Origin of the sequence: Micromonospora sp. MH99 (genome assembly GCF_021442385.1) — a bacterium.
In the GTDB taxonomy this organism is placed as follows: domain Bacteria; phylum Actinomycetota; class Actinomycetes; order Mycobacteriales; family Micromonosporaceae; genus Micromonospora.
On the sequence record NZ_MUZA01000028.1, the window covers coordinates 1 to 56,595 of the forward strand.

General features: G+C 72.0%; 51 protein-coding genes and 2 tRNA genes (1 of these 53 only partly in view). 32 read left to right on the forward strand and 21 right to left on the reverse strand.

From position 1 onward, the window contains the following. Positions 1–432: DUF721 domain-containing protein (locus B0E54_RS16595; RefSeq protein WP_234584446.1), on the forward strand; the 432-nt coding region annotated here is incomplete at its 5' end. A gap of 9 nt (positions 433–441) precedes the next feature. Here B0E54_RS16595 and B0E54_RS16600 read toward each other — a convergent pair. Then, entirely contained in the window at positions 442–669 is a 228-nt protein-coding gene (locus B0E54_RS16600) for a hypothetical protein (RefSeq protein ID WP_234584447.1), read from the reverse strand. Between the two features lie 89 nt (positions 670–758). Between B0E54_RS16600 and B0E54_RS16605 the strand changes: the two genes are divergently transcribed. Beyond that, positions 759–1,259: a MarR family winged helix-turn-helix transcriptional regulator gene (locus B0E54_RS16605; RefSeq protein ID WP_234584448.1), complete on the forward strand. Its 501-nt coding sequence runs from the start codon at positions 759–761 to the stop codon at positions 1,257–1,259. Here B0E54_RS16605 and B0E54_RS16610 read toward each other — a convergent pair. Beyond that, complete coding sequence (locus tag B0E54_RS16610; protein ID WP_234584449.1) at positions 1,244–1,798, reverse strand: hypothetical protein; 555 nt, start codon at positions 1,796–1,798, stop codon at positions 1,244–1,246. The two genes, B0E54_RS16605 and B0E54_RS16610, sit on opposite strands and share 16 nt — an antisense overlap. A gap of 521 nt (positions 1,799–2,319) precedes the next feature. Here B0E54_RS16610 and gyrB point away from each other — a divergent pair. From gyrB to B0E54_RS16640, 6 genes are all read left to right on the forward strand, one after another. After that, the gene (gyrB, locus tag B0E54_RS16615) at positions 2,320–4,263 is read left to right on the forward strand and encodes a DNA topoisomerase (ATP-hydrolyzing) subunit B (RefSeq protein WP_234584450.1); all 1,944 of its coding nucleotides are present in this window, start codon (positions 2,320–2,322) and stop codon (positions 4,261–4,263) included. 130 nt (positions 4,264–4,393) lie between these two features. Continuing rightward, positions 4,394–6,916, forward strand: coding sequence for a DNA gyrase subunit A (gyrA, locus tag B0E54_RS16620; protein WP_234584451.1), 2,523 nt, complete (start codon positions 4,394–4,396; stop codon positions 6,914–6,916). A gap of 4 nt (positions 6,917–6,920) precedes the next feature. Beyond that, positions 6,921–7,826, forward strand: coding sequence for a DUF3566 domain-containing protein (locus B0E54_RS16625; protein ID WP_234584452.1), 906 nt, complete (start codon positions 6,921–6,923; stop codon positions 7,824–7,826). A gap of 152 nt (positions 7,827–7,978) precedes the next feature. Next, a tRNA-Ile gene (locus tag B0E54_RS16630) sits at positions 7,979–8,052 on the forward strand. A 42-nt stretch (positions 8,053–8,094) separates the two neighbouring features. Beyond that, positions 8,095–8,223: a DLW-39 family protein gene (locus B0E54_RS16635; RefSeq protein WP_007453934.1), complete on the forward strand. Its 129-nt coding sequence runs from the start codon at positions 8,095–8,097 to the stop codon at positions 8,221–8,223. A gap of 42 nt (positions 8,224–8,265) precedes the next feature. Then, positions 8,266–8,341: transfer RNA gene (locus B0E54_RS16640), tRNA-Ala, on the forward strand. On the opposite strand, the gene B0E54_RS16645 is transcribed toward B0E54_RS16640, so the two are convergent. The 3 genes from B0E54_RS16645 to B0E54_RS16655 form a co-directional block, all read right to left on the reverse strand. Then, entirely contained in the window at positions 8,312–8,611 is a 300-nt protein-coding gene (locus tag B0E54_RS16645; protein WP_234584453.1) for a tyrosine-type recombinase/integrase, read from the reverse strand. The two genes, B0E54_RS16640 and B0E54_RS16645, sit on opposite strands and share 30 nt — an antisense overlap. 28 nt (positions 8,612–8,639) lie before the next feature. Next, the gene (locus B0E54_RS16650) at positions 8,640–9,299 is read right to left on the reverse strand and encodes a hypothetical protein (protein WP_234584454.1); all 660 of its coding nucleotides are present in this window, start codon (positions 9,297–9,299) and stop codon (positions 8,640–8,642) included. Positions 9,300–9,480: 181 nt separating this feature from the next. Then, positions 9,481–10,215: an LPXTG cell wall anchor domain-containing protein gene (locus B0E54_RS16655; protein ID WP_234584455.1), complete on the reverse strand. Its 735-nt coding sequence runs from the start codon at positions 10,213–10,215 to the stop codon at positions 9,481–9,483. Between the two features lie 105 nt (positions 10,216–10,320). Here B0E54_RS16655 and B0E54_RS16660 point away from each other — a divergent pair, with 105 nt between their 5' ends. Together B0E54_RS16660 and B0E54_RS16665 are read left to right on the forward strand one after the other, a co-directional pair. Beyond that, positions 10,321–10,647 (forward strand): hypothetical protein, encoded by a 327-nt coding sequence (locus B0E54_RS16660; protein WP_234584456.1) that lies wholly within the window; start codon positions 10,321–10,323, stop codon positions 10,645–10,647. 40 nt (positions 10,648–10,687) lie between these two features. Beyond that, positions 10,688–10,996, forward strand: a complete 309-nt coding sequence (locus B0E54_RS16665) for a hypothetical protein (protein ID WP_234584457.1) — start codon at positions 10,688–10,690, stop codon at positions 10,994–10,996. A 12-nt stretch (positions 10,997–11,008) separates the two neighbouring features. Here the strand turns inward: B0E54_RS16665 and B0E54_RS16670 are convergent, their stop codons facing one another. The 3 genes from B0E54_RS16670 to B0E54_RS16680 are packed head-to-tail and all read right to left on the reverse strand — an operon-like array spanning position 11,009 to position 16,832. Next, complete coding sequence (locus B0E54_RS16670) at positions 11,009–11,467, reverse strand: hypothetical protein (protein WP_234584458.1); 459 nt, start codon at positions 11,465–11,467, stop codon at positions 11,009–11,011. A 9-nt stretch (positions 11,468–11,476) separates the two neighbouring features. Further along, complete coding sequence (locus B0E54_RS16675; protein ID WP_234584459.1) at positions 11,477–12,313, reverse strand: MBL fold metallo-hydrolase; 837 nt, start codon at positions 12,311–12,313, stop codon at positions 11,477–11,479. Between the two features lie 49 nt (positions 12,314–12,362). Continuing rightward, positions 12,363–16,832: an HAD-IC family P-type ATPase gene (locus tag B0E54_RS16680; RefSeq protein ID WP_234584460.1), complete on the reverse strand. Its 4,470-nt coding sequence runs from the start codon at positions 16,830–16,832 to the stop codon at positions 12,363–12,365. A gap of 218 nt (positions 16,833–17,050) precedes the next feature. Here B0E54_RS16680 and B0E54_RS16685 point away from each other — a divergent pair, with 218 nt between their 5' ends. The 6 genes from B0E54_RS16685 (at position 17,051) to B0E54_RS16710 (ending at position 21,172) form a co-directional block, all read left to right on the forward strand. Next, the gene (locus B0E54_RS16685) at positions 17,051–17,311 is read left to right on the forward strand and encodes a hypothetical protein (RefSeq protein ID WP_234584461.1); all 261 of its coding nucleotides are present in this window, start codon (positions 17,051–17,053) and stop codon (positions 17,309–17,311) included. A 58-nt stretch (positions 17,312–17,369) separates the two neighbouring features. After that, entirely contained in the window at positions 17,370–18,758 is a 1,389-nt protein-coding gene (locus B0E54_RS16690) for an MFS transporter (protein ID WP_234584462.1), read from the forward strand. A gap of 52 nt (positions 18,759–18,810) precedes the next feature. Continuing rightward, the gene (locus tag B0E54_RS16695) at positions 18,811–19,464 is read left to right on the forward strand and encodes a GAP family protein (protein ID WP_234584463.1); all 654 of its coding nucleotides are present in this window, start codon (positions 18,811–18,813) and stop codon (positions 19,462–19,464) included. A gap of 64 nt (positions 19,465–19,528) precedes the next feature. Next, a complete protein-coding gene (locus B0E54_RS16700) occupies positions 19,529–20,308 on the forward strand; it encodes an SDR family oxidoreductase (RefSeq protein ID WP_234584464.1) in 780 nt (259 codons plus the stop codon). A 37-nt stretch (positions 20,309–20,345) separates the two neighbouring features. After that, positions 20,346–20,540 (forward strand): hypothetical protein, encoded by a 195-nt coding sequence (locus B0E54_RS16705; RefSeq protein WP_234584465.1) that lies wholly within the window; start codon positions 20,346–20,348, stop codon positions 20,538–20,540. 83 nt (positions 20,541–20,623) lie between these two features. Then, a complete protein-coding gene (locus B0E54_RS16710; protein WP_234584466.1) occupies positions 20,624–21,172 on the forward strand; it encodes a YbaK/EbsC family protein in 549 nt (182 codons plus the stop codon). A gap of 52 nt (positions 21,173–21,224) precedes the next feature. Here the strand turns inward: B0E54_RS16710 and B0E54_RS16715 are convergent, their stop codons facing one another. From B0E54_RS16715 to B0E54_RS16740, 6 genes are read right to left on the reverse strand one after another with little or no spacing between them, the layout of a single operon-like run. Continuing rightward, positions 21,225–21,860: a DsbA family protein gene (locus tag B0E54_RS16715; RefSeq protein WP_234584467.1), complete on the reverse strand. Its 636-nt coding sequence runs from the start codon at positions 21,858–21,860 to the stop codon at positions 21,225–21,227. Positions 21,861–21,880: 20 nt separating this feature from the next. After that, a complete protein-coding gene (locus B0E54_RS16720; protein WP_234584468.1) occupies positions 21,881–22,309 on the reverse strand; it encodes a SufE family protein in 429 nt (142 codons plus the stop codon). 29 nt (positions 22,310–22,338) lie between these two features. Further along, positions 22,339–22,764, reverse strand: a complete 426-nt coding sequence (locus tag B0E54_RS16725; RefSeq protein WP_234584469.1) for a CBS domain-containing protein — start codon at positions 22,762–22,764, stop codon at positions 22,339–22,341. Between the two features lie 57 nt (positions 22,765–22,821). Next, the gene (locus B0E54_RS16730; protein WP_234584470.1) at positions 22,822–24,591 is read right to left on the reverse strand and encodes a proline--tRNA ligase; all 1,770 of its coding nucleotides are present in this window, start codon (positions 24,589–24,591) and stop codon (positions 22,822–22,824) included. 53 nt (positions 24,592–24,644) lie between these two features. Then, complete coding sequence (locus B0E54_RS16735) at positions 24,645–25,823, reverse strand: hypothetical protein (RefSeq protein WP_234584507.1); 1,179 nt, start codon at positions 25,821–25,823, stop codon at positions 24,645–24,647. Next, on the reverse strand, positions 25,709–26,848 hold the full coding sequence (locus B0E54_RS16740; protein WP_234584471.1) for a transporter substrate-binding domain-containing protein: 1,140 nt from the start codon (positions 26,846–26,848) through the stop codon (positions 25,709–25,711). The genes B0E54_RS16735 and B0E54_RS16740 overlap by 115 nt, the downstream gene beginning before the upstream one ends. Positions 26,849–27,086: 238 nt before the next feature. On the opposite strand from B0E54_RS16740, the gene B0E54_RS16745 reads away from it, so the two are divergent. From B0E54_RS16745 to B0E54_RS16760, 4 genes are all read left to right on the forward strand, one after another. After that, the gene (locus tag B0E54_RS16745) at positions 27,087–27,854 is read left to right on the forward strand and encodes an SGNH/GDSL hydrolase family protein (RefSeq protein WP_234584472.1); all 768 of its coding nucleotides are present in this window, start codon (positions 27,087–27,089) and stop codon (positions 27,852–27,854) included. Positions 27,855–27,856: 2 nt separating this feature from the next. Continuing rightward, on the forward strand, positions 27,857–28,303 hold the full coding sequence (locus B0E54_RS16750) for a hypothetical protein (protein ID WP_234584473.1): 447 nt from the start codon (positions 27,857–27,859) through the stop codon (positions 28,301–28,303). Between the two features lie 129 nt (positions 28,304–28,432). Further along, entirely contained in the window at positions 28,433–30,559 is a 2,127-nt protein-coding gene (locus B0E54_RS16755; RefSeq protein WP_234584474.1) for a hypothetical protein, read from the forward strand. A gap of 115 nt (positions 30,560–30,674) precedes the next feature. After that, positions 30,675–31,577 carry a sulfurtransferase gene (locus B0E54_RS16760; protein ID WP_234584475.1) on the forward strand — a complete coding sequence of 301 codons (903 nt, stop codon included), beginning with the start codon at positions 30,675–30,677 and terminating at the stop codon, positions 31,575–31,577. Between the two features lie 49 nt (positions 31,578–31,626). Here the strand turns inward: B0E54_RS16760 and B0E54_RS16765 are convergent, their stop codons facing one another. The 3 genes from B0E54_RS16765 to B0E54_RS16775 form a co-directional block, all read right to left on the reverse strand. After that, the gene (locus B0E54_RS16765) at positions 31,627–32,808 is read right to left on the reverse strand and encodes a hypothetical protein (protein ID WP_234584476.1); all 1,182 of its coding nucleotides are present in this window, start codon (positions 32,806–32,808) and stop codon (positions 31,627–31,629) included. Beyond that, a complete protein-coding gene (locus tag B0E54_RS16770) occupies positions 32,805–33,362 on the reverse strand; it encodes a SigE family RNA polymerase sigma factor (RefSeq protein WP_234584477.1) in 558 nt (185 codons plus the stop codon). Before B0E54_RS16770 ends, B0E54_RS16765 begins: the two co-directional genes overlap by 4 nt. Positions 33,363–33,430: 68 nt before the next feature. Further along, a complete protein-coding gene (locus B0E54_RS16775) occupies positions 33,431–34,012 on the reverse strand; it encodes a TetR family transcriptional regulator (protein WP_234584478.1) in 582 nt (193 codons plus the stop codon). Positions 34,013–34,119: 107 nt separating this feature from the next. Between B0E54_RS16775 and B0E54_RS16780 the strand changes: the two genes are divergently transcribed. Further along, positions 34,120–35,277, forward strand: coding sequence for an FAD-dependent oxidoreductase (locus tag B0E54_RS16780; protein WP_234584479.1), 1,158 nt, complete (start codon positions 34,120–34,122; stop codon positions 35,275–35,277). 17 nt (positions 35,278–35,294) lie between these two features. Here B0E54_RS16780 and B0E54_RS16785 read toward each other — a convergent pair whose 3' ends face one another. Continuing rightward, a complete protein-coding gene (locus B0E54_RS16785; protein WP_234584480.1) occupies positions 35,295–36,551 on the reverse strand; it encodes an MFS transporter in 1,257 nt (418 codons plus the stop codon). Between the two features lie 121 nt (positions 36,552–36,672). On the opposite strand from B0E54_RS16785, the gene B0E54_RS16790 reads away from it, so the two are divergent. From B0E54_RS16790 to B0E54_RS16810, 5 genes are all read left to right on the forward strand, one after another. Continuing rightward, positions 36,673–38,460, forward strand: coding sequence for an HSP90 family protein (locus B0E54_RS16790; protein WP_234584481.1), 1,788 nt, complete (start codon positions 36,673–36,675; stop codon positions 38,458–38,460). Between the two features lie 2 nt (positions 38,461–38,462). Next, positions 38,463–41,348, forward strand: coding sequence for a hypothetical protein (locus B0E54_RS16795; protein ID WP_234584482.1), 2,886 nt, complete (start codon positions 38,463–38,465; stop codon positions 41,346–41,348). Between the two features lie 115 nt (positions 41,349–41,463). Further along, positions 41,464–42,063, forward strand: coding sequence for a TetR/AcrR family transcriptional regulator (locus B0E54_RS16800; RefSeq protein WP_007454080.1), 600 nt, complete (start codon positions 41,464–41,466; stop codon positions 42,061–42,063). A gap of 119 nt (positions 42,064–42,182) precedes the next feature. Beyond that, positions 42,183–43,520 carry an acetyl/propionyl/methylcrotonyl-CoA carboxylase subunit alpha gene (locus B0E54_RS16805; protein ID WP_234584483.1) on the forward strand — a complete coding sequence of 446 codons (1,338 nt, stop codon included), beginning with the start codon at positions 42,183–42,185 and terminating at the stop codon, positions 43,518–43,520. A 205-nt stretch (positions 43,521–43,725) separates the two neighbouring features. Next, positions 43,726–44,646, forward strand: coding sequence for a hydroxymethylglutaryl-CoA lyase (locus B0E54_RS16810; RefSeq protein WP_234584484.1), 921 nt, complete (start codon positions 43,726–43,728; stop codon positions 44,644–44,646). A 54-nt stretch (positions 44,647–44,700) separates the two neighbouring features. Here B0E54_RS16810 and B0E54_RS16815 read toward each other — a convergent pair whose 3' ends face one another. Beyond that, positions 44,701–45,273, reverse strand: a complete 573-nt coding sequence (locus tag B0E54_RS16815; protein WP_234584485.1) for a snapalysin family zinc-dependent metalloprotease — start codon at positions 45,271–45,273, stop codon at positions 44,701–44,703. A gap of 162 nt (positions 45,274–45,435) precedes the next feature. On the opposite strand from B0E54_RS16815, the gene B0E54_RS16820 reads away from it, so the two are divergent. The 3 genes from B0E54_RS16820 to B0E54_RS16830 all read left to right on the forward strand — a co-directional run bounded on the left by B0E54_RS16820 (position 45,436) and on the right by B0E54_RS16830 (position 51,031). After that, complete coding sequence (locus B0E54_RS16820; RefSeq protein ID WP_234584486.1) at positions 45,436–46,968, forward strand: acyl-CoA carboxylase subunit beta; 1,533 nt, start codon at positions 45,436–45,438, stop codon at positions 46,966–46,968. A 77-nt stretch (positions 46,969–47,045) separates the two neighbouring features. Next, positions 47,046–48,194 (forward strand): acyl-CoA dehydrogenase family protein, encoded by a 1,149-nt coding sequence (locus B0E54_RS16825; RefSeq protein ID WP_234584487.1) that lies wholly within the window; start codon positions 47,046–47,048, stop codon positions 48,192–48,194. A gap of 146 nt (positions 48,195–48,340) precedes the next feature. Next, on the forward strand, positions 48,341–51,031 hold the full coding sequence (locus B0E54_RS16830; RefSeq protein ID WP_234584488.1) for a helix-turn-helix domain-containing protein: 2,691 nt from the start codon (positions 48,341–48,343) through the stop codon (positions 51,029–51,031). A 448-nt stretch (positions 51,032–51,479) separates the two neighbouring features. Here the strand turns inward: B0E54_RS16830 and B0E54_RS16835 are convergent, their stop codons facing one another. Continuing rightward, positions 51,480–51,986, reverse strand: a complete 507-nt coding sequence (locus B0E54_RS16835) for a MarR family winged helix-turn-helix transcriptional regulator (protein ID WP_234584489.1) — start codon at positions 51,984–51,986, stop codon at positions 51,480–51,482. 99 nt (positions 51,987–52,085) lie between these two features. Between B0E54_RS16835 and B0E54_RS16840 the strand changes: the two genes are divergently transcribed. Both B0E54_RS16840 and B0E54_RS16845 read left to right on the forward strand, forming a co-directional pair. Then, the gene (locus tag B0E54_RS16840; protein WP_234584490.1) at positions 52,086–52,667 is read left to right on the forward strand and encodes a YceI family protein; all 582 of its coding nucleotides are present in this window, start codon (positions 52,086–52,088) and stop codon (positions 52,665–52,667) included. A gap of 285 nt (positions 52,668–52,952) precedes the next feature. Continuing rightward, positions 52,953–54,431, forward strand: a complete 1,479-nt coding sequence (locus B0E54_RS16845; protein WP_234584491.1) for a glutamate--cysteine ligase — start codon at positions 52,953–52,955, stop codon at positions 54,429–54,431. 45 nt (positions 54,432–54,476) lie between these two features. On the opposite strand, the gene B0E54_RS16850 is transcribed toward B0E54_RS16845, so the two are convergent. Beyond that, positions 54,477–56,003: a hypothetical protein gene (locus tag B0E54_RS16850; protein ID WP_234584492.1), complete on the reverse strand. Its 1,527-nt coding sequence runs from the start codon at positions 56,001–56,003 to the stop codon at positions 54,477–54,479. A 122-nt stretch (positions 56,004–56,125) separates the two neighbouring features. Here B0E54_RS16850 and B0E54_RS16855 point away from each other — a divergent pair, with 122 nt between their 5' ends. Further along, on the forward strand, positions 56,126–56,595 hold the 5' portion of the coding sequence (locus B0E54_RS16855; RefSeq protein ID WP_234584493.1) for a PASTA domain-containing protein. 229 nt of this gene lie beyond the right edge of the window; 470 of the gene's 699 nt are visible here — the first part of the coding sequence; it begins with the start codon at positions 56,126–56,128; the stop codon falls past the right edge of the window.

Consider the following 56,595-nt stretch of genomic DNA (forward strand, 5'->3'; position numbering starts at 1 on the left):
CCCGGCGGCGCGGGCGCCGACGGTGCCGGCGGCTCGGGGCGGCGGCTGCGTGGCTACTCCGGCCCCGGCCCGGACCCGCGCGACCCGCAACCCCTCAGTGCGGTGCTGAATCGGCTGGTCAAAGCACGCGGCTGGCAGCAGCCCGCGGCCGAGGCCACCGTGTTCGGCGCCTGGGAGCGGGTGGTCGGTGCCGAGGTCGCCCAGCACAGCCGACCGGTCAAGCTGGAGAACGGCGAACTGACAGTGGAGGCGCGCTCGACGGCCTGGGCGACCCAGCTGCGGCTGCTCGCCGGCTCGCTGCTCAAGCAGATCGCCCAGGAGGTCGGTCACAACGTGGTGCGCAAGCTGCACATCCACGGCCCGGCCGCGCCGTCCTGGCAGAAGGGGCCGCGCCGGGTGCGCGGTCGGGGGCCGCGCGACACGTACGGCTGAGCGGCCCGCTCAGCGCCGCCGGTCGGCTTCGCGGGCCGCCCGCTTACGTTCGCGCTGCTCCTGGGTGTAGCGCTTGCGCTCGGCCAGGTCGCGTTTCCACGCCTCGCGGGCCTCGGCCGAGCCACCCTGCACGGCGCCCGCGACCCCGTCGGCCGGGCCGGCGAGGTTCCGGAACGTCCACCGCATCAGGCGACCACCCTCGCCCGGGGTCCTGTTCGCCGCGCCGTTCTCGCTCATCGCAGTCCTTCCACGCCGTCAGTTGCCACACCAATGATTGGTACACCAACGATCGCTAGAATAATCAGCATGCAGTCAGCGAGCAACCGATGAGCGGACAGCCGGAGGGCGTCGACCCGTTGGCGCTGGAACAACAGGTCTGCTTCGCCCTGTCGGTCGCCGCACGCAGCGTGGTGGCCGTCTACCGGCCGCTGCTGGAACCGATGGGGCTGACCCACCCGCAGTACCTGGTGATGCTGGCGCTGTGGCAGCACGCACCGCTGTCCGGCCGCGACCTCAGCCGCCTGCTGCAGCTCGACCCGGGCACCCTGTCACCCCTGCTCAAGCGGCTCGAAGCAGCCGGTTACCTGCGCCGGGAGCGCGACGCCGCCGACGAGCGCAGCCTCGCCGTCACCCTCACCGCCAGCGGCTCGGCGCTGCGCGCCCAGGCCGAACGGATCCCGGCCGCGATCGTGCAACGCCTCGGGCTGCCCGTCGAGGACCTGCGGCATCTGCACGCGGTGCTCACACAGGTGATCGCGGCGGCGAACCGGCCCGCCGGCGACCCTGCCGCCCCGCCGAGCGGGACGGCCGCTCAGGCGTCGGCGTAGACGGCGAAGCCGCGCTCGGCGCAGCGGCGGTAGAACGCCGCCAGCACGCCCAGCTCCGCGCAGGTGAAGTTCCACTGCGGCGGATCACCGCGCTCGTCGCGCAGAGCGTCGAGTCGGGTCTCCAGCCAGCGCAGCTGCTGCTCGGCCAACCGGCCGTCGCCGAGCAGCGCCCGCAGGACCGTACTCACCGAGTCGAAGGTGACCGTCTCGCCGTACTCCCGGTGGCCGGCCACGAACCGCTCGATGCCGCCGGCGATCCAGGCGCAGCCGTCCGGGTCGATCACCGGATCCTCGTCCTCGGCGGCGGCGTCTGTGGCGTACAACACACCTTCGAGGCCGAGCAGGAGATCCACCAGCTCGGTGTACGCGGTCGCCCGGACGGTGCCGGTCTTCGCGATCAGCTCGGCCAGCGCCGCCGTCGGCGCGGAGATCCGCGGCAGGTCGACGATCTCGCCGAAGTCGACGAACTCGGCCGGCGCCACCGGATCGTAGAAGCGGCCGGTCCGCGGCCAGTGCACCGCGACGTTGTCCAGCCCCATCTGTCACCTCTTAATGAGCACGTGTCGGGTCGATCGGGTCGATCGTCCCGGTTCCGGCCGGTAAAGATCAAGGCCGCTTCCGGGGCGCCGCAAACGTACGGCACGGACGATCGGGCCGCGACCCCCGACCCGCCCGAGCGCGGGTCAACCCGTTCGGGGGCGGCGCGTCCGAACGGAGCCTGGCGTGTGGGGGGAGTCGCGGGTAACGGGGTTCTGCCGGCTACGGACATCTCAGCCGCCTCGTTGAGGGTGCCGAGTGGTGGTTCTGTCCTCCGCGCACAGTAGGATTGACAGCGAGACGAAGACCCGGTGCGGGGCGAGGGACGGGGCCGGTGGCCCAGGTTCATTCTCCACTCCGGGTCGAGCCGATCGCGATCCGCGGGCAACCGCGGCGACCGGCGCGTTCGACCCGCTGTCCGGAGGTCTCCGGCGCCGGTCCGCGCGCCGACGTCGCGTCCTGTCCGCCGAACCCGCGCCCGACGCGCCCTCCCGGCGCCGACGACGCGAGAAAGTGGCCGAGGGTGGCAGCGCAGGACAAGCAGGAGTACGGCGCAGAGTCGATCACCGTTCTCGAGGGGCTGGAGGCGGTCCGCAAGCGGCCCGGTATGTACATCGGGTCCACCGGCGAACGCGGTCTGCACCACCTCGTCTGGGAGGTCGTCGACAACGCGGTCGACGAGGCGCTGGCCGGATACTGCGACACCATCGACGTGGTGCTGCTCGCCGACGGCGGCGTCCGGGTCACCGACAACGGCCGAGGCTTCCCCGTCGACCTCCACCCGAAGCTCAAGAAGCCGGGTGTCGAGGTCGCGTTGACCATCCTGCACGCGGGTGGCAAGTTCGACGGCAAGGCGTACGCGGTCTCCGGCGGTCTGCACGGCGTCGGTGTCTCGGTGGTGAACGCGCTCTCCACCAAGATGTTCGTCGAGATCCACAAGTCCGGCTCCGTGTGGCGGCAGCACTACACCAACTCCAAGCCGAGCCCGCTGGAGAAGGGCGAGGCCACCGACCGCACCGGCTCGGCGGTCTCCTTCTGGCCCGACCCCGACGTGTTCGAGACCGTCGACTTCGACTTCCAGACCATCTACCGGCGCCTGCAGGAGATGGCCTTCCTCAACCGCGCCCTGCGCATTCACCTTCTCGACGAGCGGGTGGCCGAGGAGGACGGCCGGCAGCGCGAGGTCACCTTCTACTACGAGGGCGGCATCGCGGACTTCGTCCGGCACCTCAACGCCTCGAAGAGCCCGATCCACAAGACAGTGGTCGAGTTCGAGGCCGAAGAGGAGGGCATGTCCCTCGAGATCGCCATGCAGTGGAACGAGTCGTACGGCGAGTCGGTCTACACCTTCGCCAACACGATCAACACCCACGAGGGCGGCACCCACGAGGAGGGCTTCCGGTCCGCGCTGACCAGCGTGGTCAACCGGTACGGCACCGACAAGAAGCTGCTCAAGGGCGACGAGAAGCTCTCCGGCGAGGACATCCGGGAAGGGCTCGCGGCGATCATCTCGGTCAAGCTGGCCAACCCGCAGTTCGAGGGTCAGACCAAGACCAAGCTGGGCAACACCCCGGTGAAGAGCTTCGTGCAGCGGGTCTGCAACGACCGGCTCGTCGACTGGTTCGACCGCAACCCGGCCGAAGCCAAGATGATCATTACGAAGGCGTCCCAGGCGGCCCGTGCCCGGATCGCCGCGCAGCAGGCGCGCAAGCTGGCCCGGCGCAAGTCGCTGCTGGAGTCCGGCTCGATGCCGGGCAAGCTGGCCGACTGCCAGTCCACCGACCCGCGCGAGTCCGAGGTCTTCATCGTCGAGGGCGACTCGGCCGGTGGTTCGGCCAAGCAGGGCCGCGACCCGCGGACCCAGGCGATCCTGCCGATCCGCGGCAAGATCCTCAACGTGGAGAAGGCCCGGATCGACCGGGTGCTGAAGAACAACGAGGTCCAGGCGCTGATCACCGCGCTGGGCACCGGCATCCACGACGACTTCGACATGGAGAAGCTGCGCTACCACAAGGTGGTGCTGATGGCCGACGCGGACGTCGACGGCCAGCACATCCAGACGCTGCTGCTCACCCTGCTGTTCCGCTTCATGCGGCCGCTGGTCGAGATGGGGCACGTCTACCTGGCCGCCCCGCCGCTCTACAAGATCAAGTGGAACAAGCGGGGCGACGACGCGCAGTACGCGTACTCCGACCGCGAGCGGGACGGGCTCATCGCGCTGCGCCAGCAGAAGAAGCCGAACGCCAAGCCGGACGACATCCAGCGCTTCAAGGGCCTCGGCGAGATGAACTATCCCGAGCTGTGGGAAACCACGATGAACCCGGCGACGCGTACCCTGCGTCAGGTCACGCTCGACGACGCCGCAACCGCGGACGAGTTGTTCAGCGTCCTGATGGGTGAGGACGTCGAAGCGCGCCGGTCGTTCATCCAGCGCAACGCCAAGGACGTGCGGTTCCTGGATATCTGACGGGCCTCGGCGGGCCGGTCGGGCACCACCCGACCGGCTCGCCGGTCCACAGAGTTATCCACAGGTTGGTCGGTATCCACAGCCGTTATCCACAGCACGAAAACGACTCTGAGTCTGATAAGGGTATACAGTGACCGATTCCCCCGAGTCCACACCGAACGAGCCCGAGGTTCCCGCCGAGGCACTCGCCGCCGTGGTCGCGCACGACCGGATCGAGCCGGTCGGGCTCGAGGTGGAGATGCAGCGCTCCTACCTCGACTACGCGATGAGCGTGATCGTCGGGCGTGCGCTGCCGGACGTCCGGGACGGGCTCAAGCCGGTCCACCGCAAGATCCTCTACGCCATGTTCGACTCCGGCTACCGGCCGGACCGCGGCTACGTGAAGTGCTCCCGGGTCGTCGGCGACGTGATGGGTCAGTTCCACCCGCACGGCGACTCGGCGATCTACGACGCGCTGGTCCGGATGGCGCAGCCCTGGTCGCTGCGCTACCCGCTGGTCGACGGCAACGGCAACTTCGGCTCGCCGGGTAACGACCCGGCCGCCGCCATGCGGTACACGGAGTGCAAGCTCGACCCCCTCGCCATGGAGATGCTGCGGGACATCGACGAGGACACCGTCGACCTGCAGGACAACTACGACGGCCGGGCCAAGGAGCCCACGATCCTGCCGTCGCGGATCCCCAACCTCCTGGTGAACGGCTCCGAGGGCATCGCGGTCGGCATGGCCACCAAGATCCCCCCGCACAATCTGCGGGAGATCGGCGCGGCGGTGCAGTGGTGCCTGGAGCACCCCGAGGAGGACGAGGAGACCACCCTCGAAGCCCTGCTCGGCATCGTCAAGGGCCCGGACTTCCCGACCCACGGCCTGATCGTCGGCACGACCGCCATCCAGGACGCGTACCGCACGGGTCGTGGCTCGATCCGGATGCGCGCCGTGGTGGAGGTCGAGGAGGACAAGCGGGGCCGGCCCTGCCTGGTCGTCAGCGAGCTGCCCTACCAGGTCAACCCGGACAACCTGGCCGAGCGGATCGCCGAGCTGATCAAGGAGGGCAAGCTCGCCGGCATCGCCGACATCCGCGACGAGTCCTCCGGGCGTACGGGCATGCGGATCGTGCTGGTGCTCAAGCGCGACGCGGTCGCCAAGGTGGTGCTGAACAACCTCTACAAGCACACCCAGCTCCAGGAGACCTTCGGCGCCAACATGCTGGCGCTCGTCGACGGTGTGCCGCGCACGCTCAACCTGGCCCAGTTCATCCGCTACTACGTCGAGCACCAGATCGACGTGATCCGCCGGCGGACGGCGTTCCGGCTGCGCAAGGCCGAGGAGCGGGCGCACATCCTGCGCGGTCTGGCCAAGGCGCTGGACGCCCTGGACGAGGTGATCGCGCTGATCCGGCGGTCGCCGACGGTGGACGACGCCCGGCAGGGCCTGATCCGGCTACTGGAGATCGACGAGATCCAGGCGACCGCGATCCTGGACATGCAGCTGCGCCGCCTGGCCGCCCTGGAGCGGCAGCGGATCGTCGACGACCTGACCAAGCTCGAGATCGAGATCGCCGACCTCAAGGACATCCTGGCCAAGCCGGAGCGGCAGCGCCGGATCGTCTCGGAGGAGCTGGGCGAGATCGTCGCCAAGTGGGGCGACGAGCGGCGTACGCAGATCATCCCGTTCGACGGCGAGGTCTCGATGGAGGACCTCATCGCCCGGGAGGACGTGGTCGTCACGATCACCCGGACGGGGTACGCCAAGCGGACCAAGGTCGATCTGTACCGCTCGCAGCGGCGCGGCGGCAAGGGCGTCAGTGGCGCCACGCTGCGGCAGGACGACATCGTCAGCCACTTCTTCGTATGCTCCACGCACGACTGGATCCTGTTCTTCACGAACAAGGGCCGGGTGTACCGGGCCAAGGCATACGAGTTGCCGGAGGCCAGTAGGGTAGCCAAGGGCCAACACGTGGCCAATCTGCTCGCCTTCCTACCCGACGAGCAGATCGCGCAGATCATCGAAATCCCGAACTACCAGGTAGCCCCCTATCTGGTACTGGCCACGAAGAACGGCCTGGTGAAGAAGACGCGGCTCGAGGAGTTCGACTCCAACCGTTCCGGCGGAATCATCGCGATCAACCTGCGCGATGAGGACGAGCTGGTCGGTGCTGCGCTGGTGGCGCCGGAGAACGACCTGCTGCTGGTCTCCAAGAAGGCGCAGGCGATCCGGTTCAACGCCTCCGACGAGGCGTTGCGGCCGATGGGCCGGGCCACCTCGGGCGTGATCGGCATGCGCTTCACGGACGACGACGTCCTGCTCGCCATGGAGGTCGTTCGGGACGGCTTGGACGTCCTGGTGGCCACGAACGGGGGATACGCGAAACGTACCCCGATCGAGGAATACCCGGTGCAGGGCCGGGGAGGTAAGGGCGTGCTGACTGCGAAGATCACCGAACGGCGCGGTGGTCTGGTCGGTGCCGTGGTGATCGACCCAGACGACGAGTTGTTCGCGATCACCAGCAACGGTGGTGTCATCCGGACTCCGGTGAAGCCTGTACGCCGTACGCGTGACCGGAACACAATGGGGGTCAAGCTGATGGACCTCCCGGACGGCGTGACTATCGTGGCGATTGCTCGCAATGCCGACGAGCCTGACGAACAGGACTAGTTGAATGACGGAGACACAGGCGAAGTCGGGGAACACGGGGACCTCGGCCAACCCGGTCGACGAGGAGGCCGCCAAGGGCGGCACACCAGCGACCGGCCGCGCGGCCGTGGGCCGGGCCACGGTTCCCGCCGACGCGCCTGCCCCGAAATTCACCCGGGCTCCCGGCATGACACCTCCGCCGGAGCAGACCGGCGAGGACGGGGGATCGGGCGACGCCAAGGCCGAGACGTCGCCTGTCGAGGCACCGACGTCCGCCGGGGTGGCCCCTGCGGCGGCCGCACCGACCCCGGGTCGTCCGACGACCACCCAGCCGACCAACACGCGGCCCGGTCAGGCGACGTCGACCGGGGCCACCGGCACCCAGCCGCGGATCACGCCAGGCATGACCCAGCCGGACTCGGGGCGTACGGCCGCTGGCGGTCGCCCCGCGAGCGGTGGTGGCCTGCCGCCGGGGATCGGCAACGCATCGGCCGTCGGTGCCGCTCGCGTCGGTGAGGCGGTACGCGCCGCGCGTACCTCGGTCAGTTCGGCTGCGTCCCGCGGTCCGCGTCGGGCCCGGCTGAACCTCAAGCGGATCGACCCCTGGTCCGTGATGAAGTTCGCGTTCGCCGTCTCGGTGGTGCTGTTCATCGTCGTGGTGGTCGCCACGTCGGTGCTCTACCTGGCGCTGGACGCGATGGGCGTGTTCCAGAGCGTCAACGACAGCCTCAGCGACCTGGTCAACGCGGGCGGTGGGCAGAGCACCAGCGGGTTCCAGATCACCGCCAAGGGCGTGATCCTCAGCTCGGCGCTGATCGGCCTGGTCAACGTGGTGCTGTTCACCGCGCTGGCCACGCTGGGAGCGTTCGTCTACAACGTCTGCGCCGACCTGGTCGGCGGGATCGAGTTGACGCTCGCCGAGCGGGACTGAGTGTGACCGGGGCGTCGGGGCACCGCGAAATGCGGTCGCTCCGGCGCCCCGTACTCGGGTAGTTTTTGCAGGCGGCGACGGCCCGGCTCGCAGGTTCGGACCCCGATTTGGGGCCGGCAGAGCGGATGGGTTAATCTTGCTCGTCGCAACGCGGGGCTATAGCTCAGTCGGTTAGAGCGCAGAGCTGATAACTCTGAGGTCGATGGTTCGATTCCATCTAGCCCCACCGCACATCGTCCGACGCTAGTCGAGCGCGAGGGGTCGCCCCATGTTCAAGAAGCTGCTGATCCTGGCCGGCGTCGTCGGCGTGGCTGCCGTCGTCTTCAACAAGGTCAAGGCCGCCAACGACGAGCGTGCCCTGTGGCACGAGGCGACCACCGCACCTGACCTGCGCTGACGTCCGACCGGCGGTGAGCGACGCATCGCCGCCGCCGCTCACGGGGCCCTAGCTCAACTGGCAGAGCACTGCCTTTGCAAGGCAGGGGTTAGGGGTTCGAGTCCCCTGGGCTCCACCAGCACTTTCCTTGGTTGATCTCGGGTCCGAGTGCAGCCAGGCGGTCACGCCGTCCCCTCCTCGCCCAGCAGCCGGTCGATGGCCGAGCAGCCTGACGAGCCCGCGCCGGCAGAACGTGGCCGTAGCTGTCGGCCGTCATCCGAATCGCGGAGTGCCCGAGCAGCTCCATCACCGTCCGCAGCTCCTCGCCCTGGTCGCGCAGGAACGTGGCGAAGGCGTGCCGCAGGTCGTGCAGGTGCAGCCAGTCGCAACTGGTGCAGCCGAGGCTCAAGTCGCCACCGAATCCTTAGCTGTCGCCCTCAAGCAACGCCGCCGCGTAGGCCCCACTCATCAAGCCCTGAGTAGATCCGTGCGGTGCGACCCGCAGGGAAGGAAAGGCACTGTGCTTCCCCTGTGTAGATCGCCACCAGCGAGTCAGTGCCCCGCCACCAGGTGTCCGCCAGCCCCATGACCTCTCGCACCGGCTCGTGGTCCTCCAACGCGATGTCATCCACCTCATCGCCGTTGACCTTCGTGATTTGCTTCGCCCAGCTGGCTGCATGGTCAGCCAATGCAAGAGACTCCACCCAACCTTCGATCGAGGCATGTAGAGGAACCCAATTCCCTGCGTGAATCCCGAACTCTCCGGCAGGTCCGATCATGAAGGCATACGGAACGGCTGTCCGCTGTGTGCCAGCTTCAAACCGCCATCCCTCAGTTGTCGACCCTTCCGGCGTATGGGCACCGAGGTACCTGGGGCCGCCGTCGTACTGCGGGGCTGGAGGCAAGACCAGACCACCCCAGCGCTCTTGATACACCGCCACCCGGTCGACCTCTGTCGAAGGAATCCCCAGCGCAACCCATCGCTCCCGGCACTGCTCGATTTGCAGGCAGTCGACCTTGACGCCGTTCGCGCGGATGAAGGACCGGGCCCGTAGCGTCAGGCCCTCGGGCACATCGTTGTAGAGATTCAGATTCACCGGGCCGACCCTACTCAGCGTGTCCGGTCAAGAGGATCAACGGACGACAGCAACGGCGCTGGACGGACCGGCGCGGGTAGCAGACGAGAAAAGCGTCCGATGGATGCGGCCGGGGCGGTAACGCCCTTCAACGCAACGCGCCCGGCTCGACGAGGTGTCGGACCGGGCGCGTCAGTTCGAGCTACGCCACGAAGCGGGCGCGGCGCCGGCGTGCGGCCACGAAGCCCACACCGCCGACGAGCAGGAGCGCACCGCCGATGCCGGCGATGGTCGCGGTGTCGGCGCCGGTCAGGGGCAGTCCACCGCCCTCACCGCCGCCAGCGACCGGGCTGGTGGAGGTGGCCGCGGTCGGCGCGACGGTCGACGTCGCGCTCGGCGTCGCGGTGGGCTGCGCCGTCGCCGTCGCCGTCACTGTCGGCGTCGGGGTGGGCTGGGACGCGCAGTCGAGCGCACGTGCGGCGTACACGCCCTCGTTCAGGTAGGCCAGGAAGGCGTCGACGGATCCGTCGTCGAGCGTCGTCTGCGCGGCCTCCTTCACCTTGGGACCAGCGCCGGTCATCGTCCGGCCGACCGAGATCCGCAGGTCAATCGACCAGACGGTCTGCACGTCCTTCTTGAGGAAGGCGCGCAGGTCATCTGAGCTGGCACCCAGCTTCTCCTGAATGATGCCAGGCAGGGTGGGCAGGGACTCCTCGGTTGCCGCGTGCAGGATCCGGGCGGTCAACAGCCGCAACTGGCTCACATTGGCGGTGTCCAGGTCGAAGGTGAAGAGCTCACGGATGTCCTGGTAGGTCTTGCGCTCGACCGTCTGGCAGGTCTCGTTCAGCCCGGGTGAGCCCGTCTGTGCCATCGCCGGTGCCGCCGGAACCATGAAGGCCAGCGCTATCGCGGCGCCCGCCGCAATCTTCCATCGCATGTGGATTGTCCTCCCCGTTGTAGATCAAAGCTTTGGGATGTTACCGCGGACGGGTGCAGCGCATGGCCCCGCGTTTACCTGGATCGGAGGCGGGGATCCGCGACCGTGTTGATTGACGTGAACCAACCAGATTCGGCCGAGAAGTTCTGGGAAGGGATGCGGGAGGTGGCCGCTTCCGCAACACGGCACCAGGATTACGAACTGTTCGAAGCGCTGATCAAGATCGGCAGGGCCGCGCTGGCCCAGGGTGTCGAACTCGTTCCGCAGTGCGGGTTCTTTCTCTCCTGTCCGGTGTGCAGCGCCCTGTCGGGCCAACGCTGTATCAACGCGCCTGGCCATCCCTTGGGCGACCACAAACTCCATCCCGAGCGCGTCGAGCTGGCCGAGAAGGCGATACGAGGAGAGGTGCCGCTCCCCGGGCCGCTCCGGTAATGACATGTCGGAACGCACATCCCCTTGTCATGATCCCTCAATGGATGAGCAGTCAGCCCCCGTCACCATGCACATCTACTGCCGGGTCGAGGTGCTCGTCACCGACCCGACAGCGGTTACCGGTCGTGCCGTCGCCGACTTGCGGGCGGCCGACATCGACTGGTCCCAGGAGGAGGGCGACGTCGAGTCGGCGGCCGAGGAACTGCGGTCGGACCTCGTCACCTCGTTGGCGGGCGTGGTGGACATCAGCCGACTCGGTGACGGCATACCGGGGGTGGAGTTTCGTGGCGGTCTGTGTTGGGCCGAGCAGGGGCCGGCCCGGGACCCGTTCCGTGCCGAAGAGCGGTGACTGTCGCATCAGTCAGGAGCGGGAGCGCCGCCGGCTGGACAGCCGCTGGAAGCGCGGACCAGCCCAGAGCCAGAGGAGCGACACCGTCAACCCGATGGCCCCCATGGCGACGATCACGCCTCGGGGCATCTCGGTGTTGACCGGCTTCGGCATGCACCTGGCCGGCGTGTAGTCGACGGTCAGTCGCTCGTCCAGCGGCGGCAGCCGTCGGTCCGGGAACGACCGCCCGTAGATGCCGCAGGTGATGGGACCGTCGACCGGGTTGACGCGTACCAGCACGTAGGGGCCGTCAGCGGTCGGGGCCGGTTCCACCGCGATCACCGTCGCCGGCAGCAGCACGCCGACCGGTGGGGGCGGCTCGCGGTCGTCCGTGACACCGAGCAGAATCAGCAAGCTGCACGGCAGCAGCAGCGCGAGCGGCAAACTGGGCCAGGCCTTCGGGCGGGTTCCGTTGGCCAGGAACGACGGCATGGCGTCAGGCTAGTCAGCGAGATCAATCTCGTCGGAACGACCTTCGACGGGAGTCGGGGCGAGCGACGCGGTCTCGCCGCGCGCGATGGTGCGTACCTGCTTGACCCAGCCCCGGCGGCGGGCCTCGTCGACGAAGTGCGCCAGCGGGGAGCGGAAGACCCGGTAGTCGTCGTAGTGGATCGGCACCGTCAGCTTCGGGCGAATCAGCTCCACCAGGTCGGCGCCCTGGCGGGCGTCCATGGTGAGCAGGATTCCGGCGACCTTCGTGCCACCGAGGTGGATCAGCATCGCGTCGATGTCCGGATAGCGCTCGGGGATGTCGGTGAGCAGCGGACGGTTGAGCGTGTCGCCGGTGACGTACAGCCGGAACCCGCGCCGCCCGTCGCGTTCCACGTCGATCATCGTGCCCATCACGTCGGGCAGCAGCCGGTCCAGCGCGCCGGGGCCGTGCTTGCCGGGCATCGAGGTCAGCCGCACTGTCGTACCGTCGCGGTGCAGCTCTCGTGACGACCAGGTCGGCAGGCCCTCGGCGGCGTGGAAGCCCCAGCGGCGCAGCTTGCGTTCGGCGGCGGGCGTGGTGACGATGGGCAGCTCCCGGTCCAGCTCCCGGCGGGCCACCCGGTCGAAGTGGTCGCCGTGCAGGTGGGACAGGACCACGGCGTCCAGGTGGGGAAGCTGGGCGATCCGCAGCGCCGGGTCCGTGCGTCGGCGCGACCACAGACCCTTTCCGAGGTACGCCCGCTGGCCGCGGTGCAGGAAGTTCGGATCGGTCAGCAGGGTGAACCCGCCGATCCGCAGCACAGTCGTCGCGGTGCCGATGAACGTCACCTGTGGATGCTCGGCCATCATGCCCACCTCCCCCGGCTCCGGTACCCCAGCCGGCCGCGCTCAAGCGTCAGCCGTCCGTGGCCGTCTCCTCGGCCCCGGAGGCGGGCTGCGCGAGGTCGGGTCGTGCCGACGGAAGGTGCTCCACCAGTCTGGTGAGCGCGCCGTTGGCGAAGGTGGCACCGAGCGCCGATCCGGCGCCGATGGTCCAGCCGACCGGGCCCAGCGGCGTGCAGCCGAAGAACTGGCTCACCCCCGGCGTCTGCACCACCACGACCAGCACTCCCAGCGACGCCGCCGTGGACGCCAGCACGGCGGGGCTGGTGCCGCCGGCCAGGATGGTCTGGCCGAGCTGGGTGCCGACGAGCGAGACGAGGGCGACAGTTCCGGCCCGGCGCTGGCGGCCCGTGTACCGGGCCAACGTCCAGCCGACCGTCGCGCCCAGCGTGGTGGACGCCGCGCGGAGCCCGATCTCCCGGCTGAGGGACGCACCGAGCGACGCGTCCGGGCCCTCCCGGAGCAGGGCGTCGGTGCGGTCCGAGGCGGGTGGGCGGACCGCGATGGCCAGCGCCGGCGCCAGGTCGGTGAGCAGGTTGACCAGCAGCAGTTGCCGGCCGGTGAGGGCGGAACGGCCGGTAACGGCGGCGCTGAGCACGCTGAACGCGATCTCGCCGAGGTTGCCGCCGACGAGGATGCTCAGCGCGTGGCGGACCGACGACCACATCGCGCGACCCTCGACCAGGGTGGCGATGATGGTCTCCAACCGGTCGTCGGTGACCACCAGGTCGGCGGCGGCGCGCGCCGCCGGCGTGCCACGTTGGCCGAGGGCGATGCCGACGTCGGCCAACCGGATCGCCGGGGCGTCGTTGGCGCCGTCACCGGTCATCGCCACGGTCCGCCCGCACTTCTGCAACGCCTGGATGATGCGCACCTTGTGCGCCGGGGTGCAGCGGGCCACGACGTCGGTGTTGGCCAGCCGCTCGGCGAGCGCGTCGTCGTCCAACTTGTCGAGTTCGGTGGCGGTGACCACCCGCTGCTCGTCGTGTTCGCTGATGGTGGCGGCGATCGCCTCGGCGGTGGCCGGGTGGTCACCGGTGATCATGATGGTGTGGACCCCGGCCTGCCGGATCCGGCGTACCGCGGGGGCCGCGCTCTCCCGGACCCCGTCCGCGAGGGCCAGGAATCCCACGAAGGTCAGACCCCGGACGTCGGAGTCGGTGATGTGCGCGGCGTCCACCTGGCGCTCCGCGACGGCGAGGATCCGGTGCCCCGCCCCGGCCCGGTCGGCCAGCAGGCGGTGCAGTTCCGCGCGACCGGCGTCGTCCAGAGGCTCCTGCCGGCCGTCGACACGCCGCGTCGCGCAGCGTGGCAAGACCGTCTCCGGGGCGCCCTTGACGCTCAGCAGCAGGCGACCCCCGGTCTCACCGATGCTCGCGTGGTAGCCGCGCGACGGTTCGAACGGCAGCCCGCCGGCAGCCCGCCAGCCGGCGGCTCCGGTCTGCTCCACCACGTGCGCCGTGGCGGCGCCCCGCCGGACCGCCCGGTCGGTCTGCAACGCCAGGTCCTCCGGATTGGCCGCGGCGGGCGTGGCCCGCAGCGCCGTGGCGAGGGTCAGTCGGAGCCGGTCGTCGAGCCGGTCCACCGGGGCGTACCGGTCGCCGACGCCGTCGCCGACCCCGGCGAGCAGCAACTTGCCCTCGGTGAGGGTGCCGGTCTTGTCGAAGCAGAGCACGTCCACCCGACCCAACGCCTCGATCGTGCGTGGGTTGCGGACCAACGCGCCGTGCTCGGCCAGCCGCCGGGCGGCGGCCAGCTGCGCGGCACTGACCAGGAACGGCAGGCCCTCCGGCACCGACGCGACGGCGAGGTTCGCGGCGGTCGCCGCCGTTTCGGCGAGTGGTACGCCCCGGAGCAGCCCCGCACCGGCCACGGCGATCGCCGAACCCGCCGCCAACGGAATGGCGCTGCTGGTCAACGAGCCGAGCCTGGCCTCCACCCCGCTGGTCGGGGGCGCCTGCCGGATCAGCGCCAGGCTGCGTCCGGACTCGGTGTCCACGCCTGTCGCCACCACCACGGCGGTTCCGTGGCCGGCGGCGACGGTGGTGCCGTCGTACAGCATCGAGTGCCGGTCGGCGATGGCCGCGGCGACGACCGCCCGGCTGCTCTTGGCGACCGGCAACGACTCGCCCGTCAACGACGACTCGTCCGCCTCCAACCCCACCGATTCGAGCACCCGGCAGTCGGCCGGCACCGCGTCTCCCGGTTCGAGGCTGATGACGTCTCCGAGGACGAGATCCTCGGCTGCGACGACCCGCTCGGCGCCGTCCCGGCGGACCCGCGCCGTCACCGCCGAACGGGACAGCAGCTCCGCCAGCGATCGTTCGGTGTTGCGTTCGTGCACCGCCCCGATCAGGGCCGACCCGCCGACGACGCTGCCCACCAGCGCGGCGTCGACGAGCGAGCCGAACGACGCGGAGAGCACCGCCCCGGCGGCCAGGACGGGGGTGAGCGGATTGGACAGCTCGTCCAGGAACGCCCGCAGCAGGCCACCGCCGGCGGGTGAGTTGCCGCCGCCAGCCCCCTGGCCGTCGTGTCGGCGCTGCGCCTCCGCGCTGGTCAGCCCATCCGGCGTGGCGCCCAGGCGGTCGAGCACGGTCCGGACCGGCATCAGGTGCCAGGCGGTCGCCACCGGCGCCGGCGTGTCCGACCGGTCGGGCAGCCGGTGGGCCCGCCAGACCCCGTTCGCGAAGGCCAACCCGGCAGCGCCGTTGACCGCGACAAGCGTACGGAAGGGAAGATCGGCAGGTGGGGCGGTGAACGCCCCCAGTGCCCCGAGTCCGGTGCCCGCCATGGAGAGCCGGATGTTCTGCTGCGTCATCCGCCGGGCCGCCCCGGTCGCCTCGATCATCAGGGACACCACCCGCAGGTCGCTGCCGACCAGCAGGTGCGCCCCCCACGGCGGTAGGTCGTCCGGAGCGGACATCCCCAGCCCGCAGTCGGACGCGCCGAGCGCCGCCCGGTCCCCGGACACCAGCATCACGACCGCCCCGTCGCGCTGCAACGCGCGTACGGAGTCGGCCAGCCGATCCCCGCCGGGCAGCAGCGCGTCGGCGAAGCCGTACCGCTGCTCGTCGCCGCCGGCCACGATCAGCCTCAGGCCGGCGTGGCGGGCAGCGGCCGGCAGGCCGTCGACACCCGGCGCGGGTTCGGGTTCGACCCGCAGCAGCGCCGTGAACCGACCGGAGTGGGTGAGCCCCAGCAGTTGCCCGCCGGCCGTGCGCAGCCGCTCGCCGTCCGGCACGTCGCCGGGACCGCCCGCCTGGAGTTGGTCCAGGGGTGCCAGCCGCCAGCCGTCCCGCTCCTGTGCACCTGTCGGGTCGCTCGGATCGAACAGCGCGAACGCCCGCTCCGCCACCTCGTCGACGTCCGCGTCGGCCGCCGGGGCGAGGTCGGCGAGTACGCCCCGCTCCGAGCCGAGCACCGCGGCGTCCAGCACCAGCGTGTCGATCCGGTCCAGTTCCCGCAGCACGCTTCGGTCCATCGCGATCACCCCGCGCCGGGCGAGGACCCGGCCGAGCTGTGCCGCGTACCCCTCCCGGCCGCTGCCCGGGGCCTTGGGCAGCGCGGACAGGCCGAGCGCGGTGGCTCTCTTGCGCCCGGCGAGCGGTGTCGCCGCCACGCCGGCAGCCACGCCAGCGGCCAACATCCGGTTGATGTAGCGCTCGGCCGGGCCGTCCGGTTTCGGGCGGGGACGTTCGGCCGCCGGCCACCGAGCGATGGCGCGCTCGGGGTCGCCGGTCAGCTGCGGCTCGGCCTTCTCCCACGCGGCGAGTTGGGCCCGTGCCTCACCCCACTGCACCAACCGTTGGGCACCGTCGAGAACGATCCCCGTCCAACGGCCGGTCAGGCCCTGCGCCACCGCCTCGGCCAGCGGAAAGATGATGTCGGCGCGGGGGTCGGAGCGCAGTCGCCTGCCCACGAACGCGTGCAGCTTCGGTTGCAGGTCCGCGGCCGTCAGCAGGCCGGCGATCTCGGCGGGCATCGGCGCGAACGGCAGGAGTCGGGTGGCCGCCGAGATGGTCAGGCCCAGTGCGTCCGAGGCGAGGCCGCCCAGGGTGCGCGGAGTGCGCGGCCCCTCCTCCGGCGGATGCGGGGGCGGGATCTCCGGATCCGGTTCGTGGTCGCAGGTTCCCTCGATCTGCCCGATCGTGGCGATGAGGTCCCGCAGTTTTGGTTCGGGGGCCTGCACGGCCACCACCACCCGGCCGGACGGGGCGTTCACCCGGGCCCAGGCCACCCCGGGCAACCGTTCCAGCGCGGCCTCCACCTGCCGGGCCAACCGGTCGCCACCGTCCTGGCAGACGCCGTGCACCTCGATGTGGTGCCGGCCGGGGCGGGACCAGACCCGCCGCCGGGTCAGCCCGACGGTCCGGGCCAGCCGGGTCGCCGCCGACCCGAAGGTCCGGGACGCCTCCCCGACCAGGTGCGGCACGCCGATGGACGGCAGGAGGCGGCCGGCGGCGCGACCCGCCGCCGTCATCGAGGCGTACGGCCGGACGGACGCCGACCCGACTCTCCGTTGCCGCTGCTGGTGCCGTCGGTCATCTCGTCCTCCCACCGCCTCGCGTCCGGCGGCCTGGCTTCCCGACCTGCCGTCCGTTATGCCCCTTCGAGCACCGGAACTTTGCGGGCCGGGCCGCGCATGGACGGGGTGGGTGGTGGAACCCGAGAGCCATCACCGGACACGGGGAGGCCGGAATGAGCACCTTCACGCGACACCTCAACGGTTCACGCGAGAACATTCGGATGTATCGCCGCCGGGTCGCTCTGCCGATGCTGGGTGAGATGGCGGTGCCACCACCGGACAAGATCGCCTATTACGCCGGGCTCGGCGTGCTGGCCGCGTTGCAGGTGATCGAATGGCCGCTCGCCGTGGTGGTCACCGCCGGGCATCTTCTCGCGGACCAGCACCTGTCGGGACTGGTACGCGGCGTCGGAAGGGCATTCCAGGACGCCTGACGAGAGCCGGGTCACCGCCGGTTGACATGAATCCGGGTTGAGGTCGCAGGCTCGGTGCATGTCGAGCCGAACCGTCACCCCCGTTCCGATCCCCGCCGGGCTGTTCGCACCCCGGCTGCGGGCGATGACGGTGGGCAGCGTCGCGCTGGTGTCGCTGCTGGCGTTCGAGGCGTTGGCGGTCGGCACGGCCATGCCGACAGTCGCGCGCAGCCTGGACGGGCTGGCGCTGTACGGGATCGCGTTCGGTGGCCCGTTCGCCGCAGGTGTGCTGGCCATGGTGGTTTCCGGGATCTGGTGTGACGCACGGGGGCCCAGCGGGCCGATGTGGCACGGCGTCGGCTGGTTCGTGGTCGGGCTGCTGATCGCCGGGACCGCGCCGATGATGACGGCGCTGGTGGTCGGACGGGTCGTGCAGGGGTTCGGCTCCGGGTTGCTCTCGGTGGCGCTCTACGTGATCGTCGGGCAGGCGTACCCCGAGGAGTTGCATCGGCGCATCTTCGCCGCGTTCGCCGCGGCGTGGGTCGTACCGTCGCTGGTCGGGCCGGCGTTGGCCGGTCTGATCGTCGAGTACCTGGGCTGGCGGTGGGTCTTTCTCGTGGTGCCGGCGGTGGCCGTGCCGGCGGTGTTGCTGATCCATCCGGGCCTGCGGTCGCTCGACCGGACCGTGCCGACCCGGCCGCCGGCCGGCGCGATGGCCCGCATCGGCTGGGCCTGTGGGGCGGGCGTGAGCGCCGCACTGCTGCACATCGGGGGTCAGCAGCGTGGCGTGGTGGCCCTGGCGGTGATCGCGCTCGCCCTGGCCGGCCTGCTGGTCTGCGCTCCGCGCCTGCTGCCGCCGGGGTTCCTGCGGGCGGCCCGCGGGCTGCCCACGGTGATCGGTCTGCGCGGGCTGGCGTCGGCGGCGTTCGTCGGCGCCGAGGTGGTCATCCCGTTGATGCTCTCCCGGGAGCGGGGGTTGTCGCCGACCGCCGCCGGGCTCGTCCTCACGGTGGGCGCCCTGGCCTGGTCGGTGGGCTCCTGGGTGCAGGGCCGTTTCCCCGTGCCGGCCTCCCGGGCCAGCTTCCCCCGCGTCGGGTTGTGCTGCATCACGGCCGGCACCGCGACTGTGGCGTTGGCCGTACGGCCGGAGCTGCCGGTGGCCGTCGCCGTGCTGGGCTGGGCGGTGGCGGGGCTCGGTATGGGACTGCTGTACCCGTCGTTGTCGGTGCTCACCCTGGAGCTGTCCGCGCCCGGCGAGCAGGGGCGCAACAGTTCGTCGCTGCAACTGGGCGACTCGCTCTTCGCGGCGACCGTGCTGGCGCTCACCGGTGCCGTCCTGGCCGCCGGGAGTGCGCCCGGCCCCGCCAGCTACGTGGTGACCCTGGTGGTGGCGGCCGGTCTGGCGCTCGTCGGCGCGCTGCTCGCGGGTCGCGTGGTGGTGGACGGGGCCACCCGGCCGGGCGGGTGATCGGCGGACGATCCGCCATGGCGGTAACGGGCGGGCGCGAGGATGGCAGGCGATGAACTTCCTGACCGTCCTGCCGCTGGCCGTGGTGATGGTCGCCGGGACCCAACTGGTCGTGGCGGTCTTCCTCGCCTCGTCCGACCGGCCCCGGGCCGCGTCGCTGGGCTTCCTCGCCGGCGCGGGTCTGGTGGTCGCCGCCGGGGTGACCGTGAGCTGGTTGTTGACCCGGTTGCTGGGCGGGTTGGCGACCGACGCCAGCGCGGCCGCCAGCAGGATCGATCGCGGTCCGGTCATCGATCTGGTGGTGCTCGCGCTGCTGGTGAGTCTGGCCCTGGTGGTCTGGCTGCGCCGTAACCGGTCCGGACCGCCGCGCTGGCTGGGCAGCGTGGGCCACGCCGATCCGCGTTGGGCCTCGCGGATGGGCGCCCTGCTCTTCGTGGTGACACCCACCGACGACCTCACCATGGCGACGGTCGGCGCGACAGTGGCCCGACACAACCTGCCCTGGTGGCACCTGGTGCCGTTCGTGCTGCTCACCGTGCTCCTGCTCGCGGTGCCGCTGCTGGCGTTGGTGCTGCTCGGGCAGAAGGCGGCGCGGGTGCTGGCCCGGATGCGGAAGTGGGCCGAGGGGCACTCCTGGATCGTCAACGAGATCGTGATCGCGTTCTTCGCGCTGCTGACCGTGCTGGACCTGATCCGTTCGAAGTGAGCCGTCACGTGTGGCGTCGCGCGACCGTCATCAGCACGACGGGTCCGCGGAACAGGAGGGGACGATGAGGGTTCTGGTCACCGGAGCGGGTGGTCGACTCGGGAGCCACGTGCTGGCGCGGCTCCGCGACGACGGGATGAGCGTCCGGGCCAGCAGCCGCCGGCCGCGTACCGGCCCGGACGTGGAGTGGGTCGTGGCCGATCTGGCCACCGGTGCCGGGGTGGCCGAGGCGGTGACCGGCGTGGAGGCGGTGCTGCATCTGGCGTCCTCGCCCCGGGGGCGTACCTATCAGGTGGACGTGCTGGGCACCCGTCGGCTGGTGGTCGCCGCCGGCGCGGCCGGCGTGGGGCACCTGGTCCACATCTCGATCGTCGGGGTGGACCGTGTGCCGTTCCCGTACTACCGGCACAAGCTGGCAGCCGAGCAGGTGGTGGCCGCCGGCCCGGTGCCGTGGTCGGTGCTGCGCGCCACCCAGTTCCCCCAGTTCCTCGACGATCTGCTGACCACCAGCGCGCGGCTGGGCCCGGTGGTCGGCGACCGTGCGGTGCTCGCCCAGCCGGTCGACCCGGGTGAGGTGGCCGCCCGGCTCGCGGCCCGGCTGGCCGCCGGCCCGCTCGGGGGTATCGAGGAGTTCGGTGGGCCGCAGGTGCTCCGCTTCGACGAGGCCGTCCGTGCCTGGCGGGAGGCACGCGGGTCACGCCGACCCCTGCTGCCGGTACGGATTCCCGGCCGGCTCGGCCGCGAGCTGCGCGCCGGTGGACTGGTCACCGAGGCGCTGCCTCGCGGTGTGCGTACCTGGGCCGATCACCTCGCGGACACGTACGGGGGAACCGAGCGGAGATGAGAGGGATGCCGGTTCACGTTCGTCTTACGGTGACGCCATGTTCGTTGTCGTCACCACGGTGATCCTCTACGTCTTCGGTTTCGTCTTCCTCTACGGCGTGATCCGGCTGGGTGTCCGGCACGCGCTGGAGGACCTGGAGCTGCAGCGGGCCCGAGCCCGACGCGAGGAGGAGCTGGCGGCCGCCCGCGACCGTTCCTTCCTGCGCGACAACGCCTTCCTCGCCGGCAGTTGAGTCGCGACGTGGAGGTGGCGTCGCGGGACGGCTCGGGAGTCGGCGGGCGGTCCGGCGGTACGGGTGCGAGGATCGCACCCGTGATGGGAACGCTGAAGACCGAACCGGCCCGTGCCCGCCTCGATCTGCTCGCCGCGCCGGTGGCGGAGGCGATCGCCCAGTGGCCGGCCAGCGCGCCGGTGGACGTGGACGACGTGCTGGTCGCGCCGATCGACGCCGACCTCGCCGACACGGCGGCGTTCTGCGAGGCGTACGAGGTGGGGCTGGACGTGTCGGCCAACTGCGTGGTGGTGGCCGGTAAGCGCGAGGGCGTGGTCCGCTACGCGGCGTGCATCGTGCTGGCCACCACCCGGGCCGACGTGAACGGCGTGGCCCGGCGGGCGCTGGACGTGCGCAAGGCGAGCTTCGCCCCGATGACCGACGCGGTCGAGTTGACCGGCATGGAGTACGGCGGCATCACCCCGATCGGGCTGCCGGCCCAGTGGCCGATCCTCGTGGACGCGCGGGTGATCGCCACCCCGCACGTGATCATCGGGTCCGGCGTACGGCACAGCAAGATCGCGCTGCCGGGCCCGGCGCTGGGCGCGCTTCCCGGCGCGCAGGTGGTCGAGGGCCTGGCCAGACCTGCCTGACCAGGCACCGACATCGATACCGTTGCACGTGAAACATCGCTCCGGTCGATGTCTATCGCGCGGCGGCCTCCCGCTGCTCGACCTCGGCCAGCGCGGCGAGGAGCGTGGACGTCTCCTGTGCGCCGCTGACCGCGTACTTTCCGGCCAGCACGAACGTCGGGACGCTCGTGATGCCCAGGTCGCGGGCGGCCGCCAGCTCGGCGGCGAGTTCGGCGGTCCCCTCGTCGGAGTCGAGGAAGCGTCGGGCGTCGGCGGCGTCCAGGCCGATCCCGCCGGCGACAGTGGTCAGCGCCTCCCGCGAACCGAGGTCGACGCCCTCGGTGAAGTGCGCCCGGTAGAGGGCGTCCACCATCTCGGCCGCCCGGCCGTGCTCGGTGGCGTAGGCCACCAGCCGGTGGGCGTCGAAGGTGTTCGCGGCCACCGCACGGTCGTAGTCCAGCCGCAGCCCGTCACCCGCCGCGGCCTGGGTCACCCGCGCGACCATCTGCCGGGCACGCTCCGGCCCGCCGAACTTGTCGCCGAGCGCGTCGAGGATCGGGCGGGGCTCGGGAACCGGCGACGGGTCGAGTTGGAACGGCCGGTACCGGACGGTCACCTCGCCCTCGTAGCGGGCGAGCGCCTCATCCAGTCGGCGCTTGCCGAGGTAGCACCACGGGCAGACGACGTCGGCGTAGATCTCGATCTCCATGATCGGTGCCAACTGCCCGCTCAGTCGAGTTGTTCCCGGACTTGCCGCTTGAGCCGGCCCAGGATCGCCGTGCCGCCACGCACCCGCAGCGGGCTGATCGCCTGCGCCAGGCCCATCCGCTGATAGAGGTCGTCCGGCACGGCCAGCACCTCCTCGGCGCTCGCGCCGGCCAGACCCTCGGCGAGGATCCCGGCGAACGCCCGGGTGGTGGGCGCCTCGGGCGGGCAGTCGAAGAGGGTCTCGACGGTCCCGTCCGGCGTCACCCGGGCGCGCAGGAAGAACGCGGTCTGGCACTCGGGCACCTGCTCCATGCCCTCGTGCCCGGCGGCGTCGGCGGGCAGCGGCGGGATGACGTCGGCGTACTCCAGCAGCATCTCCAGCACCAGGTCGCGTGGCGCGGCGGCGAACTCGTCGACGATCTCGGCCAGTCGGGCCGGCATGTCAGCCATGTGTCGAGGCTACCGCCGGCGCCGACGGCTCACGTGGTCGGAGACTGTTCGGTGATCTCGCTCAACGCGCTTGTCGGGTCGAGCTGCATGGCCAGGTCACCGAGCGAGACGATCCCCACCAGCTTGCGGTCGCTGTCGCAGACCAGCACCCGACGGATGCCCCGGTCCCGCATGAGCGCCGCGGCCTCACCCGCCGTGCAGTGCTGCTCGATCATGACCACCTCGCGGGTGACGATCGAGCCGATGGTGGTGGCCGCGGGCGAGCTGTTCTCGGCCACCGCCCGCACCACGATGTCCCGGTCGGTGAGCATGCCGGCGAGGGTCGCGCCATCGGTGACGACCACGTCGCCGATGTCCGCCTCCTTCATCACCCTGGCCGCCTCGTCCAGGGTGGTCTCGGCCGACAGGTACACGACCTGCTTGGTCATCACATCGCTGACCCGGTAAGCGGTCATGAGGTCCTCCGAAGACGTATCCACCCGATCCCCTTGCACTACCCCGTGACGCGGTGGCTACACCAGGTTCGCACGCTTCCGGCGGGCCTCGTCGACGATCCGCTCCACCACAGCGTCCACCGGCAGCTCCGCGCGCCCGTCGCCGGCCCGCTCGCGCAACTCCACGTACCCGTCGGCAAGTCGGCGCCCGACCACGACGGTGCGGGGGATGCCGATCAGCTCCGCGTCGGTGAACTTCACCCCGGCCGAGACGTGCGTCCGGTCGTCGACAAGCACCCGCAGGCCGGCGGCGGCCAGGCGCCCGCCGAGGTCCAGCGCCGCGTCGAGCTGCGGGCCCTTGCCGGCGACCACCAGGTGTACGTCACACGGGGCGACCGCCGCCGGCCAGATGAGTCCCCGCTCGTCGTGGTGCTGCTCGGCGATGGCCGCGACCGCTCGGGAGATCCCGATGCCGTAGCAGCCCATGGTGGGCCGCACCGGCTTGCCGGCCGGGCCGAGCACGTCGACCGCGAACGCGTCGGTGTACCGGCGACCGAGTTGGAAGATGTGCCCGATCTCGATGCCCCGCCGGATGGTCAGCTCGCCGTCGCCGCAGGCGGGGCACGGGTCACCGGCGCGCACCTCGGCCGCCTCGACAGTGCCGTCGGGCGTGAAGTCCCGCCCGCAGACCACGCCCGTCGCGTGTCGACCCGGCTCGTTCGCCCCGGTCAGCCACGCGGAGCCGGTCACCACACGAGGATCGACCAGGTAACGGATGCCCAGCTTGCCGAGCATCTGCGGCCCGATGTACCCGCGCACCAGTTCCGGATGCTCGGCCCACTCCTCGAAGACCGCCACCTGGGCCGGCTCCAGCGCGGCACCCAGCCGCTTCAGGTCGACCTCCCGGTCACCGGGCAGCCCGACCACCAGGGGTTCGGCCCGCTCGGCGCCCGGCTGACGCACTGTCAACACGACGTTCTTCAGGGTGTCGGCGGCGGTCCAGTCATCGCGGTCCCCGAGCCGGCGGCTGTTCGCCAGCTCGACCAGGCTGGCGATGGTCGCGGTCTCCGGGGTGTCGTGCACCTCGGCCTCGGGTGCGCTGGTGGGGTCGCCGGCGGCGGGTGCCCGGGTGACGACGGCCTCGGTGTTCGCCGCGTAGTCGCAGGCGGTGCAGCCGACGTACGTGTCCTCGCCGACCGGGGTCGCGGCCAGGAACTCCTCCGACGCCGAACCGCCCATCGCACCGGACATCGCGTGCACCACCGTGTGCTCCAGGCCCAGCCGGTCGAAGATCCGCTGGTACGCCGCCCGGTGCCGGGCGTACGCGTCCCGCAGCCCCGCCTCGTCCAGGTCGAAGGAGTACGCGTCCTTCATCAGGAACTCCCGGCCGCGCAGCACACCGGCCCGGGGTCGCGCCTCGTCGCGGAACTTCGTCTGCACCTGGAACAGCGTCACCGGGAAATCCCGGTACGAGGTGAACACGTCCTTGACCAGCAGCGCCGCCATCTCCTCGTGGGTGGGCGCCAGCAGGTGCTCGGCGCCGCGCCGGTCGGCCAGGGTGAAGAGGAGGTCGCCGTACTCCGTCCACCGGCCGCTGGTCCGGTACGGCTCGGCGGGCAGCAGAGCCGGGAAGTGCACCTCCTGGTCGCCGATCGCGGTCAGTTCGGCGCGTACGACGTCGGTGATCCGGTCCAGCACCAGCTTGCCCAGCGGCAGCCACGTGTAGCCGCCCGGCGCGGCGCGACGGAGGTAACCGGCGCGCAGCAGCAGCCGATGGCTCGGCACCTCCGCGTCGGCCGGATCCTCGCGCAGGGTCCGCAGCAACAGGGTCGACATGCGTAGCAGCATTCGCGCAGCCTAAGACCGCCGGTCCCGCTGCGGCGATCCAATTCGGTGGTGGGTCACGTGTCGCCGGGAAGGCGGCCCTCGCAGCGGACGTCCGGGTCGGCCACCGGACGCCGGGGCATCATCCAGTTCAGCGCGGTCTCCTCCACCGGCCAGCCCCGCACCGACACCAGGCTGTACGGAACTGCCGCGGGCTGGGGGCAGAGGACCTGCGACTCGACCCACCCGTTCGGCAGAAACCGCACGGTGGCCGTCCGGTCCAGCACGATCGTCGACGTGTCGGTCACCGTGATGAGCGCGCCGAGCACCACCTTCCGACCGCCGTCGGCTGTCGGCGGGCTGTCCCCACCGGCCAGGCTCGCCGTACCGCCGCCCGTCGGAGCAGCGCCCGGGGTTGCCGAGGCCGGGACGTCCGGGGCTGTCGAGGTCGACTGCTTCGGGACCACCTCGACCGCGGCGGTGGGCAGCAGCGGCACCCGGAGGAAGACCGCGCCCATCACCACCGGGAGCACGGCGGCGACCGTGAACGCCAGACCGTGGGTCAGCGTCGGGGCGATCCAGCCGGGGATCGGGCCGGTGAGCAGCACGGTGGCGGCGGGCGGCACCGCCAGCAGCGCGGCCGTGGCAATCTCGCCACCCTGGTACGCCGTCCAGATGGCCGGGCCCAGCACGGTGTACGCCAGAACCGCCGCGGCCAGCGGCAGGGCCACGCTTACCAGCAGGACCCGGGTCGGCTGGTCAGGATGCAGGTAGCGGGTGCGCAGCGCGAGCAGCCAGAGGCCGAGCATCAGCAGTGACGGCAGGAAGCGGAGCTGCCAGGTGAGCGCCCCCAGCGCGACCGCCGCGCTGATCACCCAACCGGGGGTACGTGCCGTCCCGGAGGCCAGTAGTGACCGTTCCGGGTCGAACCGGTCCGGAGCGCTGAGCCGGAGCAGCCGACCGAGGACACCGAAGGTGAGCACGACCACGGGGAACGCCCACACCAGGGCGATCAGCAGGGCACTGAGCAGGCCGAGCGGACTGACGTACTGGACCAGCAGCAGCATCGTGGACATGTCCTGTTGGCTGAGCTGCCACAGCCGCAGCACCAGGAGCAGGACGGGAAAGGTGGGAAGGAGGGTCAGCAGCCACTGCTGCGCCTGCCGCGCCCCCGCCATCCGGCGCGGGCGGACTGCCTTGGCGGAGCTGGTGGTGAGCCGGGGTACGCCGGGGGCGGTAGCGCGATCCTCTCCCACGGCCACTGTCGCACCTCCACCTTCCTCGGATCGGGTTGCTGCTGTTCCGCGACCGGCTGCGGGAGGTTGTATCCCTGCTGCCAACGGAGGTTGGCGTTGTACGCGTTCTCCCAGGCCGAGTCGTTCTCGTCGTTGGCCGACTTGTAGAGCGCCAGGTCGACCAGGTCGAGCAGGGCCTGGTTGGGGCCGGTGTTGACGCCCCACCGCTCCTGGGGCGACGAGCCGATGTCCCAGTGCCGCAGCGGTTTGGCGTTCTTGAGGGTCACCGGGAAGTGTTGACCGTCGTCGTCCGGCTGATCGCCGGTGACGAAGCCGGCGAGGATCGCCGCGTCGGTGGTGACGGCCTGCACCTTGCCGTCGTACAACTCCTGGATGCATTCGCTGATCCGGTTTCGACCCACCGGGGAGGCGCCGGCGTCGGCGAGGCGCTGGATCGATGTCGACGTGGTCAGCGAGCAGACCGTCAGCCCACGCAGATCCTCCAGGCTGCTCACCTGCTTCTGGTAGCTCTTCAACGTCACCACCGACTGCTCGGTGTTCAGGTAGGGGGCCGAGAAGACGGCGCCCTCCTCCCTGCGCTTGTCGTTGATGCTGTACGAGGCGATGACCAGGTCGACGATGACGAACCCCTCGCCGTCCTGGGCCTGTCGACGGGCCCGGTCCTCGCTCTCGATCGGCACGAAACGCACCTGGGAGTGGTCGAACCCGAGGTAGCTCGCGATCATGTACGCGATGTCGACGTCGAAGCCCTTCCAGACGTTGTTCGTAAGGCGCTGCGAGATGCCCGGCTGGTCGTCCTTCACGCCGATGACGAGCTGCTGCTTGCCCTTGAGGTGGGCGTCCTCCAGCAGCTCGTCCCGGGTCGGTGGGCCCGCCGCGAGGACGATCGGGACCAGGGCGGCGGCCAGGACGGCCAACGCGACGATCAGCCCGACGAGTCGGATCTGACGGGTCCGTACGGTGCGCGGCGACACGGGTGCCGCCGGGGCTGGCCCGGCGGGGCTCGGCTCGCTTGCCTGACTCACCTGGGCCCTCCCCACTGCGCGGTCCGGTGACCGGCCCCTCATTGTGAGGCCTCAATGCGAGCCACGGCACTCCACCACCAGCCGGATAGCCGACACGCCGCCAAGCGTCGCGGGTGATCGTCGAAACTGGTCCGCTGACGCATGACCTCCGCCACCTCGGCCGGTCGGGGCACCGGCCGCCGTGCCTCCGGTGACAGACTGGTCGCCGCAGGCAACGGGTGGCGTGAGGGGGGCGCGGGTGCGCTGGCGCAGTTTTGTCGCGGTCGGGGACAGCTTCACCGAGGGTATGGACGACGCGTACCCGGACGGCACCTACCGGGGCTGGGCGGATCTGGTGGCGACCCGTCTCGCCGCCGAGGCGGGCCCCGACTTCCGGTACGCGAACCTGGCCATCCGGGGCCGGCTCTTCCCCAGCGTGGTGGCCGAGCAGGTGCCCTCGGCGGTGGCGATGAAGCCCGACCTCATCAGCTTCGCGGCCGGCGGCAACGACGTGCTGCGCCGCACCTTCGACCCGGACACGTTGGTCTCCCGCTTCGACGAGGTCGTCCGGCAGCTGCGCTCGGGTGGCGCGGACGTGCTGCTCTTCCGGTTCGCGGACGTGATGGCAAGGCTGCCCGGCCAGCGTCTCGTCGCCCCCCGGGTGGAGCTGCTCAACCAGGCGGTCGGTGAGACCGCCGAGCGGCACGGCGCGATCCTGGTCGACCTGTACGCCGACAACACCTTCCTCAACCCGATGCTCTGGAGTACCGACCGGCTGCACCTCTCCGCGGCGGGGCACCGGCGGGTCGCCGGGCAGGTGCTGAACGCGCTCGGGGTGGGCTGCGACGAGGAGTGGCTGATGGTCCCGCCGCACCCGGCGCCGTCGCCGTGGCTGGCCGCCCGCGCGGCCGACCTGCGCTGGGCCGGGCAGCACCTGGCCCCGTGGATCAGGCGGCGGCTCACCGGCCGGTCGTCCGGCGACACGGTGACGGCGAAGCGTCCGCTGCTCGGCCCCCTCGTCGACTGAACGTGCGCACCCTGCACACCGCGCCGCTGCTGCGGCGTACCCCCGACGGTGAACCGGTGCCGGGCCAGGCCGTGCTGGTCGGCGGCGACCGGGTCGAGGCCGTCGGTCCGCTGGCCGAGCTGAGCGAGACGTACGCGGGGGTGCGGGTACGCCGATGGCCCGGCGTACTGGGTCCGGGCCTGCTCCACGACGGCCCGCTGCCGAGCGCGCCCACCCCACGCGAGCGGGTGTACGCGTTGCTGCGTACCGGGGTGACGGCGGTGCTGGCCGAGCACCTGGCCGACCCGGTGCTGCGGGCCGCCGTCGACCGGAGCGACCTGCTGGTGTTGCCCGCCGCCGTGGCACCGACGCTGCGTCCGGGCGGGCGGGCCGACCTGGCGGTCCACGACGCCAACGGCGCCTGCCTGGTGACCGTGGTCGCCGGTCGGATCGCGCACCGTCGCGCCTGAACGGACCGTTGTAACTCCTTTGTGGAGGCTGTTCATCGAATCGGGTTCGCCCGATGTCCCCCGTGCCCGATAGCATCCGCTGCCCCCGCTGATCGGAAGGCGGGGACATCGGGGAAAGGTGGATGGGGGATGGCCCTCATGCGCAGCACGACGACATCCGGAAGACCGGTCCGAGCCCTGCTGGCCACAGCGCTGTCCATGACTGTCGCCGGCGGGATGCTCACGCTCACGGCCACGCCGGCCGCGGCCTACGACATGCGGTACGAGAAGAACACCTCGTGGGCCTACACGGACGCGCACCGGCCCACGAAGATCACCATCGACCAGGCCGGCGACGTGCCGGTCGGGTCCTGGAAGGACGCCCAGGGGCGCAAGCACACGGCCCGCGCCTACTTCACGTTCGACATCTCCCGCTACCGGGGGGCGGAGATCGAGTCGGCCGTGTTCTCCGTCAAGGAGACCTCGGTCGTCGATTGCACCAAGCGGCCGGCGGTGGAGCTGTGGCGCACCGCGGCGTACACCGCCACGTCGAGTTGGGCGAAGCCGCCGGTCGAGGTGGCGAAGCTGCACACGACCACGCTGCCGGCCGAGGCCGGCTGCCCGGCGCCGTACGTGGAGTGGAACGCGGCCGAAGGGTTGCGGCAGGCGGTGGCCGAGGGCGCTTCGACGCTCACCCTGGCGCTCCGGTTGCCGGCCGGGGCGGAGGCCAATCCCGCGTTGGGTCGCCGCTACGCCAGTGCGGCAGGCATCTCCATCGACTTCAACTACCCGCCGGGCGTGCCGACCGAGCAGCAGACCTCCGGCACGCCGTGCACGGCTGCCGAGCCGTACCAGTTCCAGCGAAGCGGTGACCTTGCGCTTTCGGCGATCCTGCACGACCAGGACAAGAACGCCTCCGGTGGCACCGACATGCTGACGACCACCTTCGCGCTCTGGCCGGTCGACGAGCCGTCGGCCCGGGTCGAGCGGATTGGAAACGGTCGGGACGGCGAGCGGGCCAACGTCATCTTCGACCGCGACACCCTGACGCACGACCGTGTGTACGCCTGGCAGGTGCGGGCGGCGGACAGCCGGGCAACCGGTGCGTGGAGCGGCCTCTGCTACTTCCGTACCGACTTCCAGGGCCCGGCGACCGCGCCGATCGTCTCCTCCACCGACTTCCCCGCCGACGGGAGCTGGCATCCGGCGCTGCCCGGCCAGTTCACCTTCGACGCCGGTGCGGCGGCGGACGCGGTCGGCTTCCGGTACCGGCTCGACGGAGGCGTCGAGGGGACGGTGTCGGCGGATCGCCCCGGCGGCACGGCCACGGTCACCATCACCCCGGACGCGGGGCCCAGCAGCCTCACGGTGGTGAGCGTGGACGCGGCCGGAAACCGCTCGCCCGAGTCCCGCTACGAGTTCCGGGCCAGCGACGTCGCGCCGACCGTCACCGGCAACCTCACCGCGATCGGCGTGCCGGCCACGTTCACCGTCGCGCCGCAGATGCCCGGGGTGGTCAGCTACCGCTTCAACCTGGACGGCGACCCGGAGCAGACGGTGCAGGCCGAGGCCGACGGCACCGCCACGCTTACCGTCACCGCGACCCGGGCCGGCAACCGCACCCTCTCGGTGACCAGCGTCACCGCCGACGGCGTAACCGCGACGGCGACGCGCACCTTCCGGCTGAGCACCGCTCCGACGATCTCCGCGACGGTCTACGAGCAGGGCGGCACCAGCGGAGGTCAGGGTGTTCCCGGGATCTTCACCTTCACCCCGCGTCAGCCCGACGTGGTCAGCTACCGCTACCGCTTCGGCACCGTGACCAGCACCGTGGCCGCCGCAGCCGACGGGACCGCGTCGGTGACCTGGACGCCGACCAAGCCGGGCTTCACCTCCCTCACGGTGTGGAGCGTCAATCGGGACGGAGTCCAGTCGGACTCGACCAGCTTCGTCTTCTTCGTGCGTGACCTGCTGCCGGTGATCCAGGGTTTCCTCTACGACCCCGGCTACCCCGCCGGTGGCCCGGGTCAGCCGGGTGACTTCTGGATCAGCTCGGAGGTGGCCGGCACGACCGAGTTCCGGTACCGCTTCGACGACGGCCCCGACCAGGGGATCGCCACCGACGTCAATGGCAGCGCCATCGTCACCTGGACCCCCGAGCAGGCCGGCACGCACACCCTGACCGTTCGCAGCCTCTTCGCCGACGGGACGGCGTCCCCGGAACGGACGTACACCTTCCTGGTCGCCGACGCCCCGGAGGCCACGTCGGGGCACTGACCGAGACGCGCTGGGAGACGTACGTCCCAGTGGTCCGGCCCACCACCTCGTGCCCGGTGGTGGGCCGGGCCTGTTACAGCGGTCGCGGGCGGTGATCCGGCGTACCTTGGGGATCATGTCTGTGCCGAACGATCCTGATCCCCGCCTCCAGTCGTACGCCGACCCGCAGCGGTTGGTCACCACCGACTGGTTGGCCGAGCACCTGGGCGACGAGGGCCTCGTCGTGGTCGAGTCCGACGAGGACGTCCTGCTCTACGAATCCGGTCACATTCCCGGTGCCGTCAAGGTCGACTGGCACCTCGACCTGAACGACCAGGTCACCCGGGACTACCTCGACGCCACGAGCTTCGCCGAGATGTGTGCCGCGAAGGGCATCGGCCGGGGCGACACGGTCGTCTTCTACGGCGACAACTTCAACTGGTGGGCCGCGTACGCCCTCTGGGTGTTCTCGCTCTTCGGCCACGCGGACGTGCGCCTGCTCGACGGCGGCCGGCAGAAGTGGATCGCCGAGGGGCGCGAGGTGACCCGCGACAAGCCGGCCCGGCCCCGCGCCGACTACCCCGTGCCGCTGCGGGACGACGCGCCGCTGCGGGCGTTCCGCGAGCAGGTCATGGCGCACATCGCCGTGGGGCGGCCGCTGGTCGACGTCCGCTCCCCGGGCGAGTACACGGGCGAGATGCTGCACATGCCCGACTACCCGCAGGAGGGCGCACTGCGCGGCGGGCACATCCCGGGCGCGGTCAGCAAGCCGTGGAAGTCCGCCGCGAATGAGGACGGCACGTTCAAGTCCGCCGACGAGCTGAAGGCCATCTACGCCGACCAGCTCGGGCTGAGCCCGGACGACGACGTGATCGCGTACTGCCGCATCGGCGAGCGGTCCAGCCACACCTGGTTCGTGCTGCGGCACCTGCTGGGCTACCCGCAGGTCCGCAACTACGACGGCTCGTGGACGGAGTGGGGCAACCTGGTCCGGGCACCCGTCGTCAAGGGCGACCAGCCCGGCGGCATCGCCGCCTGAGCGTTGCGCGGGAGCTGGCCGGCTGACTGTTCGACGTATTCGACGGCCCTCAGCCGGCCAGCGCCAACACGCCGCGCAGGTCACGGATGACCCCGGTGATCTCGCCGGTCTCCGGGTCCCACCGTGCCAGGGCGGCCGGTTCCAGGCGGAGAAGCACCGCGCCCTTGTTGTCCCAGCCCAGCACCGGGCAGCAGCCCTTGCCACGCTCCCGACCGAGGTCGAGCAGGTGGGTCACCTCGCCGGTACGGGAGTCCAGCACGGCCACCCCCTCGGCGCCGTCGATCTCGTTGCTGGTGATCCACGCGGCGCTCGCCAACCGGCCGCCGTGCAGCCAACCCCGGCCGTAGAACTCGTTGACCTGGTACGGCGGGGGCAGCGCGTCGTGGGTGATCCGTTGTTCGGAGCGGATCGTGGCCTCGCGGGCGCTCCGACTGCGCAGCGTCAGGCCACCCCGTTCGCCGGTCAGCTCGATCAACGCCGCCTCGCGGCCGGCCTCCGGGTCGGGTGCCACCACGTTCCAGGCCGACACGTCGATGGTGCCCGCCGCCTCGGTGTCGCGCTCCACCGCGTACGTCCGGTTGTCGCCGCCGACCAGCACCCGGTCGTGCGCCCAGACCACCAGCTCCAGGTAGCCGTCGAGCGGGATCCGGCGTACGCCCGCAGTGGTGAGATCCACCATGATCAGCTCATTGGTCTGCGCGAAGGCCGCCCACCGGCCGTCCGGCGACAGGACTCCCGGCTTCACGGCGGTCGCCTCGTTGCCGCCGGCGTCCCGGGTGGGGGCCAGCGTCACCACGTCGAGACCGCGCACGACACCGTCGTCGCCGAGGATCCGGACCGGGCCGTCCGCGCGGTTCTCCTCGTCCACGGGCTGGAACAGGGCCAGCGCCCGCTGGACCGGTCGCTCGGACAGCGGCACGGTCGCCGGGCCACTCAGCCGGTTCAGCGGATCGGGTGGAAACGTCAGCTCGGCCGGCGGACGCTGCACGGGATCGGCGTGGGTGGGCTCGACACTCGGCGCCACCGTGTGGTTCAGGGGCGGATCGGGGGACGGCTGGCGGACGGCCATCGTGCCACCGCCGAGCAGCGCCACGGCCAGGACGGCCGCGCCGAGCACCCGTCGGGTACGACGCGTGCGCCGTGCCCGGTCCCAGCCGGCCGTCGCGGGCCTGCTGGGCAGCACGTCCTCCACGCTGACGGCGAACAGTCGGCGCAGATCCTGCTCGTTCACTGGTTCACCTCCAGGCCGGCGGTCGGGTCGTCGGAGCGGGTCGCGCCCCGGCTCGGTCGGCCATCTCCGGTGAGATCGGGGGCGACCTCGCGGAGCCGGCGCAGCGCCATGTGGCACTGGCTCTTCACGGTGCCGACGGTCACCCCGAGCGCCTCCGCGGTGGCGACCTCGGTCAGGTCCTCGTAGTAGCGCAGCACCAGCACGGCCCGCTGCCGGGGCGGCAGCAGCCCCAGCGCGTCGTGCAGGGTGAGTCGCAGCGCGCCGTCCCGGTCGGGGGCCACCTGCTCCGGCGGTGCGGCGCTGAGCCATTCCCGGCGTCGACGCCGCCACCACGACACCGCGTCGCGGTAGAGGATGGCCCGCACGTACGCGGCGGGATCGCCGTCGCGGACCGAGGGCCAGCGCAGCGCCAGCTTCAGCAGGGCGTCCTGGAGAAGGTCCTCGGCCTGGTGCCGGTTGCCACAGATCAGGAAGGCCGCACGCAGCAGACGGTGCTGGTTGCTCTCCACGAAGGCGAGGTAGCCGTCGCGGCCGTCGTTCGCCGTCGATCCCATCCGCACCCCTTCCGGCCGCCGCGGTGCGCGTCACCCGACAGACGCATGGGGAGGGGGAAAAGGTTGGGTCAGGTCTGCGGCAGCCCGGTCAGGTAGCGCTGGAGGGTCGGCGCGATCCAGGAGACCAGCTCCTCGGGCTCGGCGTCCACCATCGGTGGGAGCCGGACGACGTAGCGGGTGAAGGCGAGGCCCAGGATCTGGCTCGCCACCAGGCCGGCACGTCGGGCAGTCAGCGCCGGGTCGGTGCCGAAGGCGGCCACTGCCGCGGTGAGCTGGTCGGCGAAGATGCCGCGCATCCGTTCGGCAGCGCCCGGGTTGGTGCTGGCGGCCCGCAGCAGCGCCACAAGCGTCTCGTCGCCCTCCCACCGGACGAGGAAGTGCCGCACCAGCACCTCGCCGAGCTGCTCGGGCGACACGGCGGTCAGGTCGGGCAGGCGGAGGTCGAACTCGGCCGCCGCCGCGAACAGGCCCTCCTTGCTGCCGTAATACCGCATGACCATCGACGGGTCGATCCGGGCGTCGGCGGCGATGGCCCGGATCGTGGCGCGCTCGTATCCGTCGGCGGCGAACCGCTCGCGGGCGGCGCGCAGGATCGCCGCGCGGGTCGCGTCCGAGCGGCGCGGCTGGGTCGGGTGGGCGGGCGCGGTCATGCCAACGACCGTATGCCAACGGCTGTTGACACACAACGACAGTGGTCCTAGCGTTGCCAACAACCGTTTGCCAACACCCGTTGGCAACAGTCGTCGCGGAGGTGGCCATGCTGCCCACGAGCACCGACGTCCTGGTGGTGGGTGCCGGCCCCACCGGCCTCGCCACCGCACTGACACTGGCCCGGCGCGGGGTCGACGTGACACTGCTCGACCAGCAGGCCGAACCGCCACAGACGTCCCGCGCGGCAGTCGTGCACGCGTACACCCTGGAGGTGCTGGACCGGATCGGCGTCGCGGCGCCACTGGTGGCCCAGGGGGTGCGTGCGCCGCGCTTCACGGTCCGCGACCGGGACCGGACGCTGCTGTCGGTGCCGTTCCACCGGCTGCCCTCCCGGTTCCCCTACGCGCTGCTGATCTCCCAGGCGGTCACCGAGGCCGTGCTCGTCGGGCAGTTGGCCGACCTCGGCGTCCGGATACGACGGCCGTGCCGGCTGACCGACCTGAGCGTGACCGCCGCCGGGGTGCTCGCGCGGGTCGACGGCGCCGACCTGCGCGCCCGGTACGTGGTCGGCGCGGACGGCCTGCACAGCACCGTCCGGCAGGCGGCCGGCATCGGCTTCGCCGGCCCCAGCGACGAGGAGTCCTTCGTGCTCGCCGACGTACGGGTCGACAGCGCGCTGCCCCGCGACGAGGCCGCGCTGTTCCTCGCCCGCCCCGGGCCGCTGGTCTGGGCGCCACTGCCCGGCGGCGTGGTCCGGCTGGTAGCCGCCGTGCCGACGGCACCGCCCGAGCCGGACGCGGCGTACCTCCAGGCGCTGCTCGACGAGCGCGGTCCGACCCGCCGGCCCGACCGGGTGACCGAGGTGCTGTGGGGTTCCCGGTTCCGGGTGCACCACCGGATCGCCGACACCTTCCGGGCCGGGCCGGTGCTGCTGGCCGGGGACGCCGGCCACGTGCACAGCCCCGCCGGCGGGCAGGGCATGAACCTCGGCATCTGCGACGCGGTGGCCCTCGGCACGGCCCTTGCCGAGGTGCTCGCCGGTGGCCCGGAGACGCTGCTCGACGACTACACCGCGCGGCAGCGCCCGATGGCCGAGGACGTGGTGAGTTTCGCCGCCGGGCTGACCCGGCTGGCCACCACCTCCCCGGCCCGCCGACCGGCCCGCGACGCGCTGCTCCGGCTGCTCGGGGCCGTACCCCCGGTCCGGCAGCGGATCGCGCTGCGCCTGTCCGGGCTGTCCCACGCCGAACGCGGCGCGGGCTGACGTGGACGGCGTGCTGCTCAGCGCGACGGCTGGGGTGCTGTGCTGTCGTCGGTGGGGGCGAGGACCGGCGGTGCCGAGGCGACCGGCCGCAGCGTTCGCCACGCCACCAGCGTGACAAGCGCGAACGTGCCGGCCGCGGCGCCCGCCACCGGCACCGTCCCGTACGCGGCGGCGGCCAGACCGGCGAGCGCCGCGCCGACGGGTGCGGTGAGCAACCCGACCATCCGCTGCGCGGCACTGACCCGACCGAGCAGCCCGCCCGGCACGTGCCGCTGCCCGTACGACGCCGACAGGCTGTTCCACACGACAGTGCCGGCGGCGAAGACGGCCAGGGCGATCCCGCCCGACACCGGTTGCCGGGCCAGCGCGAACACGACAAGCGCGACGGTCTGCACGGCGAGCACCACCCGCAGCGCGGGCACCGTGCCGAGCCGGGCGGCGAGCCGTCCCGCGGCGAGCGCCCCGCCTACGCCGCCGAGAACGGCACCCGCCGCGAACAGTCCGTATCCGGCCGGCGGCACGCGCAGCACGTCCAGCGCGTAGAGCACCAGCACCGCCATGAGACCGCTGATAGCCAGGTTGCTCGCGGCGGCCAGCAGGGTGACCCGCCACAGTGTCCGGTCGCCGCGCAGCCACCGCACCCCCTCGGCGATCTCGCTCCACACCGACAGGCGCCGGACAGCCGATCCCGTGCCCACGGCGGACGTCGGAGTGAGGGCCAGCACGAGCAGGGCCGCCACCGCGAAGGTGACCGCGTCCAGAGCGAACGGCAGGGCGGGAGCTGCGGCGAAGAGGACACCGGCGGCCGGCGCACCGAGGAAACCGCCGGCCACCGCACTCCCCGCCTGGAGCCGTCCGTTCGCCCGGGGCAGCGCGGCCGGCGACACGACGGTGGGCAGCAGCGCGAACGAGGCCGAGTCGAAGAGGGAACCCAGCGCGGCGAGGAGGAACGCGGCCGCCAGCAGCGTCACGACGGCCGCCCGGTCCAGGACGACCGCCACGGCCAGCGCCGCCACCACCGCCGCGCGTACGCCGTCGATGCAGGCCATCGTCCGCCGGCGGTCCCAGCGGTCCGCGTACACGCCGCCGAGCAGACCGAAGAGCAGCGGGGGCAGCTGCCCGGCCACGGTGACCGCCGCGATGATCCGAGGGTCCCGGGTCAGGGTGGCGGCCAGCAGGGCCAGAGCCGGCGTACGCAGCGCGTCCCCGAACCGGGACGAGACTGCGGCGGACCAGAGCAGCCGGAAGTCCCGGCCCAGAGCGGAGGAGGTCATGCCGCCGAACGTGCCCTCTCGACCGGGTCGAGGGTCAAGCCGCCGGGCGAAAGGGGGACGCGAGCCGCCGGTGATCATCGGTACGGTGGGCGCCGGCATCGGGACCGGGGAGAACTCAGGCGTGGACCACACTTTCCAGGTCGACCTGCGTGGCGTGGTCGACCTGCTCAGCCATCACCTCTACGGCAGCCCACGGGTCTACGTCCGTGAGCTGCTCCAGAACGCCGTGGACGCGATCACCGCCCGGCGTACGACCGATCCGGACGCGCCGGCGCTGGTCCGCATCGAACCACCGGAGATCACCGGCGACGGCACCCTGCGGGTGCACGACACCGGCGTCGGCCTGACCGAGGCGCAGGTGCACGAGCTGCTGGCCACCATCGGTCGCAGCTCCAAGCGCGACGAGCTGGGCTTCTCCCGGCACGAGTTCCTCGGCCAGTTCGGCATCGGCCTGCTCTCCTGCTTCCTCGTCGCCGACGAGATCCAGGTGCTCACCCGGCACGGCGACAACCCCACGGTCCGGTGGACCGGGTACGCCGACGGTCGCTACGCCGTGACCGTGGCCCCGCTGGAGGCCGCCCGCGTCGAGCCGGGCACCACTGTCACGCTGGTGCCCCGCCGCGACGCCGACCAGTGGTTCGCCACCCCGACCGTCACCGACCTGGCGCGGCTCTTCGGCTCGCTGCTGCCGGTCACCGTCCGGGTCGGCGACACGGTCACCACCACCGGCGAACCCCCGTGGGCGACCGCGCCGGGGGCGCCGCTCGACCGCGCGGCGCTGATCAGGTACGCCCGGGAGACGCTCGGCGTGGAGCCGTTCGACGTGCTGCCGCTGGCCGTGCCGGAGGCGGGGTTGACCGGTGTCGCAGTCATCCTGCCCACCCCCGTGAACCCGGCGGCCCGGGCCGGGCATCGCGTCTACCTCAAGCGGATGCTGCTCACCGAGAACGCCGACAGCCTGCTGCCGGACTGGGCGTTCTTCGCGCACTGCGTGGTCGACGCGACCGAGCTGCGCCCGACCGCCAGCCGCGAAGCTCTCTACGAGGACACCCTCCTGACCGCGACCCGGGAAGCGCTCGGCGACCAGGTACGCGGCTGGCTGGTCCGGCTGGCGCGGCACGACCCGCACCGGCTGGCCGAGTTCCTCCAGGTGCACCACCTCGGCGTGAAGGCGCTGGCGCTGCACGACGACGAGATGCTGCGGCTCGTCGACAGGTGGTGGCCGATGGACACCAACGTCGGCACGCTCACGCTCGCCGAGTTCCGGGAACGCCACGGGGTCGTCCGCTACGCGGCCAGCCTCGACGAGTTCCGCCAACTCGCCGCGGTGGCCGCCGCACAGGACCTGGCGGTGGTGAACGCCGGCTACACGTACGACACCGAGCTGATCGAGCGGCTGCCGGCGGTGGACCGGTCGGTGCTGATCGAACGGCTGGAGCCGAGCGACCTCACCACCCGGTTCGAGGCCCTCGACCCGCAGGTCGAACTGGCGCTGCGGCAGTTCCTCACCGCCGCGCAGCGGGCCGTCGAGCGGTCCGGCTGCGAGGTGGTCATCCGGGCGTACGACCCGGTCTCGCTGCCCGCGTTGTACCTGGTCAGCCGGTCGGCGGCGTTCAACGACCAGCTCGCCGCCAGCCGCGACCGCGCCGACGAGCTGTGGGGCGGAGTGCTTGACGCGCTCGCCGCCACCGCCCCACCGGACCGCCCGCAACTGGTGCTCAACCACCGCAACCCGCTGGTCCGGCGGGTCACGATGCTTGGCGACCCGGAGCTGGTCGGCCTCGCCATCGAGGCGCTGTACGGGCAGGCGCTGCTGCTCGGCCACCATCCGATCCGCGCGGCCGACGCCGCGCTGCTGAACGATTCCTTCCTCGGCCTGCTCGGCCGGGCCGTGCCGGGACGGGAGTGACAATGAGCGACGAGGACCTGTGGCGGGTGCTGCGTGGCATCGCCGACATGCCGTACGGGGCGGGGCAGATCGCCGCGCTGGAGCAACTGCTGCGCCGGGTCGACGCCGCCGACGACCGGCATCTCGCCTTCGTCACGCGCATGCAGGCCACCACCGGGTACGTCTACGGCGGTGAGCCGGCGAAGTCGTTCGTGACCTTCTCCTGGTGCCTGTCCGAGTTCGACCGCGACCCGCAGCCCTACCACCAGCGCCACCTGCACCAGTTGCTGTGGCACTTCAAGTACATGGTGTCCGGCCTGCTGAAGTTCCCCGAGGTGCCGCTGGACCGCACGTACGCGGTGCTCGACGACATGGAGCGGCGTTACCGCGCCGGCGGGCACAGTCTCCAGACCGTCCACAAGCACCGGTTCCGGGTCGCCGACCACGTGGGCGACGCCGAGGCTGCCGCGCACTGGTACCGGCTCTGGCAGACCACGCCCCGCGACGAGCTGTCCGACTGCGCCGGCTGTGACCCGACGAGCCAGGTGGGCTACCTCGCCGACACCGGGCGGGACGCCGAGGCCGTGGCACTTGCCGAGCCGGTGCTCGCCGGCAGACTGACCTGCACCGAGCAGCCGCAGGCGATCCTCACGGCGCTCCTTCTGCCCTACCTGCGTACCGGTCGCGGTGAGTCGGCCCGCGACGCGCACCGGGAGGCGTACCGCAAGCTGCGCGGCAACCTCGCCGACCTGTGGGACATCGGCGACCACATCGAGTTCTACACGCTGACCGGCAACGAGGCGCGGGCGGTCGAGCTGGTCGAGCGGCACCTGGACTGGCTGGACCGGCCACCGTCGCCGGCCGCCGCCATGCACTTCGCGGCGACCGCCGCCGCCGCGCTGCGTCAGGCGGGTGCGGCGACGGTGTACCGCCGGGCCGCCGAGGGCCGGCCGGCCGCCGAGGTGCCCGCGCCCACGCTTGCCGACGAGTTGGCCGCTACCGCGACCGGGCTGGCCGCCCGCTTCGACACCCGCAACGGCACCACCCACCAGTCGGAGTGGATCGCCCGGCGGCTCGACGTACGGCCCGGCGGCGAGCACCTGCCGCTCTCCGCGAGCGTCCGCCGCCGTCCGGCCCGCCCGACCGGGGACGAACCGACAGTCGCTCCCGGTGCTGCCGCGCCCGCGCCCGCCGACCGACCTGCCCGGGAGCGGGTCGGCGCGGTCACCGTCGCCCTGCCCGCCGATGCCGACGCCGACGGGTTGCTGACCCTCGCCGAGGAGAGCTGGGGCCGACACGACCGGGCCACTTTCGGGGCGGCGCTGGCCGCGTGCGACGAGCGGTTCGGCACCGCCGACCTGCCGGCGCGCACGGTCGCGCACCGGCTGGCGTTGCGGGCCGCCGAGCGCGGCGACGAGGACGACATCGAGGGCGCGGTCGAGCTGAACCGCGAGGCGCTGGACCTGTACCGCTCGGCGGGTGAGGAGGTGCCCGCCCAGGTGGTCGCCGGGCGGCTCGGCGTGCTGCTGACCAGCACCGACGAGCACGCCGAGGAGGGGCTCGCGCTGGTCCGGGAGGCCGCCGAGGTGCTGGACCGGCTCGGGGACGCCCGGCAGCGGGCCGCGGCGCACGACCGGCTGGCGTTGGCGCTGCTGCACCAGCAACGGTGGGCGGACGCCCTGGCGGCGCTGGACCGGGCACCTGCCGACGCGGGTGGTGACCGGCACCTGGCGGCTCGGATGGCGCTGCACCGGGCGCACCTGCTGGAGCAGTCCGACCGCGTCGACGAGGCCCGCGCCGCCGCCGAGGAGGCCCGCGGCATCGGTCGCGAGCTGGGCATCGGCGAACTGCTCACGGCGGCCTGCCTGGCCTGGGCGCGGACTGTCGACGACCCGGCCGACGCGGTGGCCGCCTGCGACGAGGCGCTGCGGGTGGCGCCGGCGGACGCGGAGCTGCCCGTGCGGGTCGCCCGCGCGCGGGCGCTGCTCTCCGCCGGTCGGGCCGCCGACGCGGTGGACGATTTCGTCGAGGCGGTGACGCTCTGCGTGGAGCGCGGCGCCGAGGGGGACGCGTTCCTGCGCTGGGAGCTGGCGAACGCGTACCGGGTGGTGGGCCGACTCGCCGAGGCGGCCGAGGTCGCCGAGGAGGCGGTGCTCGGCCTGGACCGGCTGGGCGCTCAGGCGGAGGCCGACCGCTGCCGGCACCTGCTGGCCGGCGTGTACGCCGGGCTCGGCGAGATCGATCCGGCACTGGCCCTGCTGGAGCAGTTGTCCACCAACCTGGACGGCCCGGACAACCTCCCGCACCGGGCGCAGGTGCTGGAGGAGGCCGGCGGGATCCTCTACGACGCCGATCGGGACGCGGTCGCCGCCGAGCGGTTCGCCGCCGCCGCCACGGCGTACCGGCTGGCCGACCTGCCGTTGGACGAGCTGCGTGCCCGTCGGCGGGAGGCGTACGCCTGGTTCTGGTCCGACGACCGACCGGCGGCGGTACGTGCCGTCGAGGTGATGGACGGGTTGGCGGCCGCGGTGGCCGGGCAGCCGGAGCCGGAGCCGCCGGTGATCTACGAGCTGGCGATGGCGGCCGAGGCCGGTGCGCGGGTGCTGGTCGGCGAGGGGCGGCCGGACGAGGCGTTGGACCGGCTCGCGGGTGTGCCGGACCGGCTGCGGTCGATCGAGGCGTTCGGCGAGGCGGCGCAGGTCGAGGTCCTCGTCGGTGAGCTGCTGCTGCGCCTGGACCGGCCGGCCGAGGCGGAGCCGCTGCTGCGCCGCGTACTCGGTGGGCTCCCGGCCGGCTCGCGACCGGTCCGCCAGACGGCCTGGCTGCTGGCCCGCGCCCTGGACCTGCTGGACCGACCCACGGACGCCGCCGCGCTGCGCGCGGAGCACGACCTCGACCCGGACGAGTGACCTCTGCGCCGACCGGTCGGCCCCGCCCGAGCGGGCGCCGGCCGGTGGCGTGGCGCGCGCAACCGACCGGTAACCGCCGCCCCACCGCGGTCAGCTCGCGGTCTACGCTTGCCCGGTGACGGTGGAGCAGCAGGCACGGGGTGCGGCGGGTGCGGGCCGGCGCCGGTCCCGCAAGGACGAGATCCTGGAGATCGCGGTCGGTCTGTTCGCCGCCCGTGGCTATCACGGCGTGTCGATGGACGACATCGGTGCGGCAGCCGGGGTGACCGGCCCGGCGCTCTACCACCACTTCGCCGGCAAGGAGGCGATGCTTGCCGCCGCGCTGATCCCGGTGAGCGAGGGGTTGTTGGCCGGCGGCCGGGAACGCGCCGCCGGGCATCCGGACGACCCGCGCGGTGTGCTGGAGTCGCTGATCGACTTCCACGTCGAGTTCGCGCTGGCCAACCCGGCGGTGATCGCGCTGCACCTGCACGAACTGGACCGTCTGCCGGAGGAGCCGCGACGACGGATCCGCCGCCTCCAGCGGATGTACGTCGAGGAGTGGGTGACGGTGCTGACCGCGCTGCACCCGGGCATGCCCGACGGTGAGGCGCGGGTGTTGGCGCACGCCGCGTTCGGCCTGATGAACTCGACCCCGTTCCTGGGCGGCGAGGTGGACCGACGGCGTCGCGCCGAGCTGCTGCGCGGCGCGACCCTGGCCGCGCTGCTCGCCTGAGCCCGACCGCGCTGCGGCTCTGAGCCCCGCCGCGCTGCCCGTCTGAGCCCCGGCTCGTCAGGAGTGGGCCGGTCGTGGTTCCCTGGCATCGTCCCAACATCCGGACGCCGGGAGGAAACATGATCGAGTCACTGCTGGTCGCCAATCGGGGCGAGATCGCCCGCCGGGTCATCCGGACCGCCAAGCGGCTCGGCATCCGCGCGATCGCGGTGTACTCGGAGGCCGACGCCGACCTGCCCTTCGTCGCCGAGGCGGACGAGGCAGTCCTCATCGGCCCGCCGAACCCGGCCCAGAGCTACCGCAACGTCGAGGCGATCCTCGCCGCCGCGAAGTCGACGGGCGCGCAGGCCATCCACCCCGGCTACGGCTTCCTGTCGGAGAACGCCGAGTTCGCCCGTACCGTCGAGGCGAGCGGCCTGATCTGGGTCGGGCCCGGCGCGGACGCGATCACCGCGATGGGCGACAAGATCAATGCTCGGAACCTGATGGCTGCGGCCGGCGTCCCGGTCGCGCCCGGCACCACCGACCCGGCCGCCGACCTGGACGCGGCGGTGACGGCCGCCGCCGAGATCGGCTACCCGGTGATGGTCAAGGCGGCAGCCGGCGGCGGGGGCATGGGCATGGGCGTGGCCGTCGACGAGGCCGCGCTGCGCACCGAGTACGACAAGGTGCGCGCGTTCGCCGAGCGGATGTTCGGCGACGGTTCGGTGTTGATCGAGCGGTACTTCCCCCGGGTGCGCCACGTCGAGGTGCAGATCCTCGGCCTGGCCGACGGTCGGGTGGTGGCGCTCGGCGAGCGGGAGTGCTCGGTGCAGCGGCGCAACCAGAAGCTGGTCGAGGAGTCGCCGTCCCCGGCGGTCTCGCCGGAGCTGCGCGCACGCCTGCTGGCGGCGGCCGTGCGGGCCGGTGAGGCGGTGAACTACCGCAACGCCGGCACAGTCGAGTGTCTGCTCGATCCGAGCACCGGTGAGTTCTTCTTCCTGGAGATGAACACGCGGCTTCAGGTGGAGCACCCGGTGACCGAGTACGTCTACGGCGTCGATCTGGTGGAGGAGCAGCTGCGGGTGGCTGCCGGCCTGGCGCCGACGTTCGACCCGGACGCGCTCGCGCCGAGTGGGCACGCCATCGAGCTGCGGATCAACGCCGAGGACCCGAAGCGTTTCCTGCCCGGCCCCGGCAAGGTCACGACCTGGGTGGAGCCCACCGGCGAGGGCATCCGGGTGGACTCCGGCTACACCGAGGGCAACACCGTCACCCCGTTCTACGACAGCCTGCTGGCCAAGCTGATCATCAGTGGTGCCAGTCGTGACGAGGTGATCGCCCGCGCGCGGGACGCTGTCGCCGGGTTCCAGATCGTCGGCCCGAAGAACAACCTGCCCTTCTTCGCCGAGTTGCTGGAGAACGACGAGTTCCTCTCCGGCGCCTACGACACGGCGATCGTCTCCCGGATGCGCTGAGCCCTCGCCGGTCGCCGGCCGTCGCGCTGTCGTCCTCCGGTGGCGCGGCGGCACTGGCATCCGCGTCCTTTGCTCTGCTTACCTGGAGGCAACAGGGGATGTCCGGATACCGGACGCTCGGTGTTGCGTCAGTTGAAGCAGTGCAAAGGACGCGCGTGGCACCCCGACCCTCCGTACCGATCCGACGTCACAGCGAGGTGACCGAATGAGCCAGTTGCCAGATTCCGTCTCGATTCGTGAGGTCGGGCCGCGGGACGGGCTGCAGAACGAGGAGCCGATCCCGGCCGACGCCAAGGTGCGACTGCTCGACGCGCTCTCCGGCACCGGCGTACGCCGGATCGAGGCGGTGTCGTTCGTGCACCCGAAGGCGATCCCGCAGATGGCCGACGCCGACGAGGTGTGGCGGCGGGCCACGAAGGCCGACGGGGTGCGCTACTCGGCGCTGGTGCCGAACACCCGGGGCGCGCAGCGGGCCCTGGCCGCCGGGTTCACCGAGATCGAGGTGGTGGTGTCGGCCAGCGACACGCACAACCGGCGCAACGTCAACCGCTCGACCGACGAGTCGTTGGACGACATCGCCGAGCTGATCGACCTCCTGCACGGGGCGTCCGCACGGGTCGAGGTGATCGTGGCGACCAGCTTCGGCTGCCCGTACGAGGGGGACATCGACCCGCGGCGGGTCGCCGGCATCGTCGACCGCGTGGTCCGCGACGGCGCGGACCGGGTGGCGTTCGGCGACACGACCGGCATGGCCACTCCGCGTCGGGTCCGTGAGCTGCTGACCGCGGTACGCGACCGCAACGCGCACGTGCCGGTGCTGCTGCACTTCCACAACACCCGGGGTACGGCGCTGGCCAACCTGCTGACCGCGCTGGAGCTGGGGGTGACCGAGTTCGACGCCAGCGTCGGCGGCCTGGGCGGCTGCCCGTACGCCCCGGGGGCCAGCGGCAACCTCGCCACCGAGGAGGCCGTGCACATGCTCCACGACATGGGCATCGACACCGGCATCGACCTGGCGGCCCTGATCGAGGTGGCCGAGCTGGCCGAGGAGCTGCTCGGCAAGAAGCTCCCGTCCGGTGTGCTGCGGGCCGGGCCGCGTACCCGGCTGACGCCGATGCCGGGCTGAGGACGCGACGAAGGGGCCGGCGAAAACGCCGGCCCCTTCGCTGTGCCAGGTCGGTCAGCTCACCGGGGTGAGCACGCTCGGCCAGCTGCCGCGGAAGACGTCCGCGCTGCGGCCGGCGCTGCGCTCGGTGGCGCTCAGGGTGCCGGCGAAGAGGCTGCTCACCCGGTTCGCCTCGGTGGTGCTCGGGTACGGGTTGGTGCAGCTGGTGCCGGCGCTGCCGCCGGACATCAGGATCGCGCAGTTGCCGTTGTAGTTGTCCGGCAGGCCGAGGATGTGCCCGATCTCGTGGGTCATGATCCGCAGCGGGCTGTACTGCGCCGCCTGCTGGGTGTCGATGTAGACCCGGCCGTTGCCGAGGCTGGTCCGCACGGCGTAGGAGCCGCCGCCGGTGATCTGGTAGATCCGCAGGTTGGAGCCGCAGTTCGCGGAGAGCGTCAGGTTCGTGGTGGCGTTGTTCCAGATCGAGGCAGCCTGGCTGGCAGTGCCGGCGTAGGCGCCCGCCTGGCTGGTGTTGTAGCAGATGGTCATCGCGGCGGACGCGGGCGCGGGGTTGGCGACCGTGATGCCGAGGGTGGCAACTGCCGTCGCGACAAACGCGACAGCGAGCCGACCGAGTCGTGAGGTCATCGCTGACTCCTATCCGAGAGGGGTGCCAGGAGCCTATCCACAGAGATTAATAGATTTCAATGTTTCGTTCGAAGAAGCGTCGCTCGGTCAGCGGGTCGCCGGGAGATGCGCGAATGCGATAGCCTAACGATCGTTCAGGTCAACACGGGCGAGGGAGTCGGCGTGACGCTCGACGGTGAGGCGCTGGAGCAACTGCGCAAGCGGGCCCGGTCCGGCGGCGCGGACAAGTACCACGCGGCCAACGAGGCCAAGGGCAAGCTCTTCGCCCGCGAACGCGTCGCGCTGCTGGTCGACGAGGGTTCGTTCGTCGAGGACGGCCTCTACGCGAATGCGCTCGCCGACGGGCTCCCCGCCGACGGAGTGGTCACCGGCACCGCGACGATCGACGGTCGACAGGTCTGCCTGATGGCCAACGACTCCACAGTCAAGGCCGGCAGCTGGGGCGCGCGGACCGTCGAGAAGATCATCCGGATCATCGAGCGGGCGTACGGCGCCGGCGTGCCGATGGTCTACCTGGTCGACTCCGCCGGCGCCCGGATCACCGACCAGGTCGACCTCTTCCCCGGCCGACGCGGCGCCGGCAAGATCTTCTGGAACCAGGTCCGCGCCTCCGGCTCGATCCCGCAGGTCTGCGCGCTGTTCGGGCCGAGCGCCGCCGGGGGGGCGTACATTCCGGCGTTCTGCGACGTGGTGGCAATGGTCGACGGCAACGCCAGCATGTACCTCGGCTCCGACCGCATGGTCGAGATGGTCACCGGAGAGAAGACCACCCTGGAAGCGATGGGTGGGGCCAAGGTGCACACCGCCGAGTCCGGCGTCGGGCACTTCCTCTGCAAGACCGAGGCCGACGCGCTCGACGTGGTGAAGACCTACCTGTCGTACCTGCCGGCGAACTGGACCCAGGCGCCGCCGGCCGCGCCGGCCGTCGCCGCGCCCGCGAAGGCCGACCTGGCCGCGCTCGTGCCGGCCAGCGAGCGGCAGGCGTTCGACATGCGGCGGTACGTCAAGGGCGTGCTCGACGAGGGTTCCTTCTTCGAGATCCAGGCGCTGTGGGCCAAGGAGCTGACCATCGGGTTCGGCCGCCTCGACGGCCAGGTCGTCGGCGTGCTCGGCAACAACTCGATGTTCAAGGGCGGCGTGCTCTTCGTCGACTCGGCCGACAAGGCGACCCGGTTCGTGCAGCTCTGCGACGCGTTCAACGTGCCGCTGCTCTTCCTCAGCGACGTACCCGGTTTCATGGTCGGCAGCGCCGTGGAGAAGCAGGGCATCATCCGGCACGGCGCCAAGATGATCACCGCGATCTCCGAGGCGACGGTCCCGAAGATCTGCGTGGTGGTCCGCAAGGCGTACGGCGCTGGGCTCTATGCGATGGCCGGCCCCGGCTTCGAGCCGGACGCGACGATCGCGCTGCCGACCGCGAAGATCGCGGTGATGGGCGCCGAGGCCGCCGTGAACGCCGTCTACGCCAACAAGATCGCGGCGATCGGGGACGCGGACGAGCGGGCCGCCTTCGTGGCCGCCAAGCGGGCCGAGTACGAGCAGGACATCGACGTCGTCCGGCTCGCCAGCGAGCTGGTGGTGGACGCCATCGTCGAGCCGCACGACCTGCGTGGCGAGCTGGTCCGTCGTTTCGCCGCCGCGCGTACGAAGGACCGGCACTTCTCCCGGCGTCGACACGGCGTCACCCCGGTCTGACCCCCGCCCCACCCCCCACAGCGATCCGCCCTGCGGCGTCACGAGCGCCGGGGCGGCCGTCCCCACAGGAGGATGAGATGGACTTCCGGCTCACCGACGAACAAACGGCGCTGCGGGAGAGCGTGCGGGACTTCGCCCGCGAGGTGGTCGCCCCGGTCATCGCCGAGCACTACGAGCAGCACACCTTCCCGTACGAGGTGATCCGGCAGATGGGCAAGATGGGCCTGTTCGGCCTGCCCTTCGCCGAGGAGCACGGCGGGATGGGCGGCGACTACTTCGCGCTGTGTCTGGTCCTGGAGGAGCTGGCCCGGGTCGACTCCAGCGTCGCCATCACGCTGGAGGCGGCGGTCTCGCTCGGCGCGATGCCGATCTACCGCTTCGGCACCGACGAGCAGAAGGCCACCTGGCTGCCGAAGCTGCTCAGCGGCGAGGCGCTGGCGGGCTTCGGGCTCACCGAGCCGGGCACCGGCTCCGACGCCGCAGGCACCCAGACGCGCGCCGTGCTGGACGGCGACGAGTGGGTGATCAACGGGTCGAAGGCGTTCATCACCAACTCGGGGACCGACATCACGGCCCTGGTCACCGTCACCGCCGTGACCGGCACGAACGCGGACGGCTCCAAGGAGCTGTCGACGATCATCGTGCCCACCGGCACGCCTGGATTCACTGTGGCCCCGGGTTACTCCAAGGTCGGGTGGACCGCCTCCGACACCCACGAGTTGACCTTCGACGACTGTCGGGTGCCCGCCGCCAACCTCCTCGGCGCGCGTGGCCGAGGGTTCGCCCAGTTCCTGCGGATCCTCGACGAGGGCCGGATCGCGATCGCCGCGCTGGCCGTCGGCCTCGCCCAGGGCTGCGTCGACGAGTCGATCAAGTACGCGCAGGAGCGGCAGGCGTTCGGCCGCCCGATCGGCGCCAACCAGGCCATCCAGTTCAAGATCGCCGACATGGAGCTGAAGGCGCACACCGCCCGGCTGGCCTACTACGACGCCGCCGCCCGGATGCTGGCCGGCGAGCCGTTCAAGCGGCAGGCCGCCATCGCGAAGCTGCACGCCAGCACCATCGCTGTGGACAACGCCCGCGAGGCCACCCAGATCCACGGCGGCTACGGCTTCATGAACGAGTACCCGGTCGCCCGGTTCTGGCGGGACTCCAAGATCCTGGAGATCGGTGAGGGCACGAGCGAGGTTCAGCGGATGATCATCGCGCGCGACCTGGGTCTCTGAGCCCGGCCCGGCACCGGCCTGCTGGCTGACGTCGGCCTGCCGTCGTGGGCCGGCCAGCCGTTCGGCTGTCGGATTTCGGCGAGCGGACGTCGGCAGACCGACGTTCGACTGCCGATGGTCGGAGTCGATCCGTACTCTTCGTGGCCATGACTCCGGAGCATGATCGGTCGCGGAGCCCGGCCGGTCGTACCAGGCTGCCGGAGCTGCTCCGTGCGCACCGGCGCGCGGCCGGCCTGACGCAGGCGGAGCTGGCGTCCCGCGCCGGGGTCGGCGTGCGGACGGTGCGGGACCTGGAGCGCGGCCGATCGGTCCGGCCGCAGCGCACCACCGTCGAGTTGCTGGCCACGGCGTTGGAGCTGGCCGGCGGGACCCGCGCGGCGTTCCTGGCCACGGCCCGTGGCGCTGCCGGCGGTGAACCCCGGCCGGACGTCATCTCGGGCACGCCCGGGGTTGGTGCCGGTGGCACGTCGACAGCCGGAGCCGCCCGGGCCGGCGCTGCGGTGGCCCTCCCACCACCTGTGGCCCTGATCGGCCGCGACCGCGACGTCACCGAGCTGGCCGGAATGCTGACCGCGGAACGCGGCCCCCGACTGGTGAGCCTGGTCGGGCTGGCCGGGGTCGGCAAGACCGCGCTCGCGCTCGCCGTTGCCCACGCAGCGGCCCGCGCCCATCCGGGCGGTGTGGCCGGCGTGCTGGTCGGCGACGGCTCGGACGGACCGGACGTGCTCGCCGCCACGATGACCGTCCTCGGCGCGGCCCGGCTGCCGGAACTCGTCGCCCGGCTCGCCGGCCGGCCGGCGCTGCTGGTCATGGACGCGGTCGAGCGCGCTCCCGGCCCGGTGGCCGAGACGCTGCACCGGCTGGGCGTCGTGCTGCCGTCGTTGCGGGTGCTGGTCACCGGACGGCACCCGGTCGGGCTGCCCGGCGAACGGGTGTGGCCTGTCGCGCCGCTCGAGGTGCCGCCGCCGGACGCCGAGCACTCCGGGCCGGCCACGCTCGGCTCGTGGCCGGCGGTCGCCCTGTTCACCGCGCGACTCGCCCAGGTCCGTCGGGAGCCGCCGACTCCCGACGAGCTGCCGGCGTTGGCCGCCCTGGTCCGTCGGCTGGGCGGCCTCCCGCTGGCCATCGAGCTGATGGCCGCCCGGGGCCGGCTGCTCGACCTCACCGAACTGCTCGACCGGTACGGCGACCGCGTGCTCGATCTGACCACCTCGGCCGACCCGGCGGCCCGTACCAGCTGGGACGGGCCGGAGGCGGCCACCCGCCGTCCGTATGCCACCGATGCGACCCGGGCGGCGGTGGCGGTGACCCTGCGGGACGCGGTGGCGACCAGCTACCGGCTGCTCGCGCCGGATGAGCGCGACGCGCTGCGGCGGCTCGCCATGTTCGGCAACCGTTGGTCGGTGGAGCTGGCCGAGGAGATGCTCGTCGACGAGGCCGACCGGGACGGCACCGTCGCCATCGATCCGGTCCCACTGCTGGACCGCCTCGTCGAGCTCGGCCTGCTGAGCGTTCGCGGCACCGGGCCGTTCCGGTTCCGCCTGCTCGACGCGGTCCGTGACTTCGCCATCGAGCAGGCCGTGGGTGGTGGTGAGCTGGCCTGCGTACGACGTCGGCATGCGGAGGTGGTCGCCCGCCTCGTGGCGCGGACGGCGTCCGAGCTGGCCGGCCCCCGGATGCTCGACGCGGTGCACCGGCTCGACGAGGTGAGCAGCGACATCAGTACGGCCCTGGCCCACGCCGCCAGCGACGACCCGCTGACCGCGCTCCGCCTGGCGGCCTGCCTGCCCCGCTGGTGGCGCTTCCGGGGGCGCGATGTCGCCGGACGGCAGTGGCTGCGGCGGTTGCTGGCCGACCCGCGAACCGCTGACGCGGACCCGATCCTGCGCGGCTGGGCCAGCCTCGGGGTGGCCCGGCTCGCTGCCGAGCACGGTGCCGAGGCCGACGAGTTGCCGACGGCGCGGGCCGCGTTGGAGACGTTCCGACAGGCCGGCGACGTGACCGGCGAGCTGGAGGCGCGCAGCGTTCTCGGCGCGCTGCTCACCACCGTCGGGCAGCACGCCGAGGCCCGGGAGCAGGCCGAGGCGGTGCTCCGGCTCGCCGCCCGCAACGGGCGGACCCGGGACCTGGCGGTGGCGCAGAACAGCCTCGCCTGGCACGAGATCCGGATCGGTGACCTGGGCGCGGCACGTCGTCGGCTGGCTGCCGTGGACCGGCTCGCCGCCGAGGGTGGTGAGCAGCGGTTGCGGGTGCTGGCCTGGGCCAACCGGGCCGAGGTGGCCCGCCTGGAGGGCCGGTACGCCGACGCCGTCGACCAGGGCCGGCGCGCGGCGGCGGCACTGTTCGAGTTGGGTGACCCGGGGCATCGACGGCGGGTGCTCGGGACTGTCGGCCTGGCGCTCGCGCAGGACGGGCGTGCCGTGGACGCGACCGAGGTGCTCACGGAGCTGCGCGCGGGGGCCGCCGAGGCGACGGTTGTCGTACCGGGTCAGCAGTGGGTGGAGCGGATCGGCCTCCCGCGACCGCGCTCGGACGACACCGTGTTGTCCTGGGGCGGCCCGGAGGCGGGAATCTGTGCGTTGATCGAGGGCAACCTGGCACTGCACCGGGGCGACCGGGAACTGGCGGCGGAGTGGTTCACCGCAGCTGTCGAGGCCGGTCACGATCGGCGGGACGTGGTGGAGGCGCTGGTGGGCCTCGCCGCGAGCACCGCGGACCCGGCTGTCCTCGATCGTCTCGACCGGGTCTGCGAGGAGAGCGGCATCCGACTGCTGCCGCAGGAGTCCGGGCTGCTCTATGCGCTGATGGCCGCGCGGGGCGGGTCCGCCGAGCGCTAGTGCGGCACCCGTCGGCGGCCGGCCCGACGGAGAGTGGCGCGAGCGAAGAGCCCCCTTGGTGCTACCCCTCGCTGTTCGCCCGCGCCGTCACCCCCCGGTGATTCCCCGGTGGACGAAAGCCTGCCACCGCTGCCGGGGCAGAAGGTGCTCTTCAGGAAGTTTGTCCCGTCTGCAACGTCAGTTCTGCCGGTCTTTCTGCCGGTGCTCCCGGCCGTCGCCGTACCCGCCGCCGATCGCCCGGACGTCGCCCCGACCGGGCTCCACCGTCGCAGGCAACGCGGCTCGGCACCGCCGACATCGCGGCTCGGCCACCGCCGACAGCTCGGAGCTGCCGACATCGCGGCTCGACCACCGCCAGACGGCGAGGTTCGGCGCCGCGGACAACAACCGGATGAACGCCGCCGGGCAGGCCGGGTCGCCACGATGCGCCAGGCCCGGGCGTCGGCGGTCAGGCCGGGTCGCTGTCGTCCGCGGCGGCCATGTCCTGATCGGTGCTGCCGGCGGTGGCACCGGGATGGACGGCGTCCCGCACGCGGCGCAGGCCGTCGAGCAGTGCCGCCAGCGCCTCGGGGTCGAGCTGGCCGGTGAACCACTGCTCGATGATCCGCAGATGGCCGGGCAGTGTCTCGTCGAGCCGCTGCATGCCGGACGCGGTGACCACCGCGTACGAACTGCGGCGATCGTTCGGGCAGGCTCGGCGGGTGAGCAGCCCGTCGCGTTCCATCCGGTCCACCACGCGGGTCACCCCGCTGGTGGACAGCGACGTCTGCGCGGCGAGGTCGGTCATCCGCAACTGGTTGCCCGGCGAGCGGGCCAGTCGGGTGATCACCTCGAACTCGACCACGGAGAGGTCGTGCTCCTCTAGTTGGGCGGCGAAGCGGGCCGAGAGCCCGGCGTGGACCTCGTAGAGGAGGCCAACCGCGGTGATCCGGGGGTCGTCGAACACGTTGGTCACTCGTTAACCCTACCAGTACTTGACAGAGGGAATGTTGTTGCGGTTATATTTGCTCAAGCAGTCGTTGGGCTACTAAACAATCTCCTGGAGGACAGCAGCATGACCAGCAGCACCGATGCGGTTACCCGCGACTGGGACGGCCTCACCATCCCGACGGCCGGCACCTACGTGCTGGACGCGGCGCACAAGCGGGTCGGCTTCGTCGCCCGGCACATGATGGTGAGCAAGGTCCGCGGTGAGTTCAACGAGGCGACCGCCACCATCACCGTTGCCGAGGACCCGCTGCAGTCCTCGGTCGTCGCCACCATCCAGGGTGCCAGCATCGACACGACCCAGGGCGACCGGGACGCGCACCTGCGCAGCCCCGAGTTCCTGGACGTCGAGAAGTACCCGACCCTGGAGTTCCGCAGCACCGGCGTCAAGTCCCGCCGCGGCAACGAGTTCGTGCTCACCGGTGACCTGACCATCAAGGACGTCACCCGTCCGGTGGAGCTGGAGGTCGAGTTCGAGGGCGTGGGCCGCAGCCCGTTCGGCCAGGACATCTTCGGCTTCTCCGCGAGCACCGAGATCGACCGCGAGGAGTTCGGCCTGACCTGGAACGTCACCCTGGAGACCGGTGGCGTGCTGGTCGGCAAGAAGATCAAGATCGAGATCGAGGGCGAGGCCGTCCGTCAGGCCTGATCCCACGGATCACCGGTACACCGGGCCCGCGCCGCACGTCGGCGCGGGCCCGGCGTCGTCAGTACCCAGCGCGTGTGAATTGTCACGACTTGTTGGCACCGTCACGGGGTCCGGCGCGGCAGCGACGGGGTAGAGATGGCGCCACGAGCGCATCCGCTCCGGCCGGCGTCGGATCACCGTCGTCGGCCTCTGGCCCTGGCCAGGCGAGCGCTCTTAACGTGGATGGTTCACAATGCGCTTTCCGGGACGGCAGGATCCCGACCGCGCCGGTTGTCGGGAGGACACATGGGCAGGGACGTCTCGCAGGGCGCCTTCACCCCGGAGGACCGCGTCCGCTACCGGCAGAAGGTCCGACGGTGCCTGGACGTCTTCGCCCTGATGCTCGACGACTTCGGCTTCGACGCGGACCGGCCGATGACCGGCCTGGAGATCGAGCTGAACCTGGTCGACTCGCGAGCCGAGCCGGCGATGCGCAACGAGGAGATCCTCGCCGACATCGCCGATCCGCTCTTCCAGACCGAGTTGGGGCAGTTCAACCTGGAGTTGAACGCCGAGCCCCGACTGATCGAGGGCACCGGTTTCGCCGACTACGAACACGACCTGCGCAGCAGCCTCACCCGGGCCGACGAGCGCGCGGCCAGGTCCGGCGCGAAGATCGTCCTGGTCGGCATCCTGCCCACCCTCACCGAGGGTCACCTGGTCGAGGACAATCTCTCCACCAACGAGCGCTATCGGGTGCTCAACGACCAGATCGTCGGTGCCCGGGGCGAGGCCATCGAACTCGACATCCGTGGCGTCGAGCAGTTGCGGACCCACACCGACTCGATCGCCCCCGAGGCGGCCTGCACGAGCCTCCAGTTCCACATCCAGGTCGCGCCGGACAGCTTCGCCGACTACTGGAACGCGTCCCAGGCCATCGCCGGGGTGCAGGTCGCGGTCGGAGCGAACTCGCCCTTCCTGTACGGCCGTCAACTCTGGGCCGAAACCCGGATCGCCCTGTTCAAGCAGGCCACCGACACCCGCCCGGAAGAGCTCAAGGCTCAGGGCGTACGCCCCCGGGTGTGGTTCGGCGAGCGGTGGATCACCTCGATCTTCGACCTGTTCGAGGAGAACGTCAGGTACTTCCCGCCGCTGCTGCCGATCTGCGAGGACGAGGACCCGGTGGAGGTGCTGCACGCCGGCGGAGTGCCCAAACTGGGCGAGCTGCGGCTGCACAACGGCACCGTCTACCGCTGGAACCGCCCGGTCTACGACATCATGAACGACCGACCCCACCTGCGGGTCGAGAACCGTGTGCTGCCCGCCGGTCCGACGGTCGTGGACATGCTGGCCAACGCGGCCTTCTACTTCGGGCTGGTCCGCGGCCTGGCCGAGGCGGACCGCCCGATCTGGAGTCAGCTCACGTTCAGCTCGGCCGAGGAGAACTTCCACGCGGCGGCCCGACGTGGTCTGGACGCCGTGCTGCACTGGCCCCGGTTCGGTGACGTACCGGTCACCAAGCTGGTGCTGGAGCAGCTGCTGCCCGTCGCCGCGACCGGCCTGGACGGGTTCGGCGTCGACCCGGCACAGCGGGACCGGCTTCTCGGCATCATCGAACAGCGCTGTCGTACCGGCCGCAACGGCGCCGTCTGGCAGACCGAGACGGTCTGGGCGGCCGAGCGCCACCGGGGCATGGACCGCAGCGCCGCCCTGCACCACATGGTGCAGCGCTACGCGGAACTCCAGCGCACCAACGAGCCAGTCCACACCTGGCCCGTCAACTGACCCTCCCCTCCACCCGACGGAGCGCAGCGGGGTGAGACCCGTGGGTTAGGTGGTGGGGCGGCGCGGTGGGCGTGCTCGGTGGGGGGTTGGGGCGTCGGTGGGGGCTGCGGCGTCCGGGGCGGGGCGTGGGGCGGGGACGCGGGGCGGGGTGGTGGTCGCGTCGTCCGGCTGGGTCTCCGGCGTGGTCGGTGCCGCGGCGGTCCTGCCTCGTCGGGTTGCCGTACCGGTCGCGGCGTCGCTCACCGAGCGGGCGCGGCGTCCCGGCCGGGTGCCGCCCGCCCCGCCCTCTTCAGTGGCCGTGGGTGTCGGGCTAGAGGTCCTGTCGAGCCCCGCGGCCCGGGTGGAATCCGCCGGAGCGGTCGACGCCGATTCGGGTGAGCCGGCCGCAGGAGCCGACGTCGGTCTGCGTTGTCCGGTCGACGTCGGTTCCGGTTGGTCGGCCGCCGTGGTCGACGCCCGTTCGGGCTCGTCGGCCGGAGCGGTCGGTCGTCGGTCGGCAGCACGTCGGCGGCCGGCCCGTTCCGCGAGTCGGGCGGCCAGGATCGAGCCGCCGACGCCGGCGATCACCGCGTACGGGGCGATGAGCTGGGTGGAGAACTGTGCGGGCCCCGGGGTCGCCCAACGTGGCACGGTGGTCAGGTAGGCGAGCGCGACGAGCAGCGGGCCGGCCGCGCCGGAGGCGGCCGCGCCGATCCGGTGCCCGCCCGACCGCGCGGCGCCCCGGGCGGCCAGGGCACCGATCAGGAGCGCGGGTACGAGCGCCAGCAGCGCACCGGGCCAGTAGAGCTGGCCTCCGATCCAGTACCGCGCGTGGTCCGGGTCGAGCTGCCACGTGCCGAGCTGAGCGCCGGTGAGCCCGCGCCCGACGCGTACTCCGTCGATGACCGACACCACCGCGAGCAGCCAGAGCCAGGCGGCCGTCGCGGTGACGTTCAACGCGGCGGCGCGGGAGCGCAGTGCCCAGAGCGCCACGAACACGCCGATCAGGATGCCGAGCACCGCGTGCAGAGCGGCGATCCGCTGTGGCGCGTCGGTGTCGGCGCCCGCGGCGACCCGGGCCGGTACGGCGACCAGCAGCACGGTGACCAGTCCACCGAGACCGGCGCCGAGCGCGAGGGACAGCCTGCGGAACAGGCCGCCTCGCTCGTCGGGCAGCGTGTCGGCCACCGGCGCGGATCGATCGACCCCCGAGGTCGGCTGGGCCCGTGCCACGTCGGTGTCCTCGACCCCGCTCGGCGAGCCCTCTTCGAGTGCCGCCGGCTGTGGTGGGGCCGCCTCGGTCGCCAGGGCGGGTGCCGTCGGCCCGGCGACGGCGGTCGGCTGGTCACCAACCGGGGGTACGGCACGCTGGTGCAGTCGCTGCGCGCAGACCGCGCCGAGCACTGTCGAGCTGGCGGCGAGCCAGGTGGCCCAGGCCAGGCCATCAGCCCAGGCCGTGTCGTTGGCCCCGGCGTCGGTGGGCGTCCAGGTGATGACGCCGAGCCCGTAGCCGAAGCCGAGCTGCGCGGCGCCCGCGCCGGCAGCGACCCCGATCGCCGTCACGATCGATACTCCCCAGCCCCGTCTGGCCATGCCGGGCAGCGTAACGTCCCGTCGTCGGTGCGGCGAGTCGCAGTGACCCGCCGGTACGGACCGTCGGCACAACGTGATGGGCGGCGAACGGTACGGTCGCCGGTGATGAGGCGGTGGACGGTATGACGGACGCGAACACGGGTCGGCAGGATTCCGCAGGCGGCCAGGCCGGCGGCGGAAGCCGGGCCAGCGTGCTGCTCGGTGGCGGGCTGGTAGCGGTGCTGCTGGCGGTGGTCGGTGCGACAGGTGGCTGGCTGCTGGCCGGCGAGGATGACGAATCTCCGGTGAACCCGCAGGCGGTGGCCACCACGGCCGGTACGCCGACCGACCGGCCCACCTCGTCCCGGCCGACCACCGGCCGGACCACGCCGTCCGCCCCACGGACGACCGCCGCCACGACGAAGGGGACCGGGCTGACCGTGCCACCGGTGGTCGGCACCGACTTCGTGCAGGCACGCGAGATGCTGCGTAAGCAGCGGTTGGGCTGGCGTCTGGTCTTCGGCGGCGGCACCGGCCGCACGGTGGAGAGCGCCTCGCCGGCCGTGGGCACCGAGGTGACCCGGGGCACCACAGTTCAGCTACAGGTGGCCGG

Excerpts from the sequence above, each read along its gene's own strand:
- B0E54_RS16840 (WP_234584490.1), top strand. The coding sequence starts at position 52,086 with ATGACCAGCAGCACCGATGCGGTTACCCGCGACTGGGACGGCCTCACC.
- B0E54_RS16795 (WP_234584482.1), top strand. The coding sequence starts at position 38,463 with ATGAGCGACGAGGACCTGTGGCGGGTGCTGCGTGGCATCGCCGACATG.
- B0E54_RS16600 (WP_234584447.1), bottom strand. The coding sequence starts at position 669 with ATGAGCGAGAACGGCGCGGCGAACAGGACCCCGGGCGAGGGTGGTCGC.
- B0E54_RS16715 (WP_234584467.1), bottom strand. The coding sequence starts at position 21,860 with ATGGAGATCGAGATCTACGCCGACGTCGTCTGCCCGTGGTGCTACCTC.
- B0E54_RS16705 (WP_234584465.1), top strand. The coding sequence starts at position 20,346 with ATGTTCGTTGTCGTCACCACGGTGATCCTCTACGTCTTCGGTTTCGTC.
- B0E54_RS16695 (WP_234584463.1), top strand. The coding sequence starts at position 18,811 with ATGAACTTCCTGACCGTCCTGCCGCTGGCCGTGGTGATGGTCGCCGGG.
- B0E54_RS16725 (WP_234584469.1), bottom strand. The coding sequence starts at position 22,764 with ATGACCGCTTACCGGGTCAGCGATGTGATGACCAAGCAGGTCGTGTAC.
- B0E54_RS16675 (WP_234584459.1), bottom strand. The coding sequence starts at position 12,313 with ATGGCCGAGCATCCACAGGTGACGTTCATCGGCACCGCGACGACTGTG.
- B0E54_RS16610 (WP_234584449.1), bottom strand. The coding sequence starts at position 1,798 with ATGGGGCTGGACAACGTCGCGGTGCACTGGCCGCGGACCGGCCGCTTC.
- B0E54_RS16755 (WP_234584474.1), top strand. The coding sequence starts at position 28,433 with ATGGCCCTCATGCGCAGCACGACGACATCCGGAAGACCGGTCCGAGCC.
- B0E54_RS16665 (WP_234584457.1), top strand. The coding sequence starts at position 10,688 with ATGGATGAGCAGTCAGCCCCCGTCACCATGCACATCTACTGCCGGGTC.
- B0E54_RS16655 (WP_234584455.1), bottom strand. The coding sequence starts at position 10,215 with ATGCGATGGAAGATTGCGGCGGGCGCCGCGATAGCGCTGGCCTTCATG.
- B0E54_RS16720 (WP_234584468.1), bottom strand. The coding sequence starts at position 22,309 with ATGGCTGACATGCCGGCCCGACTGGCCGAGATCGTCGACGAGTTCGCC.
- B0E54_RS16780 (WP_234584479.1), top strand. The coding sequence starts at position 34,120 with ATGCTGCCCACGAGCACCGACGTCCTGGTGGTGGGTGCCGGCCCCACC.
- B0E54_RS16680 (WP_234584460.1), bottom strand. The coding sequence starts at position 16,832 with ATGACGGCGGCGGGTCGCGCCGCCGGCCGCCTCCTGCCGTCCATCGGC.
- B0E54_RS16830 (WP_234584488.1), top strand. The coding sequence starts at position 48,341 with ATGACTCCGGAGCATGATCGGTCGCGGAGCCCGGCCGGTCGTACCAGG.
- B0E54_RS16815 (WP_234584485.1), bottom strand. The coding sequence starts at position 45,273 with ATGACCTCACGACTCGGTCGGCTCGCTGTCGCGTTTGTCGCGACGGCA.
- B0E54_RS16810 (WP_234584484.1), top strand. The coding sequence starts at position 43,726 with ATGAGCCAGTTGCCAGATTCCGTCTCGATTCGTGAGGTCGGGCCGCGG.
- B0E54_RS16845 (WP_234584491.1), top strand. The coding sequence starts at position 52,953 with ATGGGCAGGGACGTCTCGCAGGGCGCCTTCACCCCGGAGGACCGCGTC.
- B0E54_RS16775 (WP_234584478.1), bottom strand. The coding sequence starts at position 34,012 with ATGACCGCGCCCGCCCACCCGACCCAGCCGCGCCGCTCGGACGCGACC.
- B0E54_RS16625 (WP_234584452.1), top strand. The coding sequence starts at position 6,921 with ATGACGGAGACACAGGCGAAGTCGGGGAACACGGGGACCTCGGCCAAC.
- B0E54_RS16805 (WP_234584483.1), top strand. The coding sequence starts at position 42,183 with ATGATCGAGTCACTGCTGGTCGCCAATCGGGGCGAGATCGCCCGCCGG.
- B0E54_RS16850 (WP_234584492.1), bottom strand. The coding sequence starts at position 56,003 with ATGGCCAGACGGGGCTGGGGAGTATCGATCGTGACGGCGATCGGGGTC.
- B0E54_RS16605 (WP_234584448.1), top strand. The coding sequence starts at position 759 with ATGAGCGGACAGCCGGAGGGCGTCGACCCGTTGGCGCTGGAACAACAG.
- B0E54_RS16760 (WP_234584475.1), top strand. The coding sequence starts at position 30,675 with ATGTCTGTGCCGAACGATCCTGATCCCCGCCTCCAGTCGTACGCCGAC.
- B0E54_RS16690 (WP_234584462.1), top strand. The coding sequence starts at position 17,370 with ATGTCGAGCCGAACCGTCACCCCCGTTCCGATCCCCGCCGGGCTGTTC.
- B0E54_RS16685 (WP_234584461.1), top strand. The coding sequence starts at position 17,051 with ATGAGCACCTTCACGCGACACCTCAACGGTTCACGCGAGAACATTCGG.
- B0E54_RS16635 (WP_007453934.1), top strand. The coding sequence starts at position 8,095 with ATGTTCAAGAAGCTGCTGATCCTGGCCGGCGTCGTCGGCGTGGCTGCC.
- B0E54_RS16825 (WP_234584487.1), top strand. The coding sequence starts at position 47,046 with ATGGACTTCCGGCTCACCGACGAACAAACGGCGCTGCGGGAGAGCGTG.
- B0E54_RS16670 (WP_234584458.1), bottom strand. The coding sequence starts at position 11,467 with ATGCCGTCGTTCCTGGCCAACGGAACCCGCCCGAAGGCCTGGCCCAGT.
- B0E54_RS16785 (WP_234584480.1), bottom strand. The coding sequence starts at position 36,551 with ATGACCTCCTCCGCTCTGGGCCGGGACTTCCGGCTGCTCTGGTCCGCC.
- B0E54_RS16730 (WP_234584470.1), bottom strand. The coding sequence starts at position 24,591 with ATGCTGCTACGCATGTCGACCCTGTTGCTGCGGACCCTGCGCGAGGAT.
- B0E54_RS16770 (WP_234584477.1), bottom strand. The coding sequence starts at position 33,362 with ATGGGATCGACGGCGAACGACGGCCGCGACGGCTACCTCGCCTTCGTG.
- B0E54_RS16700 (WP_234584464.1), top strand. The coding sequence starts at position 19,529 with ATGAGGGTTCTGGTCACCGGAGCGGGTGGTCGACTCGGGAGCCACGTG.
- B0E54_RS16710 (WP_234584466.1), top strand. The coding sequence starts at position 20,624 with ATGGGAACGCTGAAGACCGAACCGGCCCGTGCCCGCCTCGATCTGCTC.